54 protein-coding genes (1 of these 54 running past the window's edge) are annotated in these 57383 nt (G+C 69.0%); 13 read left to right on the forward strand and 41 right to left on the reverse strand.

What is annotated here, in order from left to right; all coding sequences use genetic code 11:
• The coding region (locus AC1DXJ_RS17855) for a LysR substrate-binding domain-containing protein (RefSeq protein ID WP_477637569.1) at positions 1–220 on the reverse strand (220 nt) is incomplete at its 3' end.
• 1061 nt (positions 221–1281) lie between these two features.
• Here AC1DXJ_RS17855 and AC1DXJ_RS17860 point away from each other — a divergent pair.
• Together AC1DXJ_RS17860 and AC1DXJ_RS17865 are read left to right on the forward strand one after the other, a co-directional pair.
• Positions 1282–1752 (forward strand): MarR family winged helix-turn-helix transcriptional regulator, encoded by a 471-nt coding sequence (locus tag AC1DXJ_RS17860; RefSeq protein ID WP_477637570.1) that lies wholly within the window; start codon positions 1282–1284, stop codon positions 1750–1752.
• The gene (locus tag AC1DXJ_RS17865; RefSeq protein WP_477637571.1) at positions 1749–3044 is read left to right on the forward strand and encodes an MFS transporter; all 1296 of its coding nucleotides are present in this window, start codon (positions 1749–1751) and stop codon (positions 3042–3044) included. Before AC1DXJ_RS17860 ends, AC1DXJ_RS17865 begins: the two co-directional genes overlap by 4 nt.
• Positions 3045–3275: 231 nt before the next feature.
• Here the strand turns inward: AC1DXJ_RS17865 and AC1DXJ_RS17870 are convergent, their stop codons facing one another.
• From AC1DXJ_RS17870 to AC1DXJ_RS17935, 14 genes are all read right to left on the reverse strand, one after another.
• The gene (locus AC1DXJ_RS17870) at positions 3276–4133 is read right to left on the reverse strand and encodes an HpcH/HpaI aldolase/citrate lyase family protein (RefSeq protein WP_477637572.1); all 858 of its coding nucleotides are present in this window, start codon (positions 4131–4133) and stop codon (positions 3276–3278) included.
• Positions 4126–5586, reverse strand: a complete 1461-nt coding sequence (locus AC1DXJ_RS17875; RefSeq protein ID WP_477637573.1) for a dihydroorotase — start codon at positions 5584–5586, stop codon at positions 4126–4128. The genes AC1DXJ_RS17870 and AC1DXJ_RS17875 overlap by 8 nt, the downstream gene beginning before the upstream one ends.
• A gap of 47 nt (positions 5587–5633) precedes the next feature.
• Positions 5634–7064: an MmgE/PrpD family protein gene (locus AC1DXJ_RS17880; RefSeq protein ID WP_477637574.1), complete on the reverse strand. Its 1431-nt coding sequence runs from the start codon at positions 7062–7064 to the stop codon at positions 5634–5636.
• Positions 7057–7899 carry a cyclase family protein gene (locus tag AC1DXJ_RS17885; RefSeq protein ID WP_477637575.1) on the reverse strand — a complete coding sequence of 281 codons (843 nt, stop codon included), beginning with the start codon at positions 7897–7899 and terminating at the stop codon, positions 7057–7059. Before AC1DXJ_RS17885 ends, AC1DXJ_RS17880 begins: the two co-directional genes overlap by 8 nt.
• 40 nt (positions 7900–7939) lie before the next feature.
• Positions 7940–9145, reverse strand: coding sequence for a CaiB/BaiF CoA transferase family protein (locus tag AC1DXJ_RS17890; RefSeq protein ID WP_477637576.1), 1206 nt, complete (start codon positions 9143–9145; stop codon positions 7940–7942).
• A gap of 7 nt (positions 9146–9152) precedes the next feature.
• On the reverse strand, positions 9153–9641 hold the full coding sequence (locus AC1DXJ_RS17895) for a peroxiredoxin (RefSeq protein ID WP_477637577.1): 489 nt from the start codon (positions 9639–9641) through the stop codon (positions 9153–9155).
• 90 nt (positions 9642–9731) lie between these two features.
• On the reverse strand, positions 9732–11051 hold the full coding sequence (locus AC1DXJ_RS17900; protein ID WP_477637578.1) for an MFS transporter: 1320 nt from the start codon (positions 11049–11051) through the stop codon (positions 9732–9734).
• A 5-nt stretch (positions 11052–11056) separates the two neighbouring features.
• Positions 11057–11941: an amidohydrolase family protein gene (locus tag AC1DXJ_RS17905; RefSeq protein WP_477637579.1), complete on the reverse strand. Its 885-nt coding sequence runs from the start codon at positions 11939–11941 to the stop codon at positions 11057–11059.
• Positions 11934–12971 (reverse strand): ABC transporter ATP-binding protein, encoded by a 1038-nt coding sequence (locus tag AC1DXJ_RS17910; RefSeq protein ID WP_477637580.1) that lies wholly within the window; start codon positions 12969–12971, stop codon positions 11934–11936. The genes AC1DXJ_RS17905 and AC1DXJ_RS17910 overlap by 8 nt, the downstream gene beginning before the upstream one ends.
• On the reverse strand, positions 12953–13951 hold the full coding sequence (locus tag AC1DXJ_RS17915; protein ID WP_477637581.1) for an ABC transporter ATP-binding protein: 999 nt from the start codon (positions 13949–13951) through the stop codon (positions 12953–12955). Before AC1DXJ_RS17915 ends, AC1DXJ_RS17910 begins: the two co-directional genes overlap by 19 nt.
• Positions 13941–14801, reverse strand: coding sequence for an ABC transporter permease (locus AC1DXJ_RS17920; protein ID WP_477637582.1), 861 nt, complete (start codon positions 14799–14801; stop codon positions 13941–13943). Before AC1DXJ_RS17920 ends, AC1DXJ_RS17915 begins: the two co-directional genes overlap by 11 nt.
• Entirely contained in the window at positions 14798–15913 is a 1116-nt protein-coding gene (locus AC1DXJ_RS17925) for an ABC transporter permease (protein ID WP_477637583.1), read from the reverse strand. Before AC1DXJ_RS17925 ends, AC1DXJ_RS17920 begins: the two co-directional genes overlap by 4 nt.
• An 81-nt stretch (positions 15914–15994) precedes the next feature.
• Positions 15995–17581 (reverse strand): ABC transporter substrate-binding protein, encoded by a 1587-nt coding sequence (locus AC1DXJ_RS17930; RefSeq protein WP_477637584.1) that lies wholly within the window; start codon positions 17579–17581, stop codon positions 15995–15997.
• 118 nt (positions 17582–17699) lie between these two features.
• Positions 17700–19718 carry an oxidoreductase gene (locus AC1DXJ_RS17935; protein ID WP_477637585.1) on the reverse strand — a complete coding sequence of 673 codons (2019 nt, stop codon included), beginning with the start codon at positions 19716–19718 and terminating at the stop codon, positions 17700–17702.
• Positions 19719–20157: 439 nt separating this feature from the next.
• Between AC1DXJ_RS17935 and AC1DXJ_RS17940 the strand changes: the two genes are divergently transcribed.
• A complete protein-coding gene (locus AC1DXJ_RS17940) occupies positions 20158–20997 on the forward strand; it encodes an IclR family transcriptional regulator (protein ID WP_477637586.1) in 840 nt (279 codons plus the stop codon).
• A gap of 137 nt (positions 20998–21134) precedes the next feature.
• On the opposite strand, the gene AC1DXJ_RS17945 is transcribed toward AC1DXJ_RS17940, so the two are convergent.
• From AC1DXJ_RS17945 to AC1DXJ_RS18000, 12 genes are all read right to left on the reverse strand, one after another.
• The gene (locus tag AC1DXJ_RS17945; RefSeq protein WP_477637587.1) at positions 21135–21971 is read right to left on the reverse strand and encodes an amidohydrolase family protein; all 837 of its coding nucleotides are present in this window, start codon (positions 21969–21971) and stop codon (positions 21135–21137) included.
• Between the two features lie 122 nt (positions 21972–22093).
• Positions 22094–23752, reverse strand: coding sequence for an ATP-binding cassette domain-containing protein (locus tag AC1DXJ_RS17950; protein ID WP_477637588.1), 1659 nt, complete (start codon positions 23750–23752; stop codon positions 22094–22096).
• Positions 23749–24609, reverse strand: a complete 861-nt coding sequence (locus AC1DXJ_RS17955) for an ABC transporter permease (RefSeq protein ID WP_477637589.1) — start codon at positions 24607–24609, stop codon at positions 23749–23751. Before AC1DXJ_RS17955 ends, AC1DXJ_RS17950 begins: the two co-directional genes overlap by 4 nt.
• Positions 24606–25688, reverse strand: coding sequence for an ABC transporter permease (locus AC1DXJ_RS17960; protein ID WP_477637590.1), 1083 nt, complete (start codon positions 25686–25688; stop codon positions 24606–24608). Before AC1DXJ_RS17960 ends, AC1DXJ_RS17955 begins: the two co-directional genes overlap by 4 nt.
• A gap of 2 nt (positions 25689–25690) precedes the next feature.
• Entirely contained in the window at positions 25691–27172 is a 1482-nt protein-coding gene (locus tag AC1DXJ_RS17965) for an ABC transporter substrate-binding protein (protein ID WP_477637591.1), read from the reverse strand.
• A gap of 516 nt (positions 27173–27688) precedes the next feature.
• The gene (gene rbsD, locus AC1DXJ_RS17970) at positions 27689–28186 is read right to left on the reverse strand and encodes a D-ribose pyranase (protein WP_477637592.1); all 498 of its coding nucleotides are present in this window, start codon (positions 28184–28186) and stop codon (positions 27689–27691) included.
• Positions 28183–29145, reverse strand: a complete 963-nt coding sequence (locus tag AC1DXJ_RS17975; protein WP_477637593.1) for a ribokinase — start codon at positions 29143–29145, stop codon at positions 28183–28185. The genes rbsD and AC1DXJ_RS17975 overlap by 4 nt, the downstream gene beginning before the upstream one ends.
• Positions 29135–29833 carry a deoxyribose-phosphate aldolase gene (deoC, locus tag AC1DXJ_RS17980; protein ID WP_477637594.1) on the reverse strand — a complete coding sequence of 233 codons (699 nt, stop codon included), beginning with the start codon at positions 29831–29833 and terminating at the stop codon, positions 29135–29137. Before deoC ends, AC1DXJ_RS17975 begins: the two co-directional genes overlap by 11 nt.
• Before the next feature lie 80 nt (positions 29834–29913).
• A complete protein-coding gene (locus tag AC1DXJ_RS17985) occupies positions 29914–31050 on the reverse strand; it encodes a mandelate racemase/muconate lactonizing enzyme family protein (RefSeq protein WP_477637595.1) in 1137 nt (378 codons plus the stop codon).
• Positions 31051–31055: 5 nt separating this feature from the next.
• Positions 31056–32000: a carbohydrate ABC transporter permease gene (locus tag AC1DXJ_RS17990; protein ID WP_477624463.1), complete on the reverse strand. Its 945-nt coding sequence runs from the start codon at positions 31998–32000 to the stop codon at positions 31056–31058.
• A gap of 10 nt (positions 32001–32010) precedes the next feature.
• Positions 32011–32922, reverse strand: a complete 912-nt coding sequence (locus AC1DXJ_RS17995) for a carbohydrate ABC transporter permease (RefSeq protein WP_477624464.1) — start codon at positions 32920–32922, stop codon at positions 32011–32013.
• A gap of 4 nt (positions 32923–32926) precedes the next feature.
• A complete protein-coding gene (locus AC1DXJ_RS18000) occupies positions 32927–34327 on the reverse strand; it encodes an ABC transporter substrate-binding protein (protein ID WP_477637596.1) in 1401 nt (466 codons plus the stop codon).
• A gap of 145 nt (positions 34328–34472) precedes the next feature.
• Here AC1DXJ_RS18000 and AC1DXJ_RS18005 point away from each other — a divergent pair, with 145 nt between their 5' ends.
• Positions 34473–35234: a FadR/GntR family transcriptional regulator gene (locus AC1DXJ_RS18005; protein WP_477637597.1), complete on the forward strand. Its 762-nt coding sequence runs from the start codon at positions 34473–34475 to the stop codon at positions 35232–35234.
• A 5-nt stretch (positions 35235–35239) separates the two neighbouring features.
• On the opposite strand, the gene AC1DXJ_RS18010 is transcribed toward AC1DXJ_RS18005, so the two are convergent.
• Genes AC1DXJ_RS18010 through AC1DXJ_RS18025 form a run of 4 tightly spaced genes read right to left on the reverse strand, consistent with a single transcriptional unit; the run spans position 35240 to position 38695 of the window.
• Positions 35240–36217: an aldo/keto reductase gene (locus tag AC1DXJ_RS18010; protein WP_477614022.1), complete on the reverse strand. Its 978-nt coding sequence runs from the start codon at positions 36215–36217 to the stop codon at positions 35240–35242.
• Entirely contained in the window at positions 36214–37056 is an 843-nt protein-coding gene (locus AC1DXJ_RS18015; protein WP_477637598.1) for an amidohydrolase family protein, read from the reverse strand. The genes AC1DXJ_RS18010 and AC1DXJ_RS18015 overlap by 4 nt, the downstream gene beginning before the upstream one ends.
• A gap of 17 nt (positions 37057–37073) precedes the next feature.
• Positions 37074–37847 carry an SDR family NAD(P)-dependent oxidoreductase gene (locus tag AC1DXJ_RS18020; protein WP_477637599.1) on the reverse strand — a complete coding sequence of 258 codons (774 nt, stop codon included), beginning with the start codon at positions 37845–37847 and terminating at the stop codon, positions 37074–37076.
• Positions 37847–38695, reverse strand: coding sequence for a fumarylacetoacetate hydrolase family protein (locus tag AC1DXJ_RS18025; RefSeq protein ID WP_477637600.1), 849 nt, complete (start codon positions 38693–38695; stop codon positions 37847–37849). The genes AC1DXJ_RS18020 and AC1DXJ_RS18025 overlap by 1 nt, the downstream gene beginning before the upstream one ends.
• 96 nt (positions 38696–38791) lie before the next feature.
• Between AC1DXJ_RS18025 and AC1DXJ_RS18030 the strand changes: the two genes are divergently transcribed.
• Both AC1DXJ_RS18030 and AC1DXJ_RS18035 read left to right on the forward strand, forming a co-directional pair.
• The gene (locus tag AC1DXJ_RS18030) at positions 38792–39529 is read left to right on the forward strand and encodes a FadR/GntR family transcriptional regulator (protein WP_477614026.1); all 738 of its coding nucleotides are present in this window, start codon (positions 38792–38794) and stop codon (positions 39527–39529) included.
• A 72-nt stretch (positions 39530–39601) separates the two neighbouring features.
• Positions 39602–43006 carry a response regulator gene (locus tag AC1DXJ_RS18035; protein WP_477637601.1) on the forward strand — a complete coding sequence of 1135 codons (3405 nt, stop codon included), beginning with the start codon at positions 39602–39604 and terminating at the stop codon, positions 43004–43006.
• A 162-nt stretch (positions 43007–43168) separates the two neighbouring features.
• Here the strand turns inward: AC1DXJ_RS18035 and AC1DXJ_RS18040 are convergent, their stop codons facing one another.
• The 3 genes from AC1DXJ_RS18040 to AC1DXJ_RS18050 all read right to left on the reverse strand — a co-directional run bounded on the left by AC1DXJ_RS18040 (position 43169) and on the right by AC1DXJ_RS18050 (position 45076).
• The gene (locus AC1DXJ_RS18040) at positions 43169–43561 is read right to left on the reverse strand and encodes a hypothetical protein (protein ID WP_477614028.1); all 393 of its coding nucleotides are present in this window, start codon (positions 43559–43561) and stop codon (positions 43169–43171) included.
• Positions 43562–43681: 120 nt separating this feature from the next.
• A complete protein-coding gene (locus AC1DXJ_RS18045; protein WP_477632779.1) occupies positions 43682–44797 on the reverse strand; it encodes a CaiB/BaiF CoA transferase family protein in 1116 nt (371 codons plus the stop codon).
• Positions 44798–44887: 90 nt separating this feature from the next.
• A complete protein-coding gene (locus tag AC1DXJ_RS18050; RefSeq protein ID WP_179421480.1) occupies positions 44888–45076 on the reverse strand; it encodes a BldC family transcriptional regulator in 189 nt (62 codons plus the stop codon).
• A 200-nt stretch (positions 45077–45276) separates the two neighbouring features.
• Here AC1DXJ_RS18050 and AC1DXJ_RS18055 point away from each other — a divergent pair, with 200 nt between their 5' ends.
• The 4 genes from AC1DXJ_RS18055 to AC1DXJ_RS18070 all read left to right on the forward strand — a co-directional run bounded on the left by AC1DXJ_RS18055 (position 45277) and on the right by AC1DXJ_RS18070 (position 48926).
• The gene (locus AC1DXJ_RS18055; protein WP_477614030.1) at positions 45277–46383 is read left to right on the forward strand and encodes a Glu/Leu/Phe/Val dehydrogenase dimerization domain-containing protein; all 1107 of its coding nucleotides are present in this window, start codon (positions 45277–45279) and stop codon (positions 46381–46383) included.
• A 172-nt stretch (positions 46384–46555) separates the two neighbouring features.
• The gene (locus tag AC1DXJ_RS18060; RefSeq protein WP_140739237.1) at positions 46556–46753 is read left to right on the forward strand and encodes a DUF3073 domain-containing protein; all 198 of its coding nucleotides are present in this window, start codon (positions 46556–46558) and stop codon (positions 46751–46753) included.
• A gap of 137 nt (positions 46754–46890) precedes the next feature.
• Positions 46891–48381, forward strand: coding sequence for a purine-cytosine permease family protein (locus AC1DXJ_RS18065; RefSeq protein WP_477637602.1), 1491 nt, complete (start codon positions 46891–46893; stop codon positions 48379–48381).
• Positions 48378–48926 (forward strand): cysteine hydrolase family protein, encoded by a 549-nt coding sequence (locus tag AC1DXJ_RS18070; RefSeq protein ID WP_477637603.1) that lies wholly within the window; start codon positions 48378–48380, stop codon positions 48924–48926. The genes AC1DXJ_RS18065 and AC1DXJ_RS18070 overlap by 4 nt, the downstream gene beginning before the upstream one ends.
• Here AC1DXJ_RS18070 and AC1DXJ_RS18075 read toward each other — a convergent pair.
• The 5 genes from AC1DXJ_RS18075 to purM form a co-directional block, all read right to left on the reverse strand.
• Positions 48923–49426, reverse strand: a complete 504-nt coding sequence (locus tag AC1DXJ_RS18075) for a hypothetical protein (RefSeq protein WP_477614033.1) — start codon at positions 49424–49426, stop codon at positions 48923–48925. The two genes, AC1DXJ_RS18070 and AC1DXJ_RS18075, sit on opposite strands and share 4 nt — an antisense overlap.
• Positions 49427–49445: 19 nt before the next feature.
• A complete protein-coding gene (locus tag AC1DXJ_RS18080; RefSeq protein ID WP_477624474.1) occupies positions 49446–49940 on the reverse strand; it encodes a hypothetical protein in 495 nt (164 codons plus the stop codon).
• A 95-nt stretch (positions 49941–50035) separates the two neighbouring features.
• Complete coding sequence (locus tag AC1DXJ_RS18085) at positions 50036–50527, reverse strand: hypothetical protein (protein WP_477624475.1); 492 nt, start codon at positions 50525–50527, stop codon at positions 50036–50038.
• A gap of 72 nt (positions 50528–50599) precedes the next feature.
• Positions 50600–50953, reverse strand: coding sequence for a hypothetical protein (locus AC1DXJ_RS18090; RefSeq protein ID WP_477614036.1), 354 nt, complete (start codon positions 50951–50953; stop codon positions 50600–50602).
• Between the two features lie 49 nt (positions 50954–51002).
• The gene (purM, locus tag AC1DXJ_RS18095) at positions 51003–52118 is read right to left on the reverse strand and encodes a phosphoribosylformylglycinamidine cyclo-ligase (RefSeq protein ID WP_477614037.1); all 1116 of its coding nucleotides are present in this window, start codon (positions 52116–52118) and stop codon (positions 51003–51005) included.
• A 99-nt stretch (positions 52119–52217) separates the two neighbouring features.
• On the opposite strand from purM, the gene AC1DXJ_RS18100 reads away from it, so the two are divergent.
• Complete coding sequence (locus tag AC1DXJ_RS18100) at positions 52218–53087, forward strand: hypothetical protein (RefSeq protein ID WP_477614038.1); 870 nt, start codon at positions 52218–52220, stop codon at positions 53085–53087.
• Between the two features lie 197 nt (positions 53088–53284).
• Here the strand turns inward: AC1DXJ_RS18100 and purF are convergent, their stop codons facing one another.
• Both purF and AC1DXJ_RS18110 read right to left on the reverse strand, forming a co-directional pair.
• A complete protein-coding gene (purF, locus tag AC1DXJ_RS18105) occupies positions 53285–54847 on the reverse strand; it encodes an amidophosphoribosyltransferase (RefSeq protein ID WP_477614039.1) in 1563 nt (520 codons plus the stop codon).
• 43 nt (positions 54848–54890) lie between these two features.
• Positions 54891–55115 carry a hypothetical protein gene (locus tag AC1DXJ_RS18110; protein ID WP_477614040.1) on the reverse strand — a complete coding sequence of 75 codons (225 nt, stop codon included), beginning with the start codon at positions 55113–55115 and terminating at the stop codon, positions 54891–54893.
• Positions 55116–55248: 133 nt separating this feature from the next.
• Between AC1DXJ_RS18110 and AC1DXJ_RS18115 the strand changes: the two genes are divergently transcribed.
• Positions 55249–56826 carry a molybdopterin-dependent oxidoreductase gene (locus AC1DXJ_RS18115; protein WP_477614041.1) on the forward strand — a complete coding sequence of 526 codons (1578 nt, stop codon included), beginning with the start codon at positions 55249–55251 and terminating at the stop codon, positions 56824–56826.
• A gap of 203 nt (positions 56827–57029) precedes the next feature.
• Positions 57030–57383, forward strand: partial view of a fasciclin domain-containing protein gene (locus tag AC1DXJ_RS18120; protein ID WP_477614042.1) — the 5' portion only. Its footprint extends 282 nt past the window's final position; only the first 354 of its 636 coding nucleotides appear in the window; it begins with the start codon at positions 57030–57032; its stop codon lies beyond the right edge, outside the window.

Consider the following 57383-nt stretch of genomic DNA (forward strand, 5'->3'; position numbering starts at 1 on the left):
CGAGCGGGGTACTCGCCAGCTCAGCCGCCGGCACCGGCTTCCTGCGACCTGTCCACGGGTGGCCCGGAGCCACGACCACGAGCAGCTCATCACTTCGCAGACTGGCGGTGTGCAGGTCCCGGACCGCTTGGGTGGTCTCGATGAACCCCAGGTCATGCTGCCCGGAGCGGACCTGCTCGACCACCTGCTCGGAGTTCAGGACCGAGAGGTTCACCACCACGCTGGGGTGATCGCGCCGGAACTCGCCGACTGCTGGCCGAGATCGGGCAGGCCGTGACCAACGGTGCCGTCATCGCCGAGGTCAAGGAGTGACCCACCCGGAAGGACCGAGACGGCACAGTAGAATGGGAGTCGAGGCTCTGCCTCCGGCAGCGTGGCAAGTGCGTACACCGCGGGCGGGTCTTGAAGAGGGAAGTTGCACAGGATACAGCACGGACACCGAAAAGTGCTCTCTGACCTGCGCACATGCGTCTGTCTGAAAATCGGAAGGTCGGCGGTTCGACCCCGCCCCTGGCCACCACAATCATCTTGCAAAAGCGCCCCTGACCTGCGGAAACGTGTCCGGGAATGCCACCGGATGGCGGGGCACCATCGGGTCACCCACACTCCGACCGAGAATCGGAAGGTCGGCCATTCGAGCCCGCCCTGGCCAACCGTCCAGCCGCAGGTCGCAGCCCTGTGACCTGCGGCTTTGTTCTTGGCTCGGCACCTTCGGACGGAGGCTCATAGACCGTAAACGGTCGCCAGAGACCCGATTGGTCAAGAGATGTGGCACGAGATGTTGCACGACATCTCGACGTCAAGAGAACGTCTGAGCGAGAGAAGGCCACGGCCGGGAGTGGCCGAGTCGTCGGGGTCGAGCCAATGCGGGTTCATACGTGCTGAACGGCGGCGGAGGAGAGGGATGCGAGTCGGCGGCACACGTCGGAATGAATCATTGACCTGCTCGTTCGCCTCTGCCTGAAGATCGGAGGCTCCGCGGTCGACCCCGCCCCTGGCCACAACGAAAAGCCGCAGGTCAGCACCACGCTGACCTGCGGCTTTGTTGGTGGAAGGTCCCTCGGTGCCACCGGTCGGCTGAGCGTGAGACGCAGCGGCCGACCGGGCGGAACAGAATCTGTGACCAGCATGCCTAGTGGCCCCATGAGGGCTGGCGTGGCACACCAGTGTGCGGCGGGGCAAACCTGTGCGTGGAGCCCGAACGTCTCATGGACTGGGCCCGACAATTTATTTAGCACAGCTAATAAGTTATGCTAAGTATCTCCCGAGCAGAAGGATACGATGACCCTGCAGCAGCCGGCACATTCACGCCGTGTCGCTGACGGCGGGCTCTCTCCGTCCGCGATCTCGAGTCTTGCCGGCGAGCTTCGCCTGGCCTGCATGCGCATCTCCCGACGAGTGCGGTTCGAGAGCACGCATGTTGTTGCGCCGCACCAGTTCTCAGTGCTGTGCCGTCTCAAGGACGCGCCGCGCACGCCGAGTGAGCTCGCGGAGATCGAGAAGGTGAGCGGCCCGAGCATGACCCGCACCGTGGGCGCCCTCGTGGAGCGTGGGCTCGTCGAACGCGCCGACGACCCCGCCGACCGCCGTCAGGTGATCCTGTCATTGACCAGCGACGCGGTCACCCTGCTCAAGGACATCCGTCGCAAGCGCGACGCATGGATGTCCGTGCGAGTCAACCACCTCACGCCCGAGGAGCAGGTCATCCTGCAGCAGGCCGCGGCCATCCTCACCCGGGTGGCCAGCGAGTGAGCCCGACGTTCTCCTCACTCGACATCCGCAACTACCGCGTCTACGCAGCGGGCGCGCTCATCTCCAACATCGGCGCCTGGATGGGCCGGGTCGCGCAGGACTGGTTGGTCTTGACCGAGCTGACCGACCAGTCCTCGACTGCGCTGGGCATCGTGACCGGGCTTCAGTTCCTGCCGTTCCCGCTGCTCGCGCCTTGGGCAGGCATGATCGCCGACCGCTACCCCAAGCGACGGATCCTGGCGGTCACCCAGACCTCCCTCGCGCTGTCGTCGCTGGCCCTCGGCCTGGTCGTCATCAGCGGAACCGCCCAACTCTGGATGGTCTACGGGATGGCGTTCTTCACCGGCGTCGCCACGGCCGTCGACATCCCGGCCCGCCAGACCTTCGTCTCCGAGATGGTACCTCGCGACAATCTCGCCAACGCGGTGTCCCTCAACAGCGCCTCGTTCAACGCCGCGCGGCTGATCGGTCCCGGGGTTGCGGGCCTGACCATCGCGGCGTTCGGCACCGGCTGGACCCTGATGCTCAACACCCTGACCTTTGTCGCGGTGCTACTCGCCATCGCAGCGATGCGCACGAGCGACCTGCGACCCGCCCCGGCGCTCGCCCGCGGCAAGGGCGCCATCCGCGAGGGCGTCGCGTACGTCCGTGGCCGCCCCGACCTCCAGCTCGTCATGGCGCTCGTGTTCGTGCTCGGAACCTTCGGGAACTTCCAGATCACCACGGCGCTGATGGCCACCAAGGAGTTCGGCAAAGGGCCGCAGGAGTACGGTCTCCTCGGCTCGATCATGGCAATCGGGTCGCTCACCGCCGCCCTCCTAGCGGCTCGGCGGGCCAAGCCGCGGCTACGGATCCTGCTGATGGCACTGATGGGCTTCTCCGTCTCGAGCGGGCTGGCCGCAATGGCTCCGACCTACCCGCTGTTCGCGCTGGCCCTGATTCCTGTCGGGCTGACCGCCATGACCGCCATGACGACGGCCAACGCGATGGTCCAGCTCAGCGTCGACCCGGCAATGCGCGGTCGCGTGATGGCGCTCTACATGGCGATCTTCATGGGTGGCACCCCGCTCGGTGCGCCACTCATCGGCTGGATCGGCGACGTCGCCGGCGCCCGCTGGACGGTCGGCATCGGCACGGTCGCCATCGGTCTGACGCTGGTGGCGGTGTCCATCCGGTTGACCCGGCGGGAGAATGTCCAGGTGATCTACGAGTCCCAGCACCGTCCGCGGATCCGGATTCGCACGCTCCCGCAGCCCGAGGTCTCCGAACCCGTCCCCGAGGCCGTCCGATGAGACCACGGCACCCAAGGTCCGACAGTCCCCTGACGACCTGCGGCCAACAAGTCATGGCGGAACGGCGCTGAGTTCAGCCAGTCGGACGCGGCGGTGACCACACGGCATACGTGCCCGGAGGGCGGCCCGCGGACGAACGCAGCGAAACCGTGGGAACAGTGCGTCGCCTAGCCCGGATGCGTCAGCCGGCGCTCGCACGCCAGGGGTGTCCAGACACGATCGTCACAGTCCTCAGGCACGCCCAAGGAGGGCGCGAGCGCTTCTGACGACGGCGAGGTCAACCATACGACCGCTCGAATCGACCGCGACACCCGACCCGTTGACGTGGGCCGCCTCGAAGGTGGCGACCACGTCCCGTGCTGCGGCAAGCTCGTCGTCGGACGGTGCGAGTGCACCGTGGACGACCTCCACCTGACTGGGGTGGATCAGGGTCCGGGCGTTGTACCCCTGCCGCACGAGCTGCTCCGTGGACTCTCTCAGCAGGTCGGTGTCGGTCAGGTCCACCTGCACGGGACCCACTGGCGCTGCCAGCCCGCACAGCGCCGAGGCCAGGACCACCTCTGAGCGGATCGGCCACAGCTCGCGTCGGTCCGCCGACGGCCTGAGGCCGAGCGCGGCGGCCATGTCGGCTTCTCCCACCGCGAGACGGTGCACCCGTCCGACCGCCGCCAGGTCACGGACCTGAGCGACACCTCGGGGTGTCTCGAGAAGGGGCACGACCTTCAGCGGTTCGAGCCCTGCGGCTGCCTCGGCCTCGGCGAGCAGGACCTCCAGGCGGTCCAGCAGCGCCAGCTCGGCTCCGGGGAGGAAGACGCCGGTGGTGCCGGGTCGGACCGCGCACAACACCCCGTCAGCGAGCCGGACCGGGTCGACGCGCACCCACCACTGCACCCCCGGCGCGCGCTCGAACTGCGCGACGGCCTCGTGCGCGGCGTCCTTGCCCGCGACCCCGACGCCGTCCTCCAGGTCGAGGATGACGGCGTCGGTGCCGCTGCCGACCGCCTTAGGGAAGAGGGCTGGCCGATCCCCCGGCACGTACAGGTAGGTCCGTGCCGGAGGAGCCGCCAGCTCCGGGGAGAGGTCAGCCACGACCGGTCGGCCGGGAGAGGTACTGCCCGGTCGGCTCGCCGACCACGGTGCCCTCTGCCAGGATCTGCTTGCCGCGCAGGAAGGTGTCGGTGACGCGAGCCGTCATCGAGAACCCCTCGAACGGCGTGTACTCCTGCGTCGAGGCGGAGTCCTCGGCACGGACCGTCCACGACGCGTCCGGATCCACGAGCGCGATGTCGGCGTCGTAGCCCACCGCGAGCACACCCTTGGTCCGCAGACCGAAGCGCTTGGCCGGGTTGGACGCGAGCAGCTCGGCGATCCGGTTCATCGAGAGACCCCGCTTGGTGCCCTCGGTGACCAGGCCCGGGAGCAGGTACTCCGTGCCTCCGAAGCCCGACTTGGCGACGAAGACGTCCTCGGGGTCCGACCCGAACTTGGTCTCCTCCTTGCAGCAGGCATGGTCGGAGACGACCCAGTCGACGTCGCCGGCGAGCAGGTGCTCCCACAGCGCCTCCACGTCGGCGCGCGGACGGATCGGCGGGTTCACCTTCGCGCCGTTGCCGTTGGCCGTGTGGATGTCGGCGAGTAGGTGCCCGATGGTCACCTCGCGGCGGAAGTCGATGTGCGGGAAGGCCTGCGACATCCGCACGGCCGCGTCCATCGCCTTGGCCGACGACAGGTGGAGGAGGTTGATCGTCGGGAGGCCGGTCTCGTGGGCCAGGTAGGAGGCGATGCTGATGGCGAGCCCCTCGGAGTGCGGCGGGCGGCTCTCGTGGTAGGCCTCGAGCCCGGAGAGCTCGCCCGCCTCCTCGACCAGCTTCGTGTAGGCGGTCATGATCTCGGCGGTCTCACAGTGCATCGACAGCGAGATCTCGTCGGCCAGCTCGGGGAACTCCTCCCGCGCCTTCTGGATACCCCGCATGACGAACTCGAAGTGGGCGTAGTCGTACCGCTCGTCCTCGGGGATCATCAGGAACGAGTTCTGGTCGGCTGAGCGACCGTGCAGCCCGTGGCCGCCGTAGAACATGAAGACCTTGAAGGACGTGACACCGTGGTCACGCACGAGCGAGGGGATCTCCTCGATGTGCCGGCGCATCATCGGCGCGAGGTGGAAGGCGTAGTCGACGTAGGAGCGCCCCTCGGTCAGGGACAGCACCTCCGGGAAGAACTCGGCATACTCGCCACCCTTGTTCAGGTAGTACTCACCGGTGCGCATGTAGGTGATCCCGCTGGTGACACCTCCCTGGGCGGCGGCCATCGACTCGGTCGCGGCATCCTCGGCGAGGGGGTTGTAGATGCCCCAGTGCTGGTGGGCGTCGACCACGCCGGGGAAGGCGAGCCGGCCGTGGCCGTCGACGACCTCGGTGCCGCTGAGCGGCTCGAGCCCGGGCGCGACCTCCGTGATCCGACCATCGGTCACGGCGATGTCGGCATCACGCGGCTCCTCGTTCTCCGGGGTGACCACGCGGACGTTCTTGATGAGCAGATCCATGGTTGATTGTCTCCTGTCGAGATTGCGGTAGGGGGCGCAGCTGGCTGTCAGGCAACCGGTGCGGGGACGGGCGCGAAGAGCACCAACAGCTCGGTGATCGACGGCAGCGTGCGCATGCGGCGCAGCTGGGCTTCGGCAGCGGACGGGTCAGCCAGGTAGGGGTCCACGTTGTCGCGGAACTTGATGGCCAGCTCGTCGTCGCTGAGGGGGTGCTGCGGACCGCCGCGGTTGACCATCACCTCGACCACCTGGGTCGTGCCGTCGGCCAGCTGGGCCCGCACCACGGCGGGGAACTGGTGGGGGAAGACCTGGTTGCAGCGGTCGTCCTCCACGACGTCCACCTTCGCCATGAGGGAACGACGCAGCGGGTCCTGGGCCAGCTCGTCGGTGTAGTCCGTGAGTGCGACCGCGAGCCCGCCACCCCCGAGGAGACCGGCAACGAGGGCGTAGGGGCCACTGAACTGGGCCTGGTAGCCGGTCTCGGGCGCCCGCTTGACGTCGATCGGCTGGCCGATGGTCCGGAGGGCGGCTCCGGGCACGCCCAGCTCGAGCCGCACCACGTCGCGCGGACCGACGCCGCGCTCACGCAGGGCGACACCCGCATCCACGGCCGCGTGGGTGAAGTGGTTGGCGGGGTACGGCTTGAAGAAGATCCCGGGCACCGACCACACGACGCCGAGGTCTCGGGTCACGGCCCCGAGGTCCACGGGCGACCCGTGCAGCCAGGCGGTGAAGAAGCCGAACCGACCCTCGAGCACCGACGGGGGGCCGGTGAGGCCGCGCCTGACGAGCATCGCCGCGGTGACCCCGGACTCAGCCGCCCAGCCGCAGTGGAGGCGTTTGACCGTGCCCCCGGTGCGGTTCGCCTCGATGATCCCCGAGGACTTCGAGGCCGCGAGACCGAGGGCGTGGACGACGCCTTCCTCGTCCAGCCCGAGGATCAGGGCCGCCGTCACGGCCGCACCCATCGCCCCGCAGATCGAGGTGGCGTGCTGTCCGTGCTCGAAGAAGACCGAGTTCCCGAGCTCCGTGTCGTAGCCGGCCATGCCCAGGCGGACCGTGACCTCCAGGCCGACCGCGATGGCGCGGACCGTCGTCTCGCCGGAAGCGCCGGCATACTGCGCTGCCGCGAGCCCGGCCGGCACGATGCTGGCACTGGGGTGCAGCACCGACGGCAGGTGGGTGTCGTCGTAGTCCAATGAGTGCGCGAGGACCCCGTTCACGAAGGCCGCCGCAGGCGCCGGCAGGCGGCCGGGCACCCCGATGGCGTGCGCCTGCTCGGCCCCGCCGCTCTCGAGGACGTGCTCGATGGCACCCTGGCTGGAAGGCAGCCCCTGCGCTGCCACGCACAGTCCGAGCACGTCGGTCACGCGCTGGACGACACTGTGGGCGACCTCGTGGGGCACGCCGTCTCGCATCGCCCGGACGGCGAAGCCGGCGAGTTGCTGGGCGAGCGTCCCCTCGACGGCGTCAGCCACGGGGGACCACCGCCAACGGCCGGACCGGCGAACCCGTGGCGCCGTAGAGGGCCAATGGGGACAGGACGAACAGGAACTCGTGGTGACCGCCGGCCGCCAGGGCCTCGAGGTCCATGGCCTCGATGATGTAGATGCCCGACTCCACCAGGAGCACCCTGTGCGCAGGCAGCATCGCGTGGCCGGCACCGGGTGCGAGGCGCTCGAAGGCGATGGTGTCCGCGCCGGCGGCACGCACCTCGTGCTCGGCGATCCACCTCGCCCCGTCCTCGGCGACACCGGGGACGCCGGTCTCGGCGCCGATGTAGGCGGCCCCCTCGTCGAACTTGGGGCCCCAGCCGCTGCGCACGAGGACGACGTCACCGGCGGCGGGGCGCGTGCCCTGCAGCTCGATGGTCGCCTCCAGATCGGCACGGGTGATCTCGTAGCCGGCCTCGCAGGCCTCCAATCCCAGTGCCGCAGGCACGTCCAGCAGCACCCCGCGTGTAAACATCGGCGCGATCGTGTGGGCGCCGAGCTTGTCGTAGCGACCTCCGGCGAGCGCGTCCTCGACCGTCAGCCCGCCGTGGAGCAGCCCGTCGTGCGAGACGTGCGACAGCGCGTCGATGTGGGTGCCCACGTGGGTGCCCATCGTGATGATGTCGTTGGCCGCCGAACCACCGTCCGAGCGCCAGCTATCCCCGTGCCGACGCGGCAGCGCGTGCCAGTATGCCGGGTGGTTGGGGGACTGGGGCATGCCCACCGAGAGGGTCCGGCCCAGGTCGACCAGGTCGACGGCATGGCTCAGGACGTCCAGCGGGCGGATGGGTGATGTGTAGGTCGAGCTGACTGTCGTCAATTCGGGCCCTCCTTGGCGGTCTGTGTGTGGTCGTGGGTGATCAGGCGACGACGCGGCGACGTCTCAGCTCTTCGATGCGCGCCGACGGGATCCCGAGCTCCTCGACGAGGACGGTCTGGGTGTCGGCGCCCAGGGGGCGTCCGGTGAAGCGGATGCGTCCGGGGGTGCGGGACATTCGCCACATGACGTCATGCATGAGGACCTCGCCGAGGTCGTCGTCGGAGACGGTCTGCATCATCCCGGTGGCCAGGATGTGCTCGTCCTCGGCAATGTCGCGGGCGTCGTAGACGGGCGCCACCGCTGCACCCACGGCAGCGAACTCGTCCATGACCTCCTGCTGGGTTCGCTTGGCGACCCACCCTCCGACGTACTCGTCGAGCAGGTCGGCGTGCTGAGCCCGCGTGTGGCCGGAGGCGAACCAGTCCTCGCCGACGACCCATGGCTGGCCCACCAGCTCCATCACCCGCTCGGCGATGCGCTGCGCGCTGGTGGAGACCGCGACCCACTTGCCGTCGGCAGTCTCGTACGTGTTGCGGGGAGCGTTGTTCGTCGACCGGTTGCCGTGCCGGCGGCCGATCGAGCCGTTCTGCTGGTAGTAGGTCGCGCCCGGGCCCACTGCCGTCATGATCGGCAGTAGCAGGCTGGCGTCGATCACCTGGCCCTGTCCTCCGTTGGTCGTCCGGGCCAGGAGGGCCATCGACACCGCCGAGGACGCGGCGATCCCGCAGATGCTGTCGGCGAGGCCGAAGGCCGGAAGCGTCGGCGGACCGTCCTGCTCGCCGGTGAGGTGCGCGAACCCGCTCATCGCCTCGGCGAGCGTGCCGAAGCCGGCTCGCGAGGCGTAGGGACCGACCTGTCCGAAACCGGTGATGCGTACCAGGATCAGGCCCGTGTTGGCCTCCAGCAGGACTTCTGGACCCAGACCCCAGCGCTCGAGTGTGCCCGGCCTGAAGTTCTCGACGACCACGTCCGCCGTCGCGGCAAGGGCCCGGAAGACCTCGGCGCCATCGGGGTCAGAGAGGCTCAGGCCGATCGTCCGCTTGTTGCGCGAGATCTCCTTCCACCACAACGGGATGCCGTCCTTCGACTCCCCGTGTCCGCGCATGCTGTCCCCGGCAGTGGGGTGCTCTATCTTGATGATGTCGGCACCGAAGTCGCCCAGGATCTGGCAGCAGAGGGGTCCGGCGAGGATCGTCGACGCGTCGATCACCCTGACGCCGGTCAGCGGGCCGTCGGAGAAGTCCACGGAGCGCCTACGCCCGGCTCGCGACTGTGGCGGACCGCAGGCGGAGCACCTGCTCGAGCAGGTGCTCACCGTAGGCGCCGAGCGGCACCTCGTTGGCGTCCTCGGCGTGGGCGATGCGGCCCTCGGGGTCGATGACGTAGGTGTGGCGGTGCGGCTTGGTGGGGTGGCGGTCACCGGGGTCGCGGACGACCTCGTAGGTCTGCCCGGTCGTCTGGTCCGCATCCGACAGCAGCACTAGCCCCAGGGACTTGTCGCAGGCGAAGTCGTTGTTCTCCTCGACGCTGTTGAAGGAGGCGCCCAGGAGTACGACTCCCTCCTCCTCGAACCGGTCGCGACTGCGCTGGAGGGAGGCCGCCTGCACCGAGCACCCGCTGCTGTTCGCCTCGGGGTACCACCAAAGCGCCACCCACTTTCCCAAGTGGTCTTCGAGGTTCACGGTCGCGCCGTTGTCGGCGACCAGCGAGAACGTCGGCGCCTTGACACCCTTCTCCAGCATTTCTTGCTCCTTTTGGCTCAGTTGGATCGTTCCGCTCTGTAAACCATCGTTCCGATGAACGATACACCAAAGTTGGCTGTTGTCACCTGTTCAGGTGCGTGAGAGCGGCTCGCTCTCCAGAACAGCCGGGGCGGGCTGGGACGCCCGGGCCAGCACCCAGCACAGGCCGGCGACCCCGAACGACACGACGCTGATGCCCGCGAGGATCGGGTCGTAGCTGCCGAAGACCGAGCGCAGGGCCCCGACCCCCACCGGTCCGGCGGCGATCCCCAGAGTGGTCACGAACGAGAGCCGGGCCAGCAGCCGCGAGTACTGCGCGGACCCGAAGATCCTCAGCATGATCACGGGAGACAGCACCGAGGCGTTCCCCACCGCCATGCCCAGCAGGCCGGCGCTGGCGTAGAGGCCGACCGAGTCGGGGCGAAGCAGCAGCACCAGCCCTGCGAACCCCTGGAACACGGCCATCGCGCCCAGGAAGACCTCGGAAGGCACCCAGCGGATCGCCACGATGCCGATGACCCGGGCGGCCATACCCGTGCCGGCCACCACGCCGAGCGCACCACCTGCGGCACCGATGCCGTGGTCGCCGGCGATGGAGTACAGCTGGGTGTTGAAGCCCACCTGGGCAGACAGGAACGACACGAAGGTGACACACAGCAGGACGTAGGTCAGGGTCGCCCGACGGGTGCCCCATCCGAGGGTGCCCCGGTCATCGACCCGCGCCGGCTTGCTGTCGGCAGGCACGAGCTCGCCCTCGGAGGTCTGGACGGCCGGGCCAGGTGCCGCTGCCGCCCCGCTGCCCCGTCCCCTCCCCAGCACCAGGGCCGGGCCCGCGACGCCGAGGAAGAGGGCGGCAGCGCCGACCGTGGTGGCGGTGTCCAGGCCATGGGTCTCCACCGCCCAGGCGAGCACGGGCACGAACAGCGCGCCGCCCGCGGTCATGCCGCTGAGCATCAGCGCCATGGCCTGGTTGCGACGAGCGGGCACTCGCACCACGTCGATCAGGGCCGTCGTGAGGACGATGGGCCCGGTCATGGCCATGGCGGAGCCGAGCAGCGTGTAGGCGACCAGGAGCTGCCAGGGCTCCCGCGCATGTCCGACCAGCCACATCCCGGCACCGCCGGCGCCCGCACCGAGGAGAGTCATCCTGCGCACCCCGAGGGTCCCGAGCGATCGACCGACAGCGAGCCCCGTGACCCCGCTGACGAGGAAGAAGACGGAGGTGAGCGACGAGACGAGCCCGAGGGAGAAGCGACCGTCCGCCTTCAGGCTGCCGAGGTACACCGCGAGACCGTAGAACCCTCCGGCGTTGCTGGCGGCCAGGATCACGAAACCCGCGACCACCGTGGGCACGGCGGCCGTGCGGGCCCGGCGGGAGACAGCTCCCGCCGGGGCCCGGCGGGCCGACACCGGTGTCAGCTGGAACCGTCCGCGATCGAGTACGACGGCAGACCGTAGAGGCGGCGGGCGTTGTCGCCCATCAGGTTCCTCCACTCCTCGTCGGTGAAGCCGTGGTTCTTGATCTCGTCGAAGGCCGTCTCCAGGTCCACGCTGAGGTAGTTGGAGCCGAACACGCCACGGAGGGGCGTGGTGACGGGTCGGGTGCCATCCTTGGCAATCGGGTGCTCGCCGGCGAAGGTCTTGCCCTTGACGAAGTTCACAAGCTCGGGGACCCACATCCGAGGCGGGTACCCGTCGTAGCCGATGTAGAAGTTCTGGCGGAACTCCGCGTTGGCGACCAGCTCGCGCTCCCACGGGTATCCGCAGTGGATGGCCACCAGCTTCAGGTCGGGAAAGTCTGCGGCGACCCGTTCGACGTTGCGGGGATGCGCGTTGGAGAACTTCGTCTTCCCGTGCATCACCTCGATCATGAACGGCACGCCGAGCTCCTCCGCCTTGGCATAGAAGGGGTAGTACAGCCGGTCGTCCACGTCGGTCTCCGACCACGACGTGTAGGTGTGTGCGCCGATGTAGCCGAAGTCGCGCACGGCCTCTTCGAAGCGGCGGACCCCTTCCATCTTGGTCAGCGGGTCGATACCGGCGACCGCATAGAGCCGGTCCGGCGCTTGGGCGACGTAGTCTCTGAGGACGTCGTAGGGGACGCCCCATTCGGCACCGTACCGACGGGCGGGGATGATCGACTGCCCGATGCCGTAGGTGTCCATGCGCTCAAGCAGGCTCTCCACCGTCAATGGGTTGAGGATGCTCGGCGTGCGCAGGTGATCGGGCAGATCGTCGAGGTTGTACAGCCCCGTCGGCGTGACCGGGACGACGACGTCGCAGATCGAGAACTCACTCATGTATCGCTCCTTGTGATTCAACTGGGGGTAGGTGGTGGAGGCAGGACGACACGACCCAGTGGTCGGTGCCGACGCTCTCCAGGTCGGCGCCAGGGCCGGCGCACGAGGAGGCGCGGTCGCTTCCGCAGATGTCGCGGAACTCGCAGTGGCCCACCCTCGTGGCAGTGGTCGTGGTACTGGACGTGTCAGTGGCGGTGCTCGCGGCGGCGGTGGTGGCGACCGAGTCGTTGGCGTCGGCGTCCGGCCACTCGAAGGCGACGTCGAACGAAGAGGCCGCCATGAGGGCTCGGGTGTAGGGATGCCTCGACCTGCGCCACACGTCGGCCGATGTACCCACCTCCAGCATCCGGCCGCTGCGCAGAACGCAGATCCGGTCGCCCATGAAGGCCGCGACCGCGAGATCGTGGGTGATCAGGAGGACCGAGAGCTGCTCGGCGCGCTGGAGCGACTGGAGCAGATCCAGGATCTGCGCTTGCACCGAAGGGTCGAGCGCAGAGGTCGGCTCGTCGAGTATCAGCAACGACGGCCGGGTCACCAGGGCTCGCGCGATGCCTACGCGCTGCTGCTGGCCACCGCTGAGACGGCTCACCCGTGACTCGAGCAGGTGCTCGCCGAGCCCGACGGATTCCATCGCATCGCTCACCCGCTTCCGAATCTCGGCCCGCGACGGGCGCTGGCGACGGATCGTCAGGGGCTCGCTTATCGCGGCCTCAACCTTGTAGCGGGGGTCGAGCGAGTCGGCGGGGTCCTGCAAGACCACCGCGACTCCCCCGTCGGCGGACGCGGAGCGCAGGTCGACCCGGCGTGTGCCGCCGATGTCGAGGGAGCCGCTGTCGGGCGTCTCGAGTCCCATGAGGATCCGCGCCAGCGTCGACTTGCCGGACCCACTCTCGCCGATCACCGAGACGCACTCGCCTGCACCGACGTGCAGGTCGAGGTTCCTCAGCGCATCAACGTGAGTCCCGTCCGCCTTGCGGAAGCGCTTGCTGAGTCCCGTGACCCGGATAGCGGTCAGTTCGTCGTGCACCATGACGCGACCTTCCTTCCGTCGGAGAGCTCTCGCAGCGGTGGCACCTCTGACAGGCACCGCTCGTGTCTGACGGGGCAACGGGCCGCGAAGACGCACGCCGTGGGCGCCTCCGACGTCCGTTGCACCGCACCGGGAAGCACGGAAAGCGGCTTCCCTGGCTGGGGCATCGCCCCGATCAGGGCCTTGGTGTAAGGATGCTCCGGCGAGCCGAACACCTGCTTTACCGAGCCGGTCTCGACCAGGGCACCGCCGTAGAGCACGGCCACCTTGGTGGCGATCCGCTCTACGAGCAGGAGGTCGTGGGTTACCAGAAGCATCGTCCGGCCGGGCTCGTCGACGGTGGCCCTCAGCAGGTCAGCCACCCGGAGCTTGACCAACGCGTCCAAGCCAGAGGTCGGCTCATCCGCCACGACCAGTGAGCTGCTGCCGCACATCGCCAGAGCGATGCAGACCCGCTGGGCCATGCCACCGCTGAGCTGGTGCGGGTAGCTCGCGAGGACGCGCGCCGGGTCGGTCAGGTCGACGTCGCGCAGCAACGACTCGACGCGTCCCTCGGCTATGGGCCCGCCTGCACGGAGGTACTGCCGAAAGTGCTCTTCGACGGTCAGCACGGGGACCAAGGCCCGTTTCGTGAGCTGGGGGATGAACGCGACGTGGCTGCGGCGGAACTCCCGCGCCTGCTCCTTGTTCATCCGCAGCGGCTGGACCTTTTCTCCCTGCAGCTGCAGCCGCACTTCACCGTTCGTGCGGCTCGTGCCGGGAAGGAGGTTGAGGACGGAGTGGATCAGGCTGGACTTGCCGGACCCGGTCTCCCCGACCAGGGCCATGATCTCGCCCTCCTGCACGGTGAGGGAGACCCCGCTCAGGGCGCGGATCGTCCGCGTGTCCACGTACTCAAGGTCCAGGCCGTCCACGACGACGGCGGGAGCGGACGAGGCCACGGGCCGCTCCGCGATGCTCAGGCTGGTGTCAGTGGGCACGGTCCATGGGCCTTTCCACGAGACTTTGCAGACGGTTCGAGGCCTCGCTGAACGCGAGCACCGTGAAGAGGATGAAGAGCGACGGGAACAGCGAGATCCACCAGCCGCCGCTCAGGAGCAGCGGCACGCCGCCGTTCAACATGGCGCCCCAGCTCGCGGTCCCCGGCGGGATGAAGCCCAGGAACCCGATCGCGCTGATCGTCGAGATGCCGTAGCCGAGGGACAGCGAGAGCTGTGGGAAGACGACCCCGGAGCAGTTCGGGGCGAGGTGGCGCACGGCAACCTGGAGCTCACTGGCTCCGAACGAGCGCGCCACCTCGACGAACCCGCGTCGTCGGAGGAACTGCGCCTCCGCGCGCACCAGCCGGATGAACAACGGCACGTTCACCATGAGGATGACGACGATCAGCATGACCTTCGAGCCGCCGACGAGTCCGACGAGCGTGATGGCCACGATCAGGAGCGGGATGGCCTGCACCAGGTCGACTCCGCGCATGACGACCTCGCTGACCCGGCCCGGCCTGCTGAGCAGCACCCCGAGCATGGTGCCGATGACGGCAGCAATGGCCACGCCGACCATGGCCAGAACGACGTCGTTGGCGGCGGCCTTCACGCTTCGCGAGAAGACGTCATACCCCACCTGGTCGGTGCCCATCCAGTGTGAGCCACTCGGACGTGAGACCGAGTCGCCCAGGGCTGCGCGCAACGGGTCGTGCGGGAGTGGCAGGTCGAGGACCGCCCAGCCGACGAGGACCGCGATCCACAGCGCGCAGGCTGTGAGGACCGGGTCCCACGCCCGCGGGTCCACCCGGACCGGGCGCCCTGTGCGGGCCTTCAGCGCGGTACTCACTTCATCCTCGGATCCATCAGGACGCTCAGGACGTCTGCGACCAGGTAGACCACCATCGTGGTCACCGTCATGAAAATGACGAACGCCATCACAGCGGGGAGGTCCTTGTTCACGATGGCCTCCAGCGCCCAGTTGCCCGTGCCGTTCCACGAAAAGATCCGTTCGACGATGACGGTGCCTCCGACGAGCTCGGCCGCCACGATGCCGCTGACCGTGATCACCGAGGAGCGCGCCGACTTCTTCGCGTTGGACAGGACCCGGCGCCGGGGAAGGCCGTTCGCCCGGCCGAAGACCGTGAAGTCCGCGTCAAGGTTGGCTCGGATGGTGCTCGCCGTGATGCGGGCGAAGGGCACCGACAGCATCAGTCCCAACACCAGGACCGGGAGCACGAGGTAGGGGAGCGCCGCGAAGAAGGTGCCGACCTGGCCGGCGAGCAGCGCGTCGATCACCACCGTGCCCGTGACGTGGGGTGGCCGCCCGTCGCCCAACCCGATCTGACCCGCGGGTGGGGGCAGCACCTTCACCATCACGACGAGCAGCAGGATGCCGAAGACGGCCGCCACGAAGGAGGGAGTGGCCTGCAGGAAGGTGACCACGCCGCGCACAACACCGGGACGGCGCGAGGTCGCTTGCAGGATGCCGAGGCGGATACCGATGAACCGTGCGAGCAGGAAGCCCGGGACGGTGAGGATGAGGGAGGAGGGCACCCGCCCCAGCAGCTCGCCGAGGACCGGCTGGCCGGTGCGGTAGCTGGTGCCGAAGTCACCCGTCGCGATGCCTCCGAGGTAGTCGAGGAACCGCACGCCGAGCGGACGGTCCAGGCCGAGCTCGGCCTCCTTCGCGGCGATCTGCGCGGGCGACGCGAAGTCGCCCAGGAGGAAGCCGATCGGGTCACTGGGGATCAGGGTGATGAGGAAGAACGTTGCCGCGGCCGCGACGAGCACGCCGGGGACGAGCAGCAGGAGCCGGCTCACGACATACCCGCTGCGGGAGGCGCCCCAGCGTCCGAGCCAGGGGCGCAGTCCCTGGGGCCGCGGCGCGACCTCATTCGTCGTGACGACGTTCGGCGTGACGAGCGGCGTGCTGGGCTGTTCTTGTACGGCCTGCTTCATGAAGCTCCTTCCGGTCGGTGCCGGCCGCTGGTGGGCGGCCGGCACCGGCCTTGCATCACCGGGGTGATGCGGTTGGTCGGGTCAGCAGGGACCGGACTTGTCGTACTGGGGCTGGACCACGTACGACAGGTTGCGGTCGCCGGGGCAGATCGCAGAGCTGTACACGTCTCCACGTGCGGTCTCCACGAGGGGCACGTCGAGCATCACGTCGTTGAACTGCTTGATGCCGGGGGCGATCGCCGCCTGGCGCTCGGCGCCACGGAGGGCACCTGCCTTGTCGATCGCTGCGTCGAGCACGGCGTCGCTCTGGGCCATGAAGTTCGAGGTGGCCTTGGAGTGGTGGTACAGGTTCAGCAGGTACTGCGCGTCGACCTGCAGCGGCCCCTCGTTCCGGACCCAGGCCTCGTACTTGCCCGCGGCATAGGCCGCCCGGTAGTCGGTGGGGCTGGCCACCGACTCGATGGCGACCTGGACGCCCACGTCGGCAAGGTTCTGCCGGACGGCGGTGAGCACACTCTCGAGCGGGCCCGTCATGGTCGCCTTGTTGGCGTAGATCGTGAACTTTAGGTTGGTCTGGCCGGCCTCGGCGAGCAGTTGCTTGGCCCTGTCGGGGTTGAACGTGTAGGTGTCCGCCGTCGAGTTCTCCGTGGCGATCGCGGACGACACGACAGAGGTGGAGGGAGCGGCGAAGCCGCGGTACGGCCCCTCAGCCAGCGCCTTGCGGTCGATGGCGTAGGAGATGGCCTCTCGGACGCGCTCGTCGGCGAACGGCTTGAAGGTCTTCACCAGCTCGAGCACGTCCTGGCCGCCGTACTGGGTGGACATCACGTTCACGCGCTTGTCCGAGCGCAGCTCCGCCAGGGCTTCCAGTCCCACCTGGCCGATGTACTGGGCCTGTCCGGTCTGGAGCAGGCTGACCCGGGTGGCCGCGTCGGGGACGTGGCGCATGACGACGCGCTCCCAGGCCGGCTTGAAGAGCGTGAAGTTGGGGTTCTTGGTGTAGGTGACCGACTCGGAGGGCGTGAACTCGCTGATCGAGTAAGGGCCGAACGTCGCCGAGTGCGTGGTGAGGTACTTCTTGCCCCACGGGTCGGCCGCGCCGGCCTTGGCCTTGATGTCCTTGCTGTCGAGCGGGAAGAATTGGTAGCCCTCGAGGATGCCGAGGGTGAGGTAGTTGACCTTGGCGTTGATCTTGAAGGTCTTGTCGTCGACGACCTCGACCGGCGCCTTGGGATCGATGCCCGCCCGCTCGGCGAGACCGGTCGCCACCGGGTCGTTGACCTGGTAGAGCCGCTCGAAGGTCCACTTCACGTCCTCGGCGGTCAGGGTGTTCCCCGCCGAGCTGACCGCCGTGCGCAGGGTCATCTGGACGCCGCCGTCGACGATCTCGTACTTCTCCGCGAGGAACGGCTTCATGTCCTCGGGACTGGTGACCGAGCCGCCGTTCTCCTTGAGGGTCTCGTACTGCAGGAGCGGAGCCTTGATGGTGTCGAACACGATTCGGTGTCCGATACCGCTGTAGCTCTGGTTGTCGGCGGTGTTGGTCAGGCCGTCCACGGCGATGACGAACGTGGACTGCTTGTCGCCGCCTCCGGACGCGGCCTCGCTGTCGCCGGCGCAGCCGGCCGCCACGAGGCTGACGAGGAGGGCGGATGCGGTGATGCTCATTGTGCCTGAGCGTGTGCGATTCATCTGGTGACCTCTCTGAGTAACGGGACGATCAGGGGAAGAACGGTGCTGGATCCGGCCTGCCGGCCTGGTTGCCGCGGATCTGGGGGATGGGTGGTCACAGGGTTCGCGCCAGTTGCTCCCCCTCGTAGATGGCGTCGGCGGTGCGTCGGGGTGCCTTGCTGTCGCCGACCCTGTGCGCCTCGACCCCTGCCGCCTCGAGCTCAGCGACCAGGCCGTCGTTCGAGAAGCGGATGCCGCTTAGGACGATGGCATCGAAGTCCTCGGTGGCGACCGGGGTGTCCCACAGGTTCGTCAGGGAGACCGAGCAGCCCTCGACCCGGTCAACGACCGTGTTGGCGTGGAGGGTCAGCGGCAGCTTGCTCGTCCGCTCCATGAAGAGCGGGAACTCCCACGTCTCGCGGGGGATCTCGCCCACGACGTTCCGTCGGCTCACGACGGTGACCGCGGMTCCCGACTGGAGGATCCGCTCGGCGACGCCGAGAGGCAGGTACGCCCCGGTCTCGTCCACAATCACCACTTTCGGGCCCAGAGCTGCGGGGTCCTCACGCAGCACGGCGATGGCCTCGGGAAGGGTGACCACTCGCGGGTGCGTGGCGAGCCCCTCGATCGGCCGCCCGGGGCGGACCGGGGTGAGGCCTTCGCGGTCCCACGTGCTGCCGGTGGCGACGACGGCGGCGTCGTAGGCCCCTTCGACGATCAGGGAGACATCCCCCCGCTGACGCAGCCGGATGTTCACGCCGGCACCTTCGGCCGCGGTGGTCAGGTCCTCGATGAAGTCGTCCCAGGTGCCGTGGTAGGGCACGGCGGCCAGGTCGTTGAGGTGTCCGCCCAGGCGGTCCGACTCCTCGAAGAGGTCGACCCGATGCCCTCGCTTGGCCGCGGTGGTCGCACACCGCAACCCCGCGGGACCACCCCCGATGACCGCGATGCGTCGCGGCCGGTCGACCGTGTCGAGGGTGCCGTCGCCCCACTTCGCCTCACGCCCGTTGACCGGGTTCACGGTGCACGAGTGGTTGAACCGCATGTGCGAGTTGTAGACGCACTCGTTCGTGCCCACGCAGCGCTGGATCTCGTCGAACCGGCCCTCCTTGGCCTTGGTGACCAGGAAGGGGTCGGCCATGTGCGCCCGGGTCATGGCCACCAGGTCGGTGACCCCCTCCGAGAGCACACGTTCGGCGATGTCGATCGTGCGGACGCGGTGGGCCATGATCACAGCGGCACGGCCGTCGATGATGTCGCGGGCGCGCTTGGCGTACTGGGCGATGTGGGGCGTGGGGAGGACGTTCGGCGGGACAAACCGCTGGCCCGAGTGGTAGCCGCCCGTGGAGATGTCGAAGAAGTCGAAGAGCCCGGTGTCTGCCAGGAGCCCGACGTAGGTGTCGCTCAGGTCGACGGTGATGCCCGCGTCGCCGATGTACTCGTCGTAGCTGAGGCGCACGCCGAGGACGAAGCTGCGGCCGACGCGCGCCCGGATCTTCTCGCCCGTCTCGATGAGGAACCGGACCCGGTTCTCGGGCGAGCCGCCATACTCGTCGTCCCGCACGTTGTAGGCCGGGCTGAGGAACTGGCCGAGCAGGTAGCTGTGCGCCGCGTGGAGCGTCGCACCGTCGATGCCGGCCTCCTGCAGGTTGCCCGTGGCCGAGGCGTAGTCGGCCTGGATCTGGTAGATCGTCGCAGTGTCGAGCACCTCGGGGATGTCGTTGTGGGTGACCGACGGCATCTGCGAGACGCCCTGGGTGGGGAACCACTCACCGGTGGCAGACCGGCTCCTGTTGTGCACGCCACCCTCGGCCAGCTCGACGAATACCTTCGCGTCGTGCGCGTGGATGGCGTCCGCCATCTTCTTGTAGCGCGGGATCACCCGCGGGTCACTCGCGACGGAGGGACTGGCGCCGAGCGTGCCCCGCTGGTGGACGGGCGTGGCCCCGACCTGCACGAGGGCGCAGCCACCTCGAGCTCGCTCGGCCCAGTAGGCGACGTGACGGTCCCCCGGGATGTTGGACCCATCCCAGCCGACACCGTGGGGGGTCATCACGATGCGGTGCTTGAGGGTGATGGGGCCCAGTTGGAACGGCTCCCACACTCTCGACAGATCCGGGATGGCGACGGCCACGATCTCTCCTTGGTGCACGGTCGGAAGTTCCTCGGCTGGCACAGTCCGGCGGACCACCGAGGAAGAATTGGCGATCGTACCGTTGAGCGGTACGCTGTTCCGCTGTAAGTGGACCACGCTCAAACCGTGGCGTCAAGGGTTTCCAGGGATGTCCCGCGATTTCGGCGGTGGCACCTCTCGACACCACGGCGTTCTGGGCAAGGTGCGGTCCTCTGCACATGACCACGGCGGATAACGAAGATCTCTGGCACGATCTGCGGAGAGGTCGTGCCGCCCGAGGGGGTTCTGCAAGGGCGCCTGTATCGGTCATAGTGAGACTCCCGCGTGTTCCGCTCAACGGACCTTTGGGGTTCATCGACTGGTGACCGCCCGACGACGCCCGCTGACCGCCCCCACCCAGCACCACGAACGCCGACCACCAGAGCTCAGAGGAGATGTTGTGCCACGCAAGGAACCGGGATCGGTAACTCCCACATCAGCCCAGGCCGGCCGCACCCTCGAGGGTCTGGAGCGCGCCCTTGACGTGCTCATGCTGTTCTCGAGCACCGGCGTCTCCAGCCTCGGCGTGTCCGAGATCTCGCGGCAGTTGGACGTCCCGAAGGCCGTCGTGCACCGGATCGTCACGACCCTGTGCGGTCGCAGCTTCCTGGAGCTCGACCCCGACACCCGCCGTTACCGGCTCGGGTCGTCGTGGCTGGTGCTCGGCAACGCCTACCGGCAGCGACTGGACCTGCGCGACCTGGCCAAGGACAGCCTCCGCCGGCTGAGCGACCTCACCCACGAGACCACGACGCTGTCCATCCGGCAGGGAAACCACCGCATCTACGTCGACCAGGTCACTCCTCCGCGAGACGTCATCATGTCCGTCCAGATCGGCACGAGCTTCCCGCTCCACGCCGGCGGTTCCAGCAAGGCGTTCCTCGCGTTCCTCACGCCCGAGGAGCAGCAGGACTACTTCGACAGCGTGTCGTTGGAGCAGGTGACCGCCCAGACGAAGGTCAAGCGCGAGGAGCTGCTGGCCGAGCTCGCGTTCATCCGTGTGCGCGGCTACGCGAGCTCGTTCGGGGAGCGGCAACAGGGCGCCGGCGCCGTGGCGGCGCCGCTGCTGGACTTCGACGGCAAGCCCGTGGCCGTGATGAGCGTGTGCGGACCGGCGGATCGGATCGAGTTCCGTGTCGAGGAGCTCTCCAAGGCCCTGCTCGCCGAGACCCGAAGCCTGTCCGAGCGCCTGGGGTACCGGGACCAGCAGCCCCAGGACGCCGACGAGCAAGCCGTCTAGACGGGATCGCCCGGCCGGGACCTGGTCCCGGCCGGGCGATGACGTCCTTGCGCAGGGGCCTGGGGGAGGCCCGCGCAGGGTCGGGTGAGGGCTCTGTCAGTTGTAGGGCGCGGCGAACCGCGTCGGCGCCCCGCGGCTCACAGACCCAGGAGCTTCTCGGCGTTGCCGCCCAGCACGCGTGCCGCGACCTCGCTCGACAGGCCGAGCTCGGCCACCTCCTTGAGCGCCACTTCGAGTGACCGCGCGTTGGGACCGTTGGTGCCCCAGAGGACGCGCTCGCTGAGGTCGATCGAGCCTTCCTGGCTCTTCAGCCGGTCGACGACCAGCTCGGGCCAGGTGCTCGCCGGCATGTCGGCGATCAGGTAGAGGTTCGCGTAGTTGTCGCAGAGCCGGACGAACTCCCGCTCGTAGGGGGGGCCGATGTGCAGCGAGAGCAGGTTGAGCTCGGGGAAGTCGTAGAGGATGTCGTCTGCAGCCCAGGGGCTACCCACGGAGCGGCGGTTGCCTCGATGCCCGCCCAGGCCCAGCTGGATCGCGACCGGGACCCCGAGTTCGGCAGCCTTGGAGTAGATCGGGTAGTACATGCGGTCGTTCACGTCCACGCCGAACCAGTGCGGGTAGATGTGGACTCCCTTGAACCCAAGGGTCCGCACGGCATAGTCGATGTAGCGAATCGTCTCCGTGCCACCGAACGGGTGCACGCCCACCCAGCCGAAGAAGCGGTCCGGGTGCTTCGCGACCTGCTCCTGGACCATGTCCGCGGTCACCTCGTCGAGGAGTCTGCCACGCCCTCCACGACCCAGGCCCAGACCAGCGACGTTGGCGACGATGCCCGTCCTGTCCACCCCGGCCGCGTCCATGCGACGCACGTATGCGTCGGCATCCAGCGGAAGGGAGTATTCGTCGGCGACGAATCCGGCGGGCTTGAGCTCGGGATGGAGCTTGTAGTTGAAGTCGAGGTCGATGACGGCCATGTGGTCCCTTTCCTGACATGCGTTGTACGAGGCACAGGGCTCGTTGGATGAGTCCGGTGGCTCATTGCGGGGCAATGCGGTTCGTTGACGGGGCAGTTCGGTGCGGGGACGGTGACGGGGCGTCAGCCAGGCACCTTCTCGGTCGACTCGAGCCTCATCTCGGAGGCCAGGAGGAGGCGGGTGTAGTCGTGCTGCGGTTCGTGCAGGACACGGTCCACGGGCCCCTCCTCGACGATCAGGCCGCCGCGCATGACGAGGACCCTGTCGGTGACCTCGCGGACCGAGTCGAGGTCGTGCGACACGAAGACGAGGGTCAGGCCGAGCTCCTCCTTCAGCCTGGCGAACAGCCGGAGGACCTCCGAGCGCGTGCTCTTGTCCAAGGACGCCGTGGGCTCGTCGAGCAGGAGCAGCTGGGGGCTCAGCATCAAGGCCCGCGCGATCGCCACCCGCTGCGCTTGGCCGCCGCTGAGGGTGTCAGGGCGCCTCGTCAGGATTGCCGGCGGGAGCGACACTCGGGCCAAGTGCCCGACGAGCTCGTCGTCGCTCGGCGTCGGCTGCCCGTGGATGCGGGCTGGTTCCCTGAGGATGCGACTGATGGTCCACCGAGGGTCGAGTTGCTCCCTCGGCTCCTGGAACACGGTCCCGAGACGTTGGCGCACCTGGCGTCGGTCGGCTGCCGAAAGCTGCGCGAGGTCCTTCCCCAGTACCGACACCGACCCTTGGTCGGGCGCCTCGAGGCCGAGGGCCAGGCGCAGCAGCGTCGACTTCCCGGACCCGGACTCCCCGACGATCCCGACCGACTCCTGGGGTCTGACACCGAGGCTCGCCGACTCCAGAGCCTGAATGCGTTCCGTTCCCTTGTGGTAGGTCTTGGACGCAGACTCGAACTGCAGGTGGAAGGTCGGCTCGGGCGCCTCCGCGGACGCGTGCCCCTCGTCGGTGGCGGACCCCTCGACGCTGGGTTCCTTCGTCACCATGACCGCGCGGACCAGGTGCTGGGTGTAGGCATCCTGCGGGTCGTGGAGCACCGCGTCAGTGGGCCCGGACTCCACCAGCACCCCGCCCTTCATGACGGCGACGCGATCGCAGTACCGGTCGACGATTCCGAGGTCGTGGGTGATCAGGAGCACCGACACTCCCTCGGCCCGCACCCGGTCGAAGAGCACGTCGAGGATCTGTTTCTGGACCGTGACGTCACTGGCAGTCGTCGGTTCGTCCGCGACCAGCAGCTTCGGCTCGAGGGCCATGGTCAGCGCGATGGTTGCGCGCTGGGCCATTCCACCGCTCAGCTCGTGCGGATAGCTTTTGAGGACCCGAGACACGTGGGCGATCCCACACTGTTTGAGGTGCTTCTCCGCCTCGGCCAGCGCGGCGGTCTTCGAGAGCGAGCGCTGCCTGCGCAGGAGCAGCTCGAACTGGCGTGCCAGTGTCAGCGTCGGGTGGAGGGCACCACGCAGGTCTTGGGGAACGAAGGCGATACCGGCCCCTCGCACGGGACGCAGGGCTGCGCGGGAGGTGCCCCTCAGCTCGGTCCCGGCATACCGGATCTGCCCTGACCGGACCCGCAGGCTCGACGGCAGCACGCCGACGACCGTCTTGGCCGTGACCGACTTGCCCGACCCGGTCTCCCCGACGAGGCCCAGGATCTCGCCCTGGCCCACGGTGAAGCTCACGTCGCGCAGGATTGGTACGGCGTCGTGGTGGCGCTTGACCGCGTCGACGCTGAGGCCGTCCACGGCCAGAACGTCGACACCGCGGGCCGCCCCCTCCCAGCTGCTCATGCGTCCGCCAGCCGTCGCACGCCGGACGCGAAGAGGTTGGCCGCCACGATCGTGAGGAAGACGGCCAGCGCGGGGATCGTCGCGACCCACCAGGCGCCGGCCTGGAGGGGAGCAAGCCCCTCGCGGACCATGGAGCCCCACGACGCGTCCGGGGGCTGCATCCCGAACCCGAGGAACGTCAGGGCCGCGATCACCGACAGGGACGCCCCGATGATCAACGAGGTTTGCGCCACAAGGGTGGACAGGAGGTTCGGCACCACGTGCCGGGCAAACGTGCGGAAGAAGGGGGACCCCATGGCCGTGGCGGACTCGACGAAACGCTTCTGCCTGACGATCAGCGCGTCGTTGCGCACGATGCGCACCAGCTGCGGTACACCCACCAGGACGATCGCGAGGATGACGCCTCCCCGGTCGTTCTGCGAGAGGGCCACGAAGAGGATGGCGAGGATCAGCAGGGGGAACGCCTGCAGCAGGTCGAGGATGCGCATCGTGATCTCCGCGAACTTGCCCCGGGTGCTCGCCAGGAGGCCGACGGGTATGCCGATGGCCAGGCACACCAGCGTGCCCCAGAGGGTGAGGGGCACGTCAGTCCGGCCGCCTGCCAGGACGCGCGAAGCGATGTCGCGACCCAGTGCGTCGGTGCCCAGGAGGTGACCGTCGCCGGGAGGCAGGAGCGCCCGCGACGGATCGGCCAGGTTGGGCGGATGCGGGGTCGGGAGCCACAGCACCATCACGAGGATGGTCGCCAGCATGAGGGCGCCACCGATGAAGGCCTCCTTGCCCGAGAGCAGGCGCAGGGAGCGGTTGACGATCGACGGGGCCGTACCCTCGAGCGTCGGAGCCTGGGTCGTCGTCATGAGAGCGCCTTCCCGCCCAGCTCGACGCGAGGATCGAGCGCGGCGACGACGATGTCTAGGACGACGTAGAGGACCAGAGCCGCCAAGGTGGTGACGAGCACGAACCCCTGGATCGCGGGGATGTCCATCTGCGCCATGACCGAGACCCCCCACTTGCCGATCCCGTTCCAGCTGAAGATGGTCTCCACGATGGCCGAACCGCCCACCAGCGCCGCCATGGCGGCCACGAAGTAGGTCAGGATGGAGCCGCGGATGTCCCGGAGGACGAAGCGCAGTATCCGCCAGTTGCTGTGACCGTTGGCGCGCGCGAACTCGACGTAGGGCGCCTGCCACGCCCGTAGGAGCATCGAGTGGGCCACTCGGCCGAAGAGCGGCGAGATGCCGAGGCCCAGGGTGAGGACGGGCAGCATCAGGTGGTGGACCACATCACGGGTGAGGGGCCAGTCCCGGGCGAGGAGGGAGTCCACCAGGAGGAAGCCGGTGGTGTCCGGGGGGAGCGACACCCCGAGTGGGGCCCTTCCCACCGGTGGCGGGGCCACGTGCATCCTGACGAAGAGGACGTAGATGAGGACCACCGCGATCAGGAACTCCGGAACGGCCTGCAGCACCGTGATCGAACCGGCTGCGGGTCGCCGCACGAGGCGCGGGCCCCTGATCGACACGATAGCCAGGCCGACCCCGATCACCACCGCCAGGACCAGGGCCGGGATCACCAGCTCCAGCGTGTTGGGCAGGTGCCGCAGGATCGCGGAGCTGACCTTCTCGTTCTGGTAGAAGGTCACGCCCAGGTCGCCTCGCGCCAGCTCCCCGAGGTAGCTGCCGAACTTCTCGAGGAGCGGGCGGTCCCACCCCAGCTCGGTGTTGATGGCCTGGACCTGTTCCGGCGTCGCGTTGTCACCGAGGATCTGGTAGCCCGGGTTCGAGGGGACGATGTTGACGATGAGAAAGGCAGCCAGCACCAGGATGAAGGTCCCGAGCGGCACGAAGAGCAGGCGCCGCAACGCGTAGCCGACAAGTCGGCGTCGACGGCTCGGCGGGGCCACGGCCGGCTCCACTGCGCTGCTGCTCTCCGTGGTCACGCCTACTTCCCGTGCATCAGGTGCGGATAGACGGTCTGGCCCCCATTTACGAAGGTACCGCCGACCCCGTCCTTGAGCGCCCATTGGTTCGGGACGTCCACGAGCGGGATCACGGGGATCTCCTCGTTGGCGATGGCCAGCATCTCGTTTAGCAGCTTCGCGCGCTGCTCGCCGGATGCAGCGATGGCTTCCTTGTTGAGGCGAATCAGCTCGGCGTTGCGGAACCCGGGAGAGATGAGGCTCTCCTTGCCTGCCCACCGCAGGCCGATCAGGTACTGAAGGTCTGGGAGGACCGGACCCTGCGTGCCAACCGACGCCTCGTAGGCGCGGTCGGCGCTGCCCTTGCTGTACTCAGCGGGCGTGGCCACCGGGTTGATCTTCATGGTGATCCCGATCTTCGCCAGCTGCTGCTGGAGGAGCTGCGCGACCGCCGACTGCTCCGCGGCGTAGAGGCTCTGCGCGCTGTAGCTCAGCGTGAACGAGAACCCGTTGGGGTACCCCGCCTCGGCGAGCTTGGCCTTCGCGGCGTCAGGGTCGAAGATGAAGGCCCCGGATGCCTCGGTCGCGCCGGAGAGGGCACGAGTGGCGACCCCCGTGGACGGCGAACCGAAGCCTGCGTAGGCCCCTTGGTTCAGGACCTTGCGGTCGATGGCCATTGACACGGCCCTGCGCACGTCCGGCTTCGCGAACGGACCCGAGCGGAGGTCGAGGTTGATCTGGGTCATCAGCATCGTGGGAGAGGTGTCCAGGTTGATCCCTGACACCTTCTTCAGCGACGGCAGGGAGGCGAACGGCACCGGCATACCGAAGTCGAGCTGGCCGGTCTGGATCAGCGACACCAGCGTGCTGGCATCGGAGACCGAGCGGTTCACCACCCGCTTGTAGTAGAGCTTGGACGCGTCCCAGTAGGCGGGGTTCGCCTTGTAGGAGATCTCGGTCTCAGGGACGAACTTCTCCAGCGTGTAGGGGCCGTAGCTCGGGAGGTTGGTCCGCATCCACTCGGCGGCCCAAGGGTCGTCCTTCGTGGCGTGCTCCAGCGCGACGACGCTGTCGATGACCCCGAACTCGAAGAGGGCCGCAGCACCGAGGAGGGACTCGTTGCCGGTGACCGAGTTCAGCCTGACCGTGGAGTCGTCGACCACCGTGACCGGCTCCTTGGGGTCGCCACCGACGGCGTTCCAGACGGTCTTGGAGATGTTGTTGAGCTCGATCGACCTCTCGATCGACCACTTCACGTCTTCGGCCTTCAGGGGGTTGCCTGCCGGGCTCGTCGTCTTGCGGAGCTTGAACGTGAAGCTCCCGTTGCTCTCGCGCTTCCAGCTCTCGGCCAGGTCAGGGGACACGTCGCTCACTCCCGCGTACTTCTCCCCCTTGCCAGGGGAGAAGAGCACCAGCTGGGACAGGACGGGCGAGAACGCGAAGTGGTGGAGGTTGGCGCGGTCCGCAGGGTCGATGCCTGCGGGGACCGACTCGAAACTCCCCACCAGCGTCCGGCCCGACGTGCCCTTACCGGCGTTTGCTCCACCGGTCGACGCGCATCCGGCGAGGGAAAGGGAAAGGACAAGCGGCAAGAGCAATAACCATGTGGGACGAATTCTCGGGATCCTCAACGACTTGATCTCCTGCTTCTTGGGGCCAGAACTGGTCTTCCGGCGAGCGGAACGGCGTTTCGCTGAAAAGTACTCGGAGGGCGAATGTCCGTCAAGGGTTGACCGGCCAGTGGTCAATCTACGGAGACGCTGCCCGACGGCGTCTCAGCGGTGCGGAGGGTGCGAGATGTGTTGCACGAGATGTGGCACGACACGGCCCGAGGGCATCCTGACCTGCGCGTTCGTCTACGTCTGAAAATCGGAAGGTCGGCGGTTCGACCCCGCCCCTGGCCACCACCCGAGACCGCCGGTCATCACCTCGATGACCGGCGGTCTCGACTTCACGTGAAGCCGATCGCCAGGGCCGGCCCCCCAGCTGGCGGCGACCGACGCCCACGATGTGCACGTCCCTCAGGGCAGTTCGGGAACCTGCCCGTCCCGGATCCGCCGGCGCCGCTCGACATAGGCAGGCAGGATCTCCACGTCGTCGTCTGAGAACCAGGCGAACGGGTCCGTGCTGGCGACCAGCGAGAAGTTGGCCCAGGGCTCGAACGAGCCCGACCTGATCACGAACTTGGCCCGAGGGGCGTAGTCGCTGCACAGCTGCTCGTGGCTGGCCTGGCTGAACGTGGCCCCCGAACCCGTGAAGATCGTCTGCACCTCGCGGTACAGGGTCGGATGGTGGGACTTGAGCTCTGGCGCGAACACTGCCTCTTCGACGAAGACCTGGTCGAGGACCACCCGCAGCACGTCGCGCACGTCGACCAGCCCCGGACGCAGGCCGAGGTCGATCCGGTGGGCGTCCGCCGGGATCGGGAACCCGGCGTCGGTGACCAGGATCGTGTCGGTGTGGCCGAGCGTCGCGAACGCCTTCGCCAGCTCCGGGTGGAGGAGCGCGCCGCCCTTCATCGCCGGACTCCGGCGGCGGCGAGGAACTCGTCGACCGTGGACCGGTCACGGTAGGACGGCACGGTCTCCCAGCCCTCGCAGCACAGTGCCGCGACGGCGTTGGCGAAGCGGACCGCCTCGACGAGGTCGCGGCCCTCGGCCAGCGCGACTGCGAGACCCGCGTTGAAGCTGTCGCCTGCCCCGTTGGAGTCGACCACGTCCACCTTGTGGGGTTCGAGGTGGACCTCGTCGTCGGACGTGAAGAGGTCGACACCGTGCTCGCCCCTCGTGATCACCACGGCGCCCGCTCCCATCGCCAGCAGGCGATCCGCGATGAGCCGGTTGTCCTCGGTGCTGTCGGGACCGAGGCCGACAAGCACGCGCGCCTCGGTCTCGTTGGGGGTGATGACATCCACACCCGTGAGTCCTTCGGCAGGCAGCACGGCGGCCAGCGGCACCGCAGGAGCGGGGTTCAGGACGGTCTGGCGACCGGCCCGCTTGGCCGCTGCGAGACCGGCAAGGGCAGTGGCGAGCGGGATCTCGAGCTGGGCTACGGCAACGAGCGCCTCCTCCAGCGAAGCGGCAGCGGCAGCCACGTCGTCGGTCGAGAAGACCGCGTTGGCGCCGGGGTCCACGACGATGATGTTGTGTCCGGCCTCGTCCTTGATGATCAGGCCGACACCAGTGGGCTGCTCACGCGTCACCCTGACATGGGTGGTCGTGACACCCTCGTCGGCGAGCAGGTCCAGGAACTCGCGACCAAAGGGGTCGTCGCCGACGACGCCGATGAAGTCGACGGCCGCACCGAGTCGCGCGGCCTGCACGGCCATGTCAGATCCCTTGCCACCAAAGGTCTGTCGGTAGTCCCTGCCTACGAGGGTCTCACCGGTGGTGGGGATCCGGTCGGCCGTGATGACGATCGCCTTGGCGTAGCTCCCGATGACGGCCACCCGCGGGGCGGTGGAAGCCTCAGTAGGCATCGGCGTCACCGACCAGCCCGTCCACGATCTGCGGCGCCGAGCTGGTGCCGACGAGCTCGGCCCCCGCCTCGAACATCGCCTGCATCTTCTCCAGCGAGTTGACCTTGCCGGAAACCTTGACGCGGCAAGGCGGTTCGATGTTTGCCTTGAGCAGGGCCACGTCCTCCACGGTGGCGGCACAGCCGCCCACACCCCATCCGCTGGACTGCTTGACCCAGTCGATGCCGGCCTCGTAGGCAATCCGCGTGGCCAGGACCTTCTGCGCCTCGTCGAGGTAGCCGAACTCGAGCATCGCCTTGACCTTCATGCCCTCGTCGTGCGCGGCCTTGACGATCTCGTTCATGTCGCGCGTGTACTCCGCGACCTGGCCGCCCAGCAGGTAGCCCGGGTGGGGCGGGAAGTCGAACTCGTCCGCGCCCTCCCTGGCCAGCTCCCGCAAGGCGGCGAGCCGCATACCCAGGGTGTCGTTGGCCATCGGGAAGTTGAGGGTGGAAGCCACCTTCACCTCGGAGCCGGCCAGCACCTCCTTGCCGAGGGAGACCCACACCGGCGCGATCATGGCGGCGTCGAAGCCGTACTCCAGTGCCGTCCGCAGGTGCTCCAGGACTCCGTCGCGCGTGAGGTCGGGGTTCACGTTGGTGTACTGGATGGCCTTGGCGACGGCCTTGGAGTCGGCGAAGTCGATCATGAGTGGTCCTTCTTCTCTGGTGGATGGGGTTACAGGGTCTGTGGTGGATCGAGTCACGCGGTTCGCGCTGGTGAACCGCGTCACGTGGGCTGGGTCAAGCGAAGGCCGGCCCGGCTGGAGCGGACGTGGGGACCACTGGCCGACGACCACGCGGCGCCCGCCAGTCCCCCGATGGCGGACTCGTCGACCACGACCCCGCTGCCCGGCTTGTCACCCAGGACCAGGCCGCCGTCGGCGACCGTGTGGTCGACAGTGATGCCGACCGGCTCCTCGAGGTTCTGCACCTCGATCGCAATGACGTTGGGCAGCGATGTCGCAGCGGCCGCCAGCGGATTCGTGTGGTAGCCCACCGGACTGACCGGGAGGTCGTAGGCATGGGCGAGCGCGGCCACGCGCAAGAAGTGGGTGATGCCCCAGACGCTCCCGGCCTGCACGACGTCGACCCCTTGGGCGCTGAGCAGGGGTCGGAACTGCTCGAGTCCAGTGAGGTTCTCGCCCGTCGCGACCGCGGCCTTGATGCCGAGACGGACGAGGTGGTGACCCGCGGCGTCCCAGCGCCGCACGGGCTCCTCGACCCAGGTGAGGTCGACGTGCTCCTCGAGCATGCCCACGTGCCGGATCGCCTCCTTCGGCTGCCAGACCTCGTTGGCGTCGAGCATGAGCGCGGGCGACGCGTTGCCCCGCGACAAGATCTCACGCACCAGTCGCAGGCGGACGAGGTCGCGGGCCGGGTCGAGTCCACCCTTGACCTTCGCCGCCGTGAAGCCTCGGGCGGCGAACGACTCGTAGACCTCGACGAGCTCGTCCTCGGTCAGGCCCGCGTCAAGCCCGGAGGCGTATCCGGGAACGAACCGGTCCCGGCCTCCGAGCAGGCGCCACAACGGCTCCCCGGCGAACTTGGCCTTGAGGTCCCACAACGCCATGTCGAGCGCACCGACAGCCCCGAAGGTCGCGCCCTGGTGCCCTGCCTTGAACACCTGCCGGAGCATCCGGTCATAGAGGGCGACGACCGCGCGCGGGTCCTCGCCCTCGACGGCCGCGAACACACGGTCGACGTCGCGGTGCGACCCGAGCCCGACGCCCTCGACCCCCTCGTCTGTCTCAACGACCAGGATGGGCACCTCGGTCACCGCATCGGGGATGAACCCGTTGGCGTCGCCGACCGAGCGCCCCCACCGGTGGTGGGTCATGAGGCTGCGGTATCCGGTGATCTTCATCGACGTCAGCCCTTCGTCGCGCCGGCAGTCAGGCCGGTGACGAGGAACCGCTGCGCGATCAGGAAGACCACGAGCACAGGCGCGACCGACACGAGGGTGGCCAGGACGAGCTCCGGCGGGCTCACGGCGGCGTTGGCACCCACCACAGGGTTGAAGTTGGGCGTCGAGGCGAGCATCTGCGTCAGGCCCACCTGCATGGGGTAGGCCTCACTGCCGGGCAGCATCACATAGGGCAGGAAGAAGTTGTTCCAGTTCTGGACGAAGCTGAAGAAGCCCACGAGGGCCACCACGGGGGTGGAGAGGGGAAGCACGATCGAGGTGAAGGTCCGCAGCTCACCGCAGCCGTCGATCTTGGCCGCCTCCAGCAGCTCGCTGGGCATGGCCGTCGAGAAGTAGATGTAAGCCAGGTAGACACCGAACGGAAAGAACGAGTACGGCAGCACGACCGACAGGGGGGTGTTCACGAGGCTGAGGTAGTTGATCTCCAGGAAGATGGGCAGCACGAGCGAGGTCGCGGGCATGAGCATCACGACGAGGGTCGCGACCAGCAGGAGCCGCCGACCGCGAAAGCGCATCTTGGCCAGGGCGTACCCCGCGGGGAGGCTCACGACCAGGGTGAGGACCAACGCCAGCCCGGCATAGAGCACCGAGTTGGTCATCCAGGTGCTGATGGCTCCGTCCTGGAACGACATCAAGGCGTTCCAGTTGTCGCGCAACGCGGTCAGGCTCCCCAGGCTGAAGGGTGCGTCGTTCACCAGCTCGCGCGAGTCCTTGGTGGCCGCGAGGAAGAGCCAGATGACGGGTACGAGGAAGAACAGGGCGAACACGCCGAGCACGATGGCCATCAGCGTCCGCCCGGCGAACGTGCCAGAGGTGGGTGAGCCGCTTCCCCGCTGGTATGCCGGCCTGCTGGCTCGTTGCCGCGTGTCGGGTCTCGTGGTGGTTGTCATGACGTCTCTCTCAGTCCGTCTCGAAGAGTCGGCCGCGGGCGACGAACAGGCCCGCTGCGAGTGCCGCGACGACGAGCAACATGATCGATATGGCCGCTGATCCGTTGAAGTCGTTCTGACCGAAGGCATAGATGTAGGCGAGCTGGTTGACGCTGTAGTCGTTGGGAACCACGCCGAAGCTGGCCTGGGAGACGAGCTGGGGTTCCACGAACAGCTGCGTGCCTGCTGCCAGGGACAGGATCAGCATGTAGACGACCGACTTGCGGATCATCGGCAGCTCGATCTGCAACGCGCTGCGGACAGGACCGCACCCGTCGACCTTGGCGGCCTCGATGACCTCGGTGGGGATGGTGTTCAACGCGCCGTAGAGCACCAGGATCCAGCCGCCGGCGCCCGTCCAGAAGGCGATGAGGGCGAAGATCACAGGCAGGTGTCCCGGAGCGACGACCTGCTGGAACGTGTCGGAACCCGTCGCCTTGAGGACCCAGGCCACCGGACTCACCGTGGGGTCCAGCAGGAAGAGCCACAGGAGCACGCTCGAGGCGCCGGCCAGGGCGCCGGGGATGTAGTAGGCGAACCGGACGAAGGTCTTGGTCCGACGCCGTGCCACCCGGTTCATGACCAGGGTCAGGGTGACGACGAGGACGGAGAGGAGCAGGAGCCAGATCGCGACGAAGGCTGCCACGTGGCCCACGGCCGGCAGGAACCTGAAGTCCGTGGCGGCCTTCGTGAAGTTGGACAGACCCGCGAAACCCCCCGATCCGGAGGTGAATGCGAGGTAGAGCGAGTACAGCACCGGGATGACCCCGAAGAACAGGAAGAGGATGGCGAACGGCGCCACGAAGACGTACCCGGCCTTGCCGTGCCCCCGGGAGCCGGCGGCGGGCCGACTCCCGGGGATCGTTGCAGTGGGGATTGCCATGACGTCAGCTGGTCTTGACCTGGTAGCCGAGGATCTTGGCTTCGTTCTCGATCTGCTTCTGCCATGCGGGGAGCAGCGACTCGATGGTCTCGCCCTTGGTCATGCCCGCTTGGACGACCTTGGCCCAGATCGCTTCCTGGCTGAAGGACGGCGAGCCCCAGCCCGACCAGACCTGCCCGGCTGCCTGCTGGAGCGCGGGAGCGATGTCACCGGCGTAGTAGCCGCTCTTCTGCGTCTCGGCGAGCCACGCCGCTGCCGCCTGGCTGTATGCCGGGTAGGTCGGCACGAGCGTGCCTCCCACGGCGGACTGGCTCGTGACCCAGGATGCGAAGTCGGCGGCCGCCTTGAGGTTCTTGCTGTGCGCCGAGACCCACCATGCACCACCGCCGACGTTGCCCGTCGACGCCGTGCCGGCATCCCATGCCAGCGGAGGAGCAACTGCGAGCTCGCCCTTCGGGGTCTTGAGCGTGCCTTGGAAGACAGCGCCGCCGTACCACGACGGCCCAGGCAGCAGGAGCACCTTGTCAGCCTTGGTCTTGGCGAACTCGGGACCGAACAACGACAGGGTCGACATCGACTTGTTGGCGATCAGGCCGTCGAGGAGCTTGGCCGCCTTGACGCAGTTGGCGTCGCTCGTGTTGACCGTGAGCTTGGTGGGCCCGTCGACCTTGTTGGCCGGGCACTGCGCAGCCCACATGTAGATCTCCGGGGTCCAGGCGTCGCCGGCGGTGCCGACGAGGTATCCCGGGTGCTCAGCGGCCACCTTGTTCCCGAGCTGCTCATACTCCGCCCACGTCTTCGGGACGGTGTACCCCCACTTGTCCATCAGCTTCTTGTTGTACCAGAGCACATTCTGGGCGAGGTCGTTGCGGAGGCAGTAGGCCACCCCGTCGAGCGTGCACACGTCGAGAGCGCCTTTGGAGAACCCATCGAGCGTCGCCGCGGGCACGAGTCCCTTGTTGACGGGGGCGAGGTCGCCGGTGCCAGTCAGTGAACCCCAGGCAGCCGAGCTGTTGTCCGTCGTGAAGGCGACGTCCGGCCAGCCGGAGCCGGCACGGTCGAACAGCTGCGTCTTGGTCTTGAAGGAGTTCGACCCGTTCGCGTTGCCGTCGTAGGCGACGACCTTGACCTTCACGTCCGGGTGGGCAGCAACGTACGCGTCGGCGACGGGCTGTCGGGTGGAGTCCACCCACACCGTGATCTCGGTCTTCGCGTCCTGGGCCGCGGTCTTGAAGCCGAAGGGGCTCCCGGTGTCCGCGTTGTTCTTGGCGGCGCCAACGCTCTGTCCACCGGCGCAGGCGGCCAGGGCAAGCGCGCAGGCAAGCGCAGTTGCCGCGACCACGGCCCGCGGCGCGCGAGTGGCCGCCGCGCCTCCGGCGGAGGTGTTCCGCATTCCGATACCCATGAGATGACTCCTTCGTCGATCAAGGTCCTGAGCGGCCAGGTGCCGCGGTGCTGACTCCTAAGATATAATACATATGATGATCAGGCAATAGGAGGATCGCCGCTACGATCCGCCCAAGGACACGTGCACCGAAGAAGGAGTCAGCATGACGACCGAGGACGGCAGATGGACCGCTCCGGCTCCTGCCCAGCGCTCCAGCCTGGGGACGGCGGTGATCGCGACCCTGGTGGACCAGATCGTGAGCGGTGCACTGCCCGTCGGCACGATCCTGCCCTCCGAGGCCGAGCTCGGGGAACAGCTCGGCGTCTCCCGGACCGTGATCCGCGAGTCCGTGAAGACCTTGCAGTCCAAGGGCCTGTTGTCGAGCCGTCAGGGGGTGGGCACCGTCGTGCGCGCCATGGACGCGTGGGACCTCATCGACGAGGTCGTCCTGAGCGCGATGGTCAAGCACGACGAGTCGCTGGGCATCCTCGACGACCTCGTGTCGGTCCGTGCCGCGCTGGAGATGGCGATGGCGGAGGAGGCCTGCCGCGGTCAGCAGGCCGCAGACCTGGACCCGCTCAGGCTGGCCTATTCCGAGATGACGGACAGCTCCGAGGATGCCGCAGCCTTCGCTCGCGCCGACGTGAGCTTCCACGATGCGGTGATGGTGCTGTCCGGAAACCGGTTGGGGCGGGCCATCGTGACCAGCATCCACGACCAAGCCCGAACCACCGGTCGCTACCACGGCTCGGCGACACGGTCCAACATCGACATCACGCTCGCGGAGCACCGGGCAATCCTCGACGCCGTGGAGCACCGCGACGGCGCCCGCGCGGGACAGGCGATGCGCGCGCACATCCTCGGGTCCTGGGAGCGACGCCGTCCCACTGCGGCGGACGCGCGGGGCACGACCTCGGCCGGCTGACGCCGTCAGAGAAGGCCTTCGACGACCGAGTCGGCGTCCTCCCAGAACGCCTCCGGCACCGGCTCCAGCAGCCACCGGGCCGCAGAGTCGACGTGCTCGCGCTTGCCGAGCCCGGCAACGACGCTCGCGACGGCGGCGTGCCTGAGCGGGAACTGCAGGGCGACCTGGGGCAGGGTGCAGCCGTATTCCCCCGCGAGGGCGGCGAGGTCACGGGCTGCCCTGAGCAGCCGTGCGTCAGGGGTGTCGTAGTTGAAGTGCGAGTCCGCCTGCGGATCGGCCCGCGCCAGGAGGCCTGAGTTGAAGGGAGCGGCCGCCACGACGCTGACCCCTCGCGAGAGGCAGGCGTCGAGCAGCGGCGCACCGCTGCGGTCGAGCAGGGTCCACCGACCCGCGAGCATCACGACGTCGAGGTCGCACTCCTGCACGAACCGCAGCGGTTCCTGCCACTGGTTCATGCCCACGCCGATCGCCTTCACGATGCCCTCGTCGCGCATCCGCGCCAGCTCCGGCAGCGCTCCGTCGAGCACCTGCTGGACGAAGTCGTCCGGGTCGTGCACGAACGCGACATCGACCTGGTCGATGCCCAGACGCTCCAGGCTCTCCTCGAGACTTCGGCGCACGCCGGGACCTGAGTAGTCCAGTTCGCGACGCAGGTCGTCCCTGACGTCGAACTGCTGGGCCAGGTCAGAGCCGGTGGCGTCCTCGTTCGGGACCAGCAGGCGTCCGACCTTCGTGGACACGACGTACTCGGCCCGCGGCCGACCGGCCAAGGCCCCTCCCAGCCGGCGCTCGGACAGCCCGAGGCCGTAGTGGGGCGCCGTGTCGAAGTACCGAATCCCTTGGTCCCACGCGTGATCCACCGCTGCGCGGGCCTGGTCGTCCGAAACCGCACGGTAGAGGTTCCCGAGGTTGGCTCCTCCGAAGCCGAGCGCGCTCACCCCGACCTCGGTCGAACCCAGCCGGCGGCTCACGAGGTCGGTCACGAGAGGCCGTACCAGGTCGTCGCGGTGCCCCCGAGGACGGCGCGCTGCTCGGCAGGCGAGAGCTGGGCCACGAGCTGTTCGTTCACCCTCCACACCGTCGCATAGTCGTCGCGAACGAGGCAGACCGGCCAGTCCGAACCCGCCATCATGCGGTCCGGCCCGAAGACGGAGAGGGCGTGGGCGGCATACGGGCTGAGGTCTCCGACCGACCAGGTCGGGGACGCCTCCGTGACCATCCCGGAGAGCTTGCAGGCGACGTTCTCCGAGGCCGCGAGGTCGGCGAGGTGGGTGGCCCACGGCTCGAGGTCACCCGCTGCGATCGAAGGCTTGCCGATGTGGCTCAGGACGAACCTGACGTCCGGTGCCCGGCGGGCAGCCCCGATCGCCGAGGGGAGCTGACGTTCCCTGACGAGGAGGTCGAAGGCGAGCCCCGCTCGGCCCACGGCCGTGAGCCCACGCCGGACGTCGATACGGTCCAACCACTGCGGGTCGGGCTCCCCCTGGAGCTGGTGGCGCAGGCCCACCAGCCGGTCACCACCTGGCAGGGACCGCAGCTCGGCGATCCGGTCGGACACATCGGGCGACGTCAGGTCGACCCACCCCACCACCCCGCGGATGCTTGGGCTTCCGACCGCCCGGGCCAGCAGCTCGGGAGTCTCCGCCGCGACATTGATCGTCTCGACGAGGACGGCCGCGCTGACGTGGGCAGCAGCCAGCTGGGGCTCGAGGTCAGCGATCGTGAACGTCCGGTCGATCGCAGGAAAGGCCGTCGTCCATGCCTGGGGCCTGACCGCCAGGTCCCAGAGGTGCACGTGCGCGTCGATGCGGTCGTCAACCACGGTCCCGTGCCGAGAGGTCACGACCTGGGTCGCAGTCGAAGCCGGTCCATCCCGCCGTCGACAGCCAAGGTGGTGCCGGTCGTCGAACCGGCGAGGGGAGAGACGAAGTAGGCGACGGCGTGGGCGATCTCCATCGGCGTGACCAGGCGGCCGTGAGGCTGCCTGGCCTCGAGCGCTGCCCGCTCGGCCGCGGGGTCGTCAGCGGCGCTGAGGAGGCGCTCCACCCAAGGGGTGTCGGCCGTGCCGGGGTTCACCGCATTGACCCGGATGCCCTCGGGCAGCAGGTCGGCCGCCATGGCGAGGGTCAGCGACAGGACGGCGCCCTTGCTGGCCGAGTATGCCGCGCGGTTGGGGATGCCTGCGGTCGCGGCGATGGAGCAGATGTTGACGATCGCGGCCTGGTCTGACGCGCGCAGACTCGGCAGGGCAGCGCGAGTCACCCGCACGATGCCGAGGACGTTGACGTCCAGCACCCTGAGCCACTCCGCGTCGTCGTTGGCGTCGACGCCGCCCTGGGCGCCGATGCCGGCGTTGTTGGCGACGATGTCGAGGCCTCCGAGAGTGTCGACCGCCTCCGCCACGGCAGCCCTGACCGCGGAGTCGTCACTGACGTCTGCCGCCACGGCGAGGTGTCGGCCCCGGGCCACCGGGCTGACGTCACGGTCCAGCACGGCGACGGCCGCGCCGCGGTCGGCCAGCAGGTCGGCGATGGCCAGCCCGATCCCCGAGGCGCCACCGGTGACGAGGGCCTTGAGTCCGGCGAGCTCTCCCACTGCGGTAACGGCGGTCATCACGCGGCTCCGAAGGTCTGGCGCTGGCGACCGAGGCCGTCGATCTCCAGCTCGACGACGTCCCCAGCCTTGAGGTAGGGCGTGCCAGGCACCCCGAGGGCGACCCCGGCAGGAGTGCCGGTGTTGATCACGTCACCGGGGTAGAGCCTCATGAACTGGCTGATGTAGTGGACGAGGAAGTGGACCCCGTAGACCATGTCAGAGGTCTTGCCGTCCTGCTTCAGCTCGCCATTGACCCAGAGCCGGAGGCCGAGCGCCTGCGGGTCGGTCACCTCGTCGGGTGTCACCAGCCAGGGGCCGAACGGGTTGAACGTCGCGCAGTTCTTGCCCTTGTCCCACTGGCCACCGCGTTCGATCTGGAACTCTCGCTCGGAGACGTCGTTGCTGATGGCGTAGCCGGCGATGTGCGCGGCCGCGGCGGAGGGGCTCTCGAGGTAGGCGGCCTCGCGGCCGATCACGACGGCGAGCTCCACCTCCCAGTCGGTCTTCGCCGAGGCGCGTGGCACCAGGACCTCGTCGTCGGGTCCCACCACGGTGTCGGGAGCCTTCATGAAGAGCACGGGCTCGCTCGGCACCGTGGCACCCGTCTCCGCGGCGTGGTCGCGGTAGTTGAGGCCGACGCAGACGATCTTGCCGATCCTGGCCAGCGGTGGACCGAACCTCGAAAGGTTCTCGACCACGGGGAGGTCACCGGCAGCCAACGCGCGCTCCACGGTCCCGGCGAAGTCGCCGGACAGGATTCCGCCGTCCAGATCGCCGACGACCCGGCTGAGGTCGCGCCAGGTGCCCAGCTCGTCCTGCACGGCAGGGCGCTCTGCGCCGACGGCTCCGATGCGTGCCAGCTTCATTGCGGGTGCTGCCTCTCGTCGTCAACAGTTCTCGTCAGGCAATGATTATTCGTCATACGTATTCTGTCAAGCGAATCTTCTCGCTATGCTGGCGTCATGAGCGCAAGCCTGTCCTCGCCGTGGCCTCGACGACCCCGCCGCCTTGCCACCGCGGTGGTCGAGGAGCTGGTCGACTGGCTGGTGAGCGACGGACTGAGTACCGGCGACAGCCTGCCCACCGAACCTGCGCTGTGCGAGACGTTCGGCGTCAGCCGCACGGTCGTCCGTGAGGCGGTGAAGGCCCTGGAGGCCATGCGCATGGTCACGGTGCAGCAAGGCCAGGGCACACGGGTCCGGCCACTGGCGGACTGGGACCTGCTCAACCCGACCGTCCTCTCGGCGGTGGTACGCCACGACGCGGGAAACGTGATCCTGGGCGATCTGGTCGATGTCCGGCGGGCACTGGAGGGCCAGATGGCCGGGCAGGCGGCCACGAACTCGACACCGGCCGAGCGAGCGGCCATCTCCGAGCGGATGGCCACCCTCGACGCGAGCATCGGCGACGCCACGGCATACCTCGCGGCCGACGTGGCCTTTCACGACGAGATCATGGCCGCATCACGCAATCGCCTCGGCCGCGCCATCATCCACACGTTGACCGACGAGGCCTACCGCAGCCTGCGCTACGTCGGTGACCCTTCCGCGCAGCACATCCGGCTGACCAACGAGGCCCACCAACGGGTGCACGACGCCGTCGTGGCTGGTGACGCGGTGGCGGCACAGCGGGCAATGGACGAACACATCCTCGAGTCGTGGCAGCGCAGGCGCCCGGAGAACGCCCCAGATCAGGGCTGAGCCGTCGAGGGATCTGGGGCGAATTGAGTGTTTCAGTGGGCTTCCGTCGGGCTGATGAAGGAAGATCACTGCGTGCAGCATCCGCAGCCCCTCGACCCAGGCGCCCGTGGACGTACCGCAGGTGCGAGCGACCTCGGGACCCTGGGCGGCAAGGCCGACCTCGGCGACCTGAGCCGCTGGCTGGTCGAGGCGTCGCCCGACGGCCTGTGGGTCTTCGACGCCGAGGGCAGGACCGTGCTCGCGAACCCACGACTTGCGGAGATGCTGGGCAGGACGGTCGACGAGATGGACGGGCTGTCCGTCTTCGAGACCCTGGACGCGACCGGCCAGGCCCAGTTCGCCGAACACCTGAGCGGACTGCAGGGCAGCAGCGCCCCCGGCAGCAACCTCGAGTGCAGCCTGCTGCGCAAGAACGGCGAGCGGTTCTGGGCACTGGTCAGCCACACCCCGATCAGGGACGACGACGGCAACCACGTCGGATGGTTGCACCGGGTGACCGAGTACAGCGATCAGCGACGGCTGATCGAGACACTGCAACGGCGCGAGGCGCAGCTGGCCGAGGCGCAGCACATCGCCAAGATCGGCAGCTGGGAATGGGACGTCGGCAGCGACGTCGTGGCGTGGTCCGACGAGCTCTACCGCATCTACGGCGTGGAGCCCGACTCCGGCTTCGTCCCCAACTACCAGGGCTTCCTCGACCGGATGCACCCCGACGACCGGGACGCCGTGGCCGAGGTGGTCCGGCGCGCCCTGGAGGAGACGGGCGAGTTCGAGTTCGACGCGCGCATCTTCCACAGCGACGGCTCCCTGCGCTGGATCCGTGGCCGTGGCCGCCTCACCCGCGACGAGGTCACCGGAGCCCCCCTGCGCATGGGCGGCACCTCCCAGGACATCACCGAGAGCAAGGACGCGGAACAGGCCCTGGCCCTGCTCACGTCCATGGCAACCGCGGCCAACGACGCGACGACGTTGGCCGAGGTCATCCCCACGATCCTCAAGGACGTGGCACGGCACACGGGATGGCAGCCGGTGGCAGCGTGGGTGGTGACCAGGGACGGCGAGCTCGAACCCGTCCCGGGCGAGACCCGCGACGTGCCGGAACAGGACGTCGCCGAGGCCACCCGGATCGCGATGGCCGCCGTCGAGTCGCGCAGCCCCCAAGCCTCCCTCACGACGGAGGGCACCGCCCTCGTGGCCGCGCCCGTGGTGGCCGAGGACCGCGCCGCGTGCGTCGTCGTCATGGACACGCGGGCGACCACCCCGCCCACCGACAGCGACGGGCTGACGGTGGCCAGGGCGGCGGCGATCTTCTCCCGGGTCGCGGAGCGTCAGCTGGCCGCCGAGCGACTCGAGCAGGCGCGCGACAACGCGATGAGCGCGTCGATGGCCAAGTCCGAGTTCCTCGCGACGATGAGCCACGAGATCCGCACCCCGCTCAACGGCGTGATCGGGCTGTCCGAGCTGCTCGGACGCACCGACCTCACGCCGCACCAGCGACGGCTCGCCGACGGCATCGACGGCGCCGGCCGGAGCCTGCTCTCCCTCGTCAACGACATCCTCGACCTGTCCAAGATCGAGGCCGGGCGGCTCGACCTCGAGGCGGTCGACTTCGACCCGCGAGCCATCGTCGAGCAGAGCACCACCATGATGGCAGAGCGCGCGCGCGCCAAGGACCTCGAGCTTGCGGTGACCTGCCACCCGGACGTCCCTGCCGTGGTGAGCGGCGACCCCGTGCGATTCGGGCAGGTCATCTCCAACCTGACCGCAAACGCCGTGAAGTTCACCAACAGTGGCGAGGTCGTCGTCCGGGCCACGGTCGAGACGACGGACGAGACCAGCGACGCGACGAGCGACGTGACGCCCGACGTGACGCGCGTCGAGACCAGCGACGTGACGAGCGCGGAGGCCACCGACGCAGGCATCGTGCTGCGGGTCGAGGTCAGTGACACCGGGTCGGGCATGACGCCCGAGGTCAAGGAACGGCTGTTCACGGCGTTCTCCCAGGGCGACAGCTCCACCACGCGCGAGTACGGCGGCACGGGGCTCGGCCTGGCCATCAGTCGCCAGATCGTCGAGGCCATGGGCGGTGAGATCGGCGTCAACAGCGAGTCCGGGTACGGCAGCACGTTCTGGTTCACCGTGCGCTTCGCGCCGGCCAGCGTCAGCGCCGCCGTCGCCGCACCAGTGCCCTCGGTGGCCGGGCTGCGCGTGCTGGTCGTCGACGACAACGAGACCAACCGCTTCATCCTCGAGGAGCAGCTGGCCGGCTGGTCGATCGAGGCGGCGATCGCCTCGTCGGGGGTCGAAGGTCTCGGGCTCCTCGACGACGCCCACCGGCGCGGGCAGCCCTTCGACGTGGTGCTGCTGGACTACCTCATGCCCGGCGTCAACGGCGAGCAGTTCGCCCGGATGATGCGTGGTGACGGCCGCTTCGGCGACACCCGGATCGTCCTGCTCACCTCGGCCATGGACCTCGATCCGGAGGTCCTGACGGCGGCCGGCATCGACGTGTCATTGACCAAGCCCGTGCTGCCCTCCAGTCTGCTGGACACCCTCGCCGACCTGGCCGGCGCCCGCGCCGAGACCGCCCCGCCGAGCGGTGCGCCGAGCGGTGCGCCGAGCGTCCCTGGAACCGCCTCCTCGACTCCCGGCCGCGCCGACCGGCGCCTCCCGATGGGTTCCCGGGGCCGCGTCCTCGTCGTGGAGGACAACGAGGTCAACCAGCTGGTGGCCGTCGGCATCCTCGAGAGCCTCGGGTATGCCGTGGACGTCGCCGAGAACGGGCTGGCCGGCTACTACTCGTTCCAGTCGGCCGACGGCGCGTACGACGCGGTGCTGATGGACTGCCAGATGCCCCAGATGGACGGCTACGACGCCACGCGCATGATTCGCTCCTTCGAGGACGACCAGTACCGGACGCCCATCATCGCGATGACGGCGGCGGCCATCGCCGGCGAGCGCGAGCGCTGCCTCGAGTCGGGGATGGACGACTTCCTCACCAAACCCGTCGACGTGGCGCTCTTGCGCGACACCCTGGAGCGCTGGGTCCCGGTCAACGGCGACCACAGCGCCGAGACCGACGCCACGGACAGCCGACGGCTCGCGTCTCGGGCGGACACCACCGTGCTGGACCCCTCGCGCCTCGAGGAGCTGCTCGACCTCGACCCGGGCGACCCGACGATGCTGCTGCGGTTCATCGACAGGTTCGGGCCCAATTCCCGGGCCGCGCTGGCCACCATGCGCGAGCACCGCGAGGCGGGCGCGGCCCACGAGCTGAGTCGCGCGGCACACGGTCTCAAGGGCAGCGCGGCCAACCTCGGGGCCGAACGGCTCGCACTGCTCTGCGCGGACGTCGAGCACCTCGGCGAGGACGGCGTGGTCGTCGACCAGCCTGCCCTGGTGGCCGTGGAACGTGAGCTCGACGCGGCCGTCCGGGCGCTCGAGTCCTTCGCTGTCACGCTGCGCCGGCTGTCCTGACCCCCACGCCTCCATCACGAAAGCCACCGGTCATCTGTGGGATGACCGGTGGCTTCCGTTGAAGGGACTTGCTCTCTTGCCGTTCCAGCGCCCGTCTGGCTGAGGGACGGGGGCTGGGTGAGTCGGACGGCGCGGCACCGCAGGGGGAGGTGCCGGCCACCCTTACGCCGACTGGATGCCGGTGTCGACACCCCAGTGCTGGGGTGCGCTGGTGATGTACTGCCCTGTGCGTGCACCGAGGGCCAGCCGACGGCGCACTTCGCGCATCAGCTCGTCGTTGGTGGCCAGCAGTACAGCTTCGGGGTGCTCGATGCCGCCGAGCACGGACAGGCCGCACCCCTCGGCGGATCGCAGCACGATCTCGCGGACGGAGAGGCACAGGGCACGGGACAGCGCCAGCATCTCGTCGGGCTGGGGCCATTCCGGCAGGACCGGGGTGTCGAGGATCCCTTCGAGCGTCCACTCGTCCAGACCACTGCGCGTCGCGAGGGTCGCGCGGCTCCAGCCGAGCACGCGAAGCTGCTCCTGCAGGAAGGTGCCGAGGCTGTTGGTCACGGGGGCTCCAAGGGTGTGAAGAGGTGTGCCCCCTGATGGAAGCGCGGATTTCGGCTCCGGAGAACGAACTTTGCCAAGCCTTGACCATTGGGTCGGCTGTTCGGTGGACCGTCAATCCGCCTAACGTTCGGCTAGCCCACGCACGACCTCGTCGGTATGCCGTCCCGGCGGGCCCGCGGGCTGCCCCGCCGTCGTGGGGGTCACCGAGAAGCGCGGGGCCGGGGCCGGCTGGACCGTCCCGGGGGTGCCGGGGACGGCGGCATACGCCTGCCTGGCGTCGAGGTGGGCATCGGAGCGCGCCTCCTGGGCGGTCAGGACCGGCGCCACACAGGCGTCGAGGTCACCGAAGACCGCCACCCATTCCGCAAGGGACCGTGCGGCGAAGCGGTCGGCAACCATCTCCGAGACCCTCGGCCAGGAGGCGAGCTCCATCTGGTCGGCACCCACCGCGGCGCGGTCCAGCCCGAGCCCGGCCAGGAGCCGCTCGTAGAAGATCGGCTCGATCGCGCCCACCGCGACCCAGCGGTCGTCGCTCGTGCGGTAGCAGCGGTAGAACGGCGCTCCCCCGTCGAACAGGTTCGACCCCCTGGCCGCCGGCCACATCCCCGAGCCGAGCATCGACTGGTGCATCGCGGTCATCGCCCCGACGCCGTCGACGATCGCCGCATCGACGACCTGGCCCTGCCCGGACTCGCGCGCGTGCCACAGCGCCGAGACGACCCCGAGTGCCAGCAGCATCCCCCCGCCGCCGAAGTCCCCGAGCAGGTTCAGTGGCGGCACCGGCCGCCCGTCGGGGCCGGCGAAGGCGTCGAGAACGCCCGCCACCGCCAGGTAGGTGATGTCGTGACCGGCCAGGGCGGCATACGGTCCGTCCTGCCCCCATCCCGTCATGCGGCCGTAGACGATGCGCGGATTGCGTTGCAGCGCAACGTCTGGACCGAAGCCGAGCCGCTCGGCGACACCCGGACGAAATCCCTCGATGAGGATGTCGGACGCAGCGATCAGCCCGAGCACGACAGCCAGACCCTCGTCGGACTTGAGGTCCACGACCACGGACCGCCGCCCCCGCAGCAGCACTCCATGGGTGGCCCTCAGGTCCTCACCCGGCCGGTCGACGCGCACGACGTCCGCACCGAGGTCGGACAGCATCATCGCGGCGAAAGGGCCGGGACCGATCCCGCCGACCTCGACGACCCGGACGCCCGCGAGAGGGCCAGAACGGCGCGCCGAGTCCATGGGACCGAACGTACCGCCAGCACCGCTGTCAGGTGCGCGCCAGGCCCTGCCCCTCGACGCGCGAGTCCGTCAGCGGACGTCAGTGAACTGTCAGAGGACGTCAGTGAGAAGCGCGCGAACTTCGACTTCGCGGTAGCGGCGATGGCCACCGAGCGTGCGGATGGAGTTGAGCTTCCCCGCCTTGGCCCAACGCGTCACTGTCTTGGGGTCGACCCGGAACAGTGAGGCCACCTCCGCAGGCGTGAGCAACTTCTCGACCTCGGTGGTGCGAGTAACCATGTCTAACTCCTTGTGCAGGGGACGTGGTTCCATAATCGGACAAGCGGGACCCTTTGGGAACATTCCCAACGGGTCATCCGATATGGCCCGTTGGGACTAGTCACCGGACCAACCCGTGAGCGGGATTACGCTGGGTCCAGGCGCGCGATCCGCGCCGACCTCCCCGCCCTGCGCCTCACCGAGCTCAAGGAGTCACCACCGTGACCGCGTCCTCGTCGCCCAGCATCTCGACGCCTGCCACCTCCACGTCCCAGCACGAACAAGTGGTCTTCTGCCACGACAGGGCGACCGGCCTGCGGGCCATCATCGGGATCTACAGCACGGCTCTCGGACCAGCCCTGGGCGGCACGCGGTTCTACCCCTACGCCAGCGAGGACGCGGCACTGGCCGACGTGCTGCGCCTGTCCAAGGGCATGGCCTACAAGAACGCGGTCGCCGGCCTGGACCTCGGCGGCGGCAAGGCGGTCATCATCGGCGACCCGGCGACGGACAAGACGCCTGACCTGCTGCGCGCCTACGGCCGCTTCGTGGAGTCCCTCGGCGGCCGCTACGTCACGGCGTGCGACGTGGGCACCTACGTCGCCGACATGGACATCGTCAGCGAGACCACCCGCTTCGCGACCGGTCGTTCCGAGGCCAACGGCGGCGCCGGCGACTCCTCCGTGCTCACGGCCTTCGGCGTCTTCCAGGGCCAGCGCGCTGCCGCCCAGCACCTGTGGGGCCAGCCGACGCTCAAGGGCCGGACCGTCGGCATCGCGGGGGTCGGCAAGGTCGGCCGCATCCTCGCCGGACACCTCCTGGAGGACGGCGCCACGGTGGTGGTGACCGATGTCAACGAGCAGGCGCTGGCGGCCCTGACGGCCCTGCACCCCGAGATCGAGGTCGTCCCCGACACCGCGACCCTCGTGACCTCCGACATCGACGTCTACGCGCCGTGCGCCCTCGGCGGCGCGCTCGACGACACCACGGTCGAGAACCTGAAGGCCACCGTCGTCTGTGGCGGCGCGAACAACCAGCTCGTGGTGGAGGGTGAGGGCGGCACGGCCGACCGGCTCCGCGAGCGCGGCATCACCTACGCCCCGGACTTCCTCGTCAACGCGGGCGGCGTCATCCAGGTCAGCGACGAGCTGCACGGTTTCGACTTCGAGCGCGCCAAGAAGGGCGCCACGGCGATCTTCGACCACACCCTCGAGGTGCTCGAGACGGCGGATGCGCGCAACATCACCCCTGCCGCGGCCGCCGACCACATCGCCGAGGAGCGGATGGCGGCCAGGCAGGCCGCCGGGATCTGGCTCCCTGCCCGCTGAGCACGCGATCGCCCGGTGAGACGCGGGTCTCGCCACAGAACTTGCATCGCTCATGTAGCGTTGTCCTCACGACAAATACACGATTCCCGGGACCGCTCCGTCGAGCCGAGGCGCCGACATGGTGACTCGACAAGGCGATGCCGTCCCGGCAGACGCATGAGGGGGTCACGCCATGGGGCGCGGCCGGGCCAAAGCCAAGCAGACCAAGGTCGCTCGGGAGCTGAAGTACTTCTCTCCCAACACCGACCTGACGGCGCTTGAGCGAGAACTGCACGGGTCTTCCTACGCGGAGCCGGAACCTGTTTCCGACAGCTCTGTGGGCGAGGACGAGTACGACGAATACGGAAAGTGGGCCTCGGGTCAGCAATGACCCGACGTCCTGACTGACCTCCACCTCATGCGCGGGCCCTCGGGCTCGTGTGTCACCTCCGCCGCGCCGCGGCGTGCGGCCATGTCCGTGTGCCGTGGCGCAGCGGTTTGTGCTCGGGTGAGCACTACGCTCGCGTCATGAGCACTGACACGCGCGCTGAGACCCAGCGCCTTGGGGTGGAGACCACCGGGATCGAGATCATCGACGAGGCCGCTCGCACGGCCCGTCCGAAGGACCTCTTCTGGCCGTGGTTCGCGGCCAACGTCTCGGTTTTCGGGATCAGCTACGCCGGCTTCGTGCTGGGCTTCAAGATCTCGTTCTGGCAGGCCGTGCTGGTCACCGTCGTCGGCGTCGTCGTGTCGTTCCTGCTGTGCGGACTGATCGCGATCGCCGGCAAGCGTGGCTCGGCGCCGACCATGATCCTGTCGCGCTCGGCCTTCGGCGTGACCGGCCAGAAGGTGCCCGGGGTCATCTCCTGGCTGACCTCGATCGGGTGGGAGACCTTCCTGGCGATCCTGGCGACACTGGCCACGGCGACGATCTTCAAGCAGCTCGGCTGGGGCGGCGGCACCGGCACCAAGATCGTGGCGTGCGTCGTCGTCGCCGCCCTCATCGTGGCGGCGTCGGTGGCCGGCTACCACATCATCATGAAGATGCAGTCGTACCTCACGTGGATCACCGGCATCGCGACGGTCGTCTACATCGCCCTCACGGTCGACGACGTGGACATGTCAGCGGTCAACGCGCTGCCGAGCGGCTCCGCCGGCGCCGTGGTCGGGGCCCTGGTCCTGGTCATGACCGGCTTCGGGCTCGGCTGGATCAACATCGCCGCCGACTGGTCGCGCTACCAGCGGCGGGACGCCTCGGGCGCCTCGATCGTGGCCTGGAACACCTTCGGCGGCGCGCTGGCACCGACCGTGCTGGTCATCTACGGGCTGCTGCTGGCGGGCTCCGACGAGAAGCTGCGAGACGGCATCCAGGCAGACCCGATCGGCACCCTCGCCACGATCCTTCCGACGTGGTTCCTGCTGCCCTTCCTCGTGGCCGCGATCCTCGCCCTGGTGAGCGGGGCGGTGCTGGGCATCTACTCGTCCGGCCTGACCCTGCTCTCGCTCGGCGTCCGGATCCCCCGGCCCCGCGCAGCGTTCATCGACGGCGTCATCCTCACCGTCGGCACCATCTGGGTGGTCTTCTTCGCCGAGAGCTTCATCAACCCCTTCCAGTCGTTCCTCATCACGCTCGGTGTCCCGCTCGCGGCGTGGGCCGGGATCATGATCTCCGACCTCGTCCTGCGCAAGCGCGACTACGACGACGACGCGCTCTTCGACCCGCGCGGCCGCTACGGCACCTGGGACTGGACCTCGATCGGCACCATGGTCGTCGCGACCGTGCTCGGGTGGGGCCTGGTCGTCAACAGCTTCGCCGGTGACGCGTCGTGGAACAACTGGCAGGGCTACCTGCTCGAGCCCCTCGGGCTGGGGAAGTTCGTCGACGACCCGGCCGGCCCCTACTGGGAAGGCAACTGGCCCTACGCCAACCTCGGGGTCCTGCTGGCGCTGGTGCTCTCCTTCGTGGTCACGCTGGTCCTGCGTCGCGGCACCGTCCGCCGCCAGGAGGCCGGCACGTGAGTGGTCGCCCCTGGTTCGTGGCGATCGACCTGCAACGTGTCTTCGGTGACCCGGCCAGCGCCTGGCGTGCTCCCCGGTATGCCGCGGCCGCGGCCAACGTCGTACGCCTCGCCACGGCCTTCGGTGACCGCACGGTCTTCACCCGGTTCGTCGCGCCGGCCGAGCCCGCCGGTGCCTGGGTGCGCTACTACGAGGAGTTCGCGTGGGCACTTCAGCCCGCGGACGACCCGTTGTACGAGCTGACCGACGACGTGGCCGCCCACGCGACCACGACCGTCGTCGCCACGACGTTCGGCAAGTGGACCCCCGACCTGCGAGCCGTGGTGGGCGAACAGCCGTCCCTGTTCGTGGCCGGCGTGGCGACGGACTGCTGCGTGGTGTCGACGGTGCTGGCCGCAGCCGATGCCGGGGCGACCGTCACCGTGGTGACCGACGCCTGCGCGGGGTCGACCGATGACAACCACCAGAAGGCCCTCGACGTGATGTCGCTCTACGCGCCGTTGGTGTCACTCGCGACGACGGCCGAGGTGTTGGCCCAGGCCTAGAAGCCTCCCCCGCCAACCCAGGGCGACACGACCATGGCGTGCCCGTAGGCCAGCGCCTGGGCCTCGGCCACCGCCGCATCGGTGCTGGTCGACTGCGAGTCGCCACCGTGGTCCACGCCCACATCGGTGGGCGCGGGATCGACGCCGTCCCACGCGGCATACCCGGCGAAGAGGCCGAAGGCGGCCTCGGCGTGGATGACCGCCTGGGCGAGCACCCGCAGCACCGACGGGTCGCAGGCGTCGAGGAAGCCCCGCGGGTTGCGGCGCTCGCCGATGCTGATCAGCCGGGCGATCGCAGCCGTGTCGCCGGGACCGAGCCGTTGGCCGGCCACCAACCCGTCCTGGACTGCCGTCAGGACGCGGCCCCGAACGTCCTGGCCGAGGTCGTCGAGCGCTTCGTGGTGAGCGGCTTGGAGTGCGTCCAGCGGCCCGGTGCGGAGCAGGAAGCGGTACTGCCGGACGATCTGGTCCTCCGGCGCACGGTCAGCGATGGTCCCCATGCCTCATGCCAGGCCGCAGTCAGGCGCCTTGGTGGGCACCTTCGGGAGCCAGCCCGGGCGCCGTTCTCCGCGCTGCTCGCGACGCTGCCTTCAGCGACGACCGGGTGAGCGCCTCGCGGACGTCGCCGTCCTGGCCGTCCCAGTCCTCGTGGCCCTCGAGCAGCGGGACTGCCGCCGACCTGGTGATGACCAGGTGGGCGAGCCGTGCGAGCGCCGCCTCGTTCAGGGCGGACACGATGATCCCGGGTGTCCGCAGCTCGCCGACCGTGACGAGGTGGGCGATCCCGGCGATGTCGTCCACCGTGAGCTCCCGCCCGCTGAGCAGGCGATCCTGCGCGGTGCGCAGGACGTGGGCACGGTTCAGGACGTCGAGGGCAGCGATCGACTCGCGATGGAGGGCTTCCAGTTGCTCGAGGTGGGCCGTGCGGAGCACGTAGCGGTACTGACGGACCTCCGGACGCTCGACGGGGGCCGGAGGCTCGACCTGCCGCCGCTTGAACAGGGTCATGCTCACTCCACCGACGGTAGGCAGCCGGCATGCAAAGGGGCTCACCCAGAATGCGTTTTCGGACTCCACCAGATGGGGGATCCCATGACCTCCGTTGGATCTCAGTGGCCGCCGAACGCGGTGTCCGGAGAGCTGGGCCCGCCCGCGAAGTTGCGGTAGAGCACATGTCCCATCAACGCGTCGTGCCACTGCTCGCCGAAGCCGCCGTCGACCCACTCACCCTCTTCGGTGAGCTCGGGCTCGGCCCCGTCCCACGCGGCATACCCGCCGAAGCGGCCGAACATGGCCTCGGCCACGATGACGCCCTCGGCCACCTCCAGCAGCACGCTGGGAAGACAGGAACGCAGGAACTCACCCGGGCGCCGGCGCTCGCCCAGGGTCACCAGGTGGGCGATGGGGCGGACGTCATCCGGCCGCAGGCGCAGCCCGGCCACCAGCCCGTCCTGCACGGCCCACAGGACCATCGCCCGGCGAGCCCGGGCCATGGCCGCCAGCACCTCCACGTGGGCCTCTTCGAGCGCGTCGAGCGGGGCGGTGCGCAGGAGGAAGCGGTACTGGCGTACCGCCTGGTCCTCGTGCTGTGGCGCCCACACAGCCCGACGGTAACCCCGCCGCCGTCACGGGCGGAAGCCGCTGAGTGACGGCTTCGGTGGGCCCGTGCGTGCTCAGACCGGTGCGAACCCGACCACGATCGCGAAGAGGGCCGCACCCGCCGCCACGCCCACCAGTCCCGCCGCCAGTCCGGCCAGCCAGCGGGGGGTCAGGCCGTCAGGCGCCCCCGCAAGGGTCCAGCCCCCACCGCCGGCCACGGCCAGGCACAACGCCATCGACGCGCCGGTCACCACCCAGAGGTCGGTGCCCGACGTCGGATCCGACGGAGCGTGGCCGAGGACGTCGAGTGCTGTGGACACGGCGCCCAACATGACCGTCAGCACCAGTCCGGCCGCCCCGATGGCGAGCGCGCCGACCCACCCGACCGCGAGGGACCAGGCCAAGGTGCTTCTCGAGCGGGTGCTCATGCCGCTCAGTGTTGTCGGCGAAGGGCGCCCACCGCATGGGGTCGGGTACTCAGCCCGCGGGATGGTCCCCGACGAGCTGGACTGCGCCGCCCTCGACGCCCTTGGCGCCGCGCACCACCTCATGGCCGTCGTCCGTGGGTGCGTCCTCGGCACCCGTCACCTCACCGATCGCCCAGGCCCGTATGCCGCGTACCTCGAGGAACCGGGTTGCGGCGTCGACCTGGTCGGCCGGGAGCATCGCCACGAAGCCGACGCCCATGTTGAGGGTGCGCTCGAGGTCGGCTCGGGGAACCTGGCCGAGGCCGCCGACCGTCGAGAACACCGCCGGCGGGGTCCAGGTGGAGCGGTCGAGTCGGGCGAAGACGGTGGGCGGCAGGACGCGGGCGAGGTTGGCCACCAGCCCACCACCGGTCACGTGCGACAGCGCATGCAGGTCGACGCCGTCCGTGCGGATCAGGTCCAGCAGGTCGGCGGAGTACACGCGGGTCGGGGTGAGCAGCTCCTCGCCCAGGGTCTGGCCGAACTCCTCGACCTGGCGGTCGAGCTGCCAGCCCGCGGCGCCAATCACCTTGCGCACCAACGAGTATCCGTTCGAGTGCAGACCACTCGACCCGAGCGCCAGGACCACATCGCCAGGTACGACGCGGTCGGGACCCAGCACCTCGGCGTACTCCACGACGCCTGTCGCGGCACCTGCCACGTCGTACTCGTCGGGCCGCAGCAGCCCGGGGTGCTCGGCGGTCTCGCCGCCCACGAGCGCGACCCTGGCCTGCTCGCACGCAGCGGCGATGCCGGACACGATGGCCGCGATCCGCTCGGGGACCACCTTGCCCGTGGCGATGTAGTCGGTCATGAACAACGGCTCTGCGCCGCACACGACGATGTCGTCGACGACCATGCCCACGAGGTCGAACCCGATGGTGTCGTGCTTGTCGAGCGCCTGGGCGATCGCGACCTTCGTGCCGACCCCGTCGGTGCTGGTCGCCAGGACCGGGTGGCTCATCCGCGCGATCGCCGTGGCGTCGAACAGGCCGGCGAAACCGCCCAGACCCCCCAGGACCTCGGGACGCGTCGCCCGGCGGACCGAAGCCTTCATGAGCTCTACGGCCTTGTCACCGGCCTCGACGTCGACACCGGCGGAGGCATAGGTGATCGGCTCGCTCACGTGCCCACCCTAGACCGGTACGAATGACTGAGCCGAGGCGGTCCGGGCGGCGGGATCCTGCTCAGGCAGGGACCGTTTCGTCAGGGAGGGGAATCTGCCATGTCCACGAGCTACCAGTTCGACCTGTTGCGCACCTACCGGTTCCTGCGGCTGGCCATGGTGCTGCTGGTCCTGGTCATCTTCATCTCGGTCGTGGGCCACATCTGGTCCACCGACACCATGCTCCAGTCCATCAGCGCGTCCTACTACACGCCGGTGCGGGCGGTCTTCGTCGCCGGGCTGTGCGCCATCGGGACCTGCCTCATCGTCTACCAGGGGAGCAGCGAGCTCGAGGACGTGCTGCTCAACGGGTCGGGCTTCTTCGCCTTCATCGTGGCGTTCGTGCCCACCCGTCCGGAGGAGAAGTGCGTGTCCTCGGCGATCGCTCCCGACGTGCGCGAGGCGATCTCCAACAACGTCGGGTCGCTGTTCATCGTCGCGGTGCTGGCGTTCGCCGTCGTCATGGGGATCCAGCTCTTCGCCACGCCTGAGGACGAGCGCGAGCTGTCCAAGGGCGTCGGGGTGGCGATCGGCCTGTCGGTGCTGGCCTTCGTCGGGCTGGTCGCCTTCTACCTGTTCAACCGGGGAGCGTTCATGTGCCACGGCCACGACACGGCGGCCATCCTGCTCTTCCTCGGCATCGTCGCCGTGGTCTTCGTGAATGCGCGTGGGCTGGCCCGCGAGCAGGCTCGCGAGGACCACCGTCCGGTGCGCGACCATTTCTGGAACCGCTACTTCTGGGGCTTCGTGCTGATGGTGGCCTCGATCGTCGTGATCGCCGTGACCGGTCCCTGGCTGGGGTGGCTGGACCACTGGGTGTTCTGGCTCGAGGCGGCCCTGATCGGCCAGTTCGCGACGTTCTGGTTGACCCAGACGATCGACCTGTGGCGCGAGCCCCGGCGCCAGGACACCCCCGTCGCCGGCGCCTGACCCTCTTCCCTTGGCCGACTTGTTGCGACCTGGTGGTCACCCAGCGGCGATTTCGGGGTCCCGTGACGACCTGCGCGCAACAAGTCGCGGCGCATGCCGACTTGTTGCGATCTGGTGGTCACTCAGCCGCGTTTTCGCGGTCCCGTGACGATCTGCGCGCAACACGTCGCGGCAGATCGACCCGGGGAGAGGGCGGGTCAGGGTCGGGTGAGGGCGTCTGCTGCGCCGCCGGGCACTCCGAGCGAGACACCGTCGACGTCGACCCCGCCCACGCCCTCGACGTCGATCGGCAGCGTCTCGAAGAGGTTCTTGCCGAGCCGGCTCGCGTCGGGGAGCTCCAGCGGGTAGGTCCCGGTGAAGCAGGCGGTGCAGAGCTGGTTGCCGGGCTGCTCGGTGGCGGCGATCATGCCTTCCTCCGAGATGTAGCCCAGGGAGTCGGCACCGATGGAGGTGCAGACCTCCTCGACCCCGATGCCGGTGGCGATCAGCTCGGCCCGCGTCGCGAAGTCGATGCCGTAGAAGCAGGGCCAGCGCACCGGCGGCGACGAGATGCGCACGTGCACCTCGGCGGCCCCCGCCTCGCGGAGCATCCGCACCAGCGCCCGCTGGGTGTTGCCGCGCACGATCGAGTCGTCGACCACGACGAGTCGCTTGCCCTTGATGACCTCGCGGAGCGGGTTGAGCTTGAGCCGGATGCCGAGCTGACGGATCGTCTGCGAGGGGGCGATGAAGGTGCGGCCGACGTAGGAGTTCTTCACCAACCCCTGGCCGTAGGGGATGCCGGACTCCTGGGCATAGCCGATCGCGGCGGGCGTGCCCGACTCGGGCGTCGGCATCACGAGGTCGGCCTCGACCGGGTGCTCGCGGGCCAGGGTGCGTCCCATCTCGACCCGCGACTCGTGGACCCCCCGGCCGTTGATGGTGGTGTCGGGGCGAGCGAGGTAGACGTACTCGAAGACGCAGCCCTTGCGGTCGGTCTCGGCGAACCGCTGGGAACGCAGGCCGTCCTCGTCGATGATGAGGAGCTCGCCCGGCTCGACCTCACGGATCAGCGAGGCACCGACGATGTCCAACGCTGCGGTCTCCGACGCCACCACCCAGCCGCGCTCGAGGCGACCGAGTACCAGCGGGCGGATCCCCTGGGGGTCGCGCGCGGCATACAAGGTGTGCTCGTCCATGAAGACGAAGCAGAAGGCGCCGCGCAGCTTGGGCAGCAGGTCCAGCGCCGCGGCCTCGAGCGAGCGGTCGGGGTCGTCAGCCAGCAGCGCCGTGACGAGCGCCGTGTCGGTGGTGTTGCCGCGCACCAGCTCGCCACCACCGGTGCCGTAGCCCTCGGCGCGGCGGTCCGCCACCAGCTCGCGCAGCTCGGCGGAGTTGATGAGGTTGCCGTTGTGGGCCAGGGCCACCGTGGACTCGGCGTGCCCGCCGAGGGTCGGCTGGGCGTTCTCCCACGTCGAGCCGCCGGTCGTGGAGTAGCGGCAGTGACCCACGGCCAGGTGCCCGCGCAGCGACGCGAGCGACCGTTCGTCGAAGACCTGGGAGACCAGGCCCATGTCCTTGTAGACCAGGATCGAGCGCCCGTCGGAGGTGGCGATGCCTGCCGACTCCTGCCCACGGTGCTGCAGGGCGTAGAGCCCGTAGTAGGTCAGCTTGGCGACGTCCTCGCCGGGAGCCCAGACGCCGAAGACCCCGCAGGCGTCCTGCGGGCCCTTCTCGCCGGGAAGCAGATCGTGCGAGAGCTGTCCGTCGCCGCGTGCCACGTGGCTCAGTCTCCCACAGGGACGAGCGGCATTGCCCCAGCCGTCATCCGCGCCGGTCCAGCAGCACAGCGATGACTGCGGCCAGGAGCCCGAAGACGCACGCGCCCACGATGCCGAGGAACAGCACCGCGCTCGTCACGCTGTAGTCGTGGCCGTAGGTCGCGGTGTCGTCGCTGAGGTAGGCCACGGCCGAGCCCGCGACGAAGCCGAGGATGACGCCCGTCGAGATGAACGCGACGAAGTTGGGGTATCGGCGGGTCGGTGGCACGTGCTCACGCTACCCGCGACGCACCCGGACGCCTCGCCCAGGGACCCATCCGCAGGAGAGGCGAGTACGAATAGCACTTATGGAACACATCGCAAGGTCACCCGGCACCCGGAGCCAAAGCCTCAGGTATGCCGTGAGCGGCGTCCTCGCGGCCGCCGCCGGGATGGCGGTGGGTCACCTTGTGGCGGCGTTCGTCAACCCCTCGGCCTCACCCGTGCTTGCCGTCGGTTCGACGGTCATCGACGCCACCCCGACACCGGTCAAGGAGTGGGCGGTCCGGAACTTCGGCACGGCCGACAAGCCGGTGCTGCTCGGCAGCGTCACCCTCGTCGTCGTCATCGCCGCCGCGCTGATCGGCCTGGTGTCGCGCACCAAGCCGAGCCTGGCCAACGTCCTCGTGGTCGCTCTCGCCATGCTCGCCGGTCTGGCCGCCTGGTTCCGTCCGGCCTCCGCACCGTTCGACATCGTGCCCGCCCTCGTGACGGCCGCCGTCGGAGTGGCGACCCTCACCGGCCTGCGCGCGCTGATCCCCAACCTGCCCACCCCCGGTGCGGTCACGACCGCCAAGGGGACGCCCGACAAGGGGACGGCCGACAGGGTGACGCCCGAGTCGCCGCTGGACCACACGGCATACGCAAAGGGGGCGGAGGGCGCGCCCGCCCGCCGCAACTTCCTCATCGGTGCCGCCGGGGTCACGGTCGGCGCCGCGGCGCTCGGCGCCCTGGGCCAGAAGTTGGCGGCCCCCGCGAGCCTGCCGTCCTCGGTCACCCTCCCCACGCCGCAGAACTCGCTGCCGGCGCTGCCCACCGGCATCGAGGGCAAGGTCAAGGGCGTCAGCGCATTCAGCACGCCGATCGACCAGTTCTACCGCGTCGACACCGCGCTGGTGATCCCGCGCATCGACATCGACAACTGGGTGCTGGAGATCGACGGCAAGGTCGACAACAAGCTCTCGATCACGTTCGCCGAACTGCTCAAGATGCCGATGGTCGAGAAGGACATCACCCTCAACTGCGTCAGCAACGAGGTGGGCGGCCCCTACATCTCCTCCACCCGCTGGCTGGGTGTGCGCGTCCGTGACCTGCTCGAACGGGCCGGCGTGCAGGACGGCGTCGACCAGATCCTCAGCGAGTCCACCGACGGCATGACGATCTCGACGCCGATCGAGGCGCTGACCGACGACCGCGACGCCCTGATCGCCGTCGCGATGAACGGTCAGCCGCTGCCTGCCCGCCACGGGTTCCCCGCGCGGATGGTCACCCCCGGCCTCTACGGGTTCGTGGGCGCCACCAAGTGGCTCACCAAGCTCACTGCGACGACGTATGCGGCGGAGAAGGCCTACTGGACCAAGCGCGACTGGGCGATCGACGGCACCGTGAAGACCCAGGCGCGGATCGACACCCCCGCCGGGCTCGCCACCTACAAGCCCGGCAAGGTCGCCATCGGTGGTGTCGCCTGGGCGCAGCTCCGTGGCATCAAGGAGGTCGAGGTACGCGTCGACAAGGGTCCGTGGCAGAAGGCCACCCTCGGCCCGGACGGCGGCACCGACTACTGGCGTCAGTGGTTCTGGGTGTGGGACGCCACGACGGGCCGGCACGACCTGACGGTGCGCGCGACCGACGGGACCGGCCAGGTGCAGACCGAGAAGCGGGCCGACCCGTTCCCGGGTGGCGCGTCCGGCTGGCACTCGATCGTCGTCCTCATCTCCTGACCCTGCAGACTCTTCCTGCACGTCTGGCCACTGGTGCCCGATGGTCGCGCTCTGAGCGCCCACCATCGGGAACCAGTGGCCAGATGTCGTTGCGCTCGGGCCACGGAAACCCTTGTGCCAGAAAGGTTTCAATGCGACCAATCCACCTGTTGGGCAGGTCCGAATACCGGGTGTCAGACAGTCCACAACAAGGAGCCACCATCATGCGACTCGCACGCCGCAGCACCATTGCTGCCCTCAGCCTCGCCCTTCCGCTCAGCCTCGCTGCCTGTGGGAACTCCGGTTCCGACACCGCGGCCTCCAGCACCTCGTCCATGCCGAGCTCCAGCTCCTCGTCCAGCTCCTCGAGCACGTCCGAGGACATGACGGCCAAGCCGTTCGGTGCTGGTTGCTCCGCGGTTCCCGCGGACGGCAAGGGCTCGTTCTCCGGCATGGCCACTGACCCGGTCGCGACCGCCGCGAGCAACAACCCCGTGCTGTCGACCCTCGTCACCGCGGTGACCGAGGCCGGCCTCGGCGAGACCCTGAACTCGGCCAAGGACATCACCGTCTTCGCT

The organism is Pedococcus sp. P2_D9 (genome assembly GCF_056404275.1).

What these genes read in the sequence shown, in the direction of transcription:
- AC1DXJ_RS17860 (WP_477637570.1), top strand. Translation starts at nt 1,282, where the DNA reads ATGACCCTGCAGCAGCCGGCACATTCACGCCGTGTCGCTGACGGCGGG.
- AC1DXJ_RS17875 (WP_477637573.1), bottom strand. Translation starts at nt 5,586, where the DNA reads ATGGATCTGCTCATCAAGAACGTCCGCGTGGTCACCCCGGAGAACGAG.
- AC1DXJ_RS17895 (WP_477637577.1), bottom strand. Translation starts at nt 9,641, where the DNA reads ATGCTGGAGAAGGGTGTCAAGGCGCCGACGTTCTCGCTGGTCGCCGAC.
- AC1DXJ_RS17905 (WP_477637579.1), bottom strand. Translation starts at nt 11,941, where the DNA reads ATGAGTGAGTTCTCGATCTGCGACGTCGTCGTCCCGGTCACGCCGACG.
- AC1DXJ_RS17910 (WP_477637580.1), bottom strand. Translation starts at nt 12,971, where the DNA reads ATGGTGCACGACGAACTGACCGCTATCCGGGTCACGGGACTCAGCAAG.
- AC1DXJ_RS17925 (WP_477637583.1), bottom strand. Translation starts at nt 15,913, where the DNA reads ATGAAGCAGGCCGTACAAGAACAGCCCAGCACGCCGCTCGTCACGCCG.
- AC1DXJ_RS17930 (WP_477637584.1), bottom strand. Translation starts at nt 17,581, where the DNA reads ATGAGCATCACCGCATCCGCCCTCCTCGTCAGCCTCGTGGCGGCCGGC.
- AC1DXJ_RS17945 (WP_477637587.1), bottom strand. Translation starts at nt 21,971, where the DNA reads ATGGCCGTCATCGACCTCGACTTCAACTACAAGCTCCATCCCGAGCTC.
- AC1DXJ_RS17950 (WP_477637588.1), bottom strand. Translation starts at nt 23,752, where the DNA reads ATGAGCAGCTGGGAGGGGGCGGCCCGCGGTGTCGACGTTCTGGCCGTG.
- AC1DXJ_RS17955 (WP_477637589.1), bottom strand. Translation starts at nt 24,609, where the DNA reads ATGACGACGACCCAGGCTCCGACGCTCGAGGGTACGGCCCCGTCGATC.
- rbsD (WP_477637592.1), bottom strand. Translation starts at nt 28,186, where the DNA reads ATGAAGGGCGGCGCGCTCCTCCACCCGGAGCTGGCGAAGGCGTTCGCG.
- AC1DXJ_RS17975 (WP_477637593.1), bottom strand. Translation starts at nt 29,145, where the DNA reads ATGCCTACTGAGGCTTCCACCGCCCCGCGGGTGGCCGTCATCGGGAGC.
- deoC (WP_477637594.1), bottom strand. Translation starts at nt 29,833, where the DNA reads ATGATCGACTTCGCCGACTCCAAGGCCGTCGCCAAGGCCATCCAGTAC.
- AC1DXJ_RS17985 (WP_477637595.1), bottom strand. Translation starts at nt 31,050, where the DNA reads ATGAAGATCACCGGATACCGCAGCCTCATGACCCACCACCGGTGGGGG.
- AC1DXJ_RS17990 (WP_477624463.1), bottom strand. Translation starts at nt 32,000, where the DNA reads ATGACAACCACCACGAGACCCGACACGCGGCAACGAGCCAGCAGGCCG.
- AC1DXJ_RS17995 (WP_477624464.1), bottom strand. Translation starts at nt 32,922, where the DNA reads ATGGCAATCCCCACTGCAACGATCCCCGGGAGTCGGCCCGCCGCCGGC.
- AC1DXJ_RS18000 (WP_477637596.1), bottom strand. Translation starts at nt 34,327, where the DNA reads ATGGGTATCGGAATGCGGAACACCTCCGCCGGAGGCGCGGCGGCCACT.
- AC1DXJ_RS18005 (WP_477637597.1), top strand. Translation starts at nt 34,473, where the DNA reads ATGACGACCGAGGACGGCAGATGGACCGCTCCGGCTCCTGCCCAGCGC.
- AC1DXJ_RS18020 (WP_477637599.1), bottom strand. Translation starts at nt 37,847, where the DNA reads ATGACCGCCGTTACCGCAGTGGGAGAGCTCGCCGGACTCAAGGCCCTC.
- AC1DXJ_RS18025 (WP_477637600.1), bottom strand. Translation starts at nt 38,695, where the DNA reads ATGAAGCTGGCACGCATCGGAGCCGTCGGCGCAGAGCGCCCTGCCGTG.
- AC1DXJ_RS18030 (WP_477614026.1), top strand. Translation starts at nt 38,792, where the DNA reads ATGAGCGCAAGCCTGTCCTCGCCGTGGCCTCGACGACCCCGCCGCCTT.
- AC1DXJ_RS18045 (WP_477632779.1), bottom strand. Translation starts at nt 44,797, where the DNA reads ATGGACTCGGCGCGCCGTTCTGGCCCTCTCGCGGGCGTCCGGGTCGTC.
- AC1DXJ_RS18050 (WP_179421480.1), bottom strand. Translation starts at nt 45,076, where the DNA reads ATGGTTACTCGCACCACCGAGGTCGAGAAGTTGCTCACGCCTGCGGAG.
- AC1DXJ_RS18060 (WP_140739237.1), top strand. Translation starts at nt 46,556, where the DNA reads ATGGGGCGCGGCCGGGCCAAAGCCAAGCAGACCAAGGTCGCTCGGGAG.
- AC1DXJ_RS18065 (WP_477637602.1), top strand. Translation starts at nt 46,891, where the DNA reads ATGAGCACTGACACGCGCGCTGAGACCCAGCGCCTTGGGGTGGAGACC.
- AC1DXJ_RS18075 (WP_477614033.1), bottom strand. Translation starts at nt 49,426, where the DNA reads ATGGGGACCATCGCTGACCGTGCGCCGGAGGACCAGATCGTCCGGCAG.
- AC1DXJ_RS18090 (WP_477614036.1), bottom strand. Translation starts at nt 50,953, where the DNA reads ATGAGCACCCGCTCGAGAAGCACCTTGGCCTGGTCCCTCGCGGTCGGG.
- AC1DXJ_RS18100 (WP_477614038.1), top strand. Translation starts at nt 52,218, where the DNA reads ATGTCCACGAGCTACCAGTTCGACCTGTTGCGCACCTACCGGTTCCTG.